Source organism: Micromonospora sp. DH14, from assembly GCF_029809455.1.
Taxonomy (GTDB): domain Bacteria; phylum Actinomycetota; class Actinomycetes; order Mycobacteriales; family Micromonosporaceae; genus Micromonospora; species Micromonospora parva.
In genome coordinates this window covers 171147-228068 of sequence record NZ_JARVKT010000006.1, presented here as the reverse complement: position 1 = coordinate 228068, position 56922 = coordinate 171147, and the positions used below count along the sequence as shown (strand labels likewise).

52 protein-coding genes and 1 pseudogene (2 of these 53 running past the window's edge) are annotated in these 56922 nt (G+C 71.0%); 23 read left to right on the top strand and 30 right to left on the bottom strand.

Features of this window, described 5'->3' with window-relative positions; genetic code table 11:
* Both fdh and QCZ28_RS11355 read right to left on the bottom strand, forming a co-directional pair.
* A protein-coding gene (fdh, locus tag QCZ28_RS11360) for a formate dehydrogenase (protein WP_279516587.1) crosses the window boundary here: on the bottom strand, positions 1–2237 show its 5' portion. It extends 1039 nt beyond the left edge of the window; only the first 2237 of its 3276 coding nucleotides appear in the window; the start codon lies at positions 2235–2237; its stop codon lies off the left edge, out of view.
* Between the two features lie 156 nt (positions 2238–2393).
* Positions 2394–3191 carry a PrsW family glutamic-type intramembrane protease gene (locus tag QCZ28_RS11355; protein WP_279516586.1) on the bottom strand — a complete coding sequence of 266 codons (798 nt, stop codon included), beginning with the start codon at positions 3189–3191 and terminating at the stop codon, positions 2394–2396.
* Positions 3192–3322: 131 nt separating this feature from the next.
* Between QCZ28_RS11355 and QCZ28_RS11350 the strand changes: the two genes are divergently transcribed.
* Positions 3323–4027, top strand: coding sequence for a permease-like cell division protein FtsX (locus QCZ28_RS11350; RefSeq protein WP_279516585.1), 705 nt, complete (start codon positions 3323–3325; stop codon positions 4025–4027).
* A gap of 152 nt (positions 4028–4179) precedes the next feature.
* Here the strand turns inward: QCZ28_RS11350 and QCZ28_RS11345 are convergent, their stop codons facing one another.
* The 7 genes and pseudogenes from QCZ28_RS11345 to QCZ28_RS11315 all read right to left on the bottom strand — a co-directional run bounded on the left by QCZ28_RS11345 (position 4180) and on the right by QCZ28_RS11315 (position 11808).
* Positions 4180–6045, bottom strand: coding sequence for a hypothetical protein (locus QCZ28_RS11345; RefSeq protein ID WP_279516584.1), 1866 nt, complete (start codon positions 6043–6045; stop codon positions 4180–4182).
* Positions 6042–6806, bottom strand: a complete 765-nt coding sequence (locus QCZ28_RS11340; protein ID WP_279516583.1) for an ABC transporter ATP-binding protein — start codon at positions 6804–6806, stop codon at positions 6042–6044. The genes QCZ28_RS11345 and QCZ28_RS11340 overlap by 4 nt, the downstream gene beginning before the upstream one ends.
* A gap of 70 nt (positions 6807–6876) precedes the next feature.
* A complete protein-coding gene (locus tag QCZ28_RS11335) occupies positions 6877–7296 on the bottom strand; it encodes an ASCH domain-containing protein (protein ID WP_279516582.1) in 420 nt (139 codons plus the stop codon).
* Between the two features lie 9 nt (positions 7297–7305).
* Positions 7306–8106, bottom strand: coding sequence for an FkbM family methyltransferase (locus QCZ28_RS11330; protein WP_279516581.1), 801 nt, complete (start codon positions 8104–8106; stop codon positions 7306–7308).
* Positions 8107–8139: 33 nt separating this feature from the next.
* A complete protein-coding gene (locus QCZ28_RS11325; protein WP_279516580.1) occupies positions 8140–9798 on the bottom strand; it encodes a sulfatase-like hydrolase/transferase in 1659 nt (552 codons plus the stop codon).
* Between the two features lie 313 nt (positions 9799–10111).
* Positions 10112–10802: pseudogene (locus QCZ28_RS11320) on the bottom strand (CDP-alcohol phosphatidyltransferase family protein); the annotation flags it as partial.
* 187 nt (positions 10803–10989) lie between these two features.
* Positions 10990–11808 (bottom strand): helix-turn-helix transcriptional regulator, encoded by an 819-nt coding sequence (locus QCZ28_RS11315; RefSeq protein WP_347815099.1) that lies wholly within the window; start codon positions 11806–11808, stop codon positions 10990–10992.
* Positions 11809–11935: 127 nt separating this feature from the next.
* On the opposite strand from QCZ28_RS11315, the gene QCZ28_RS11310 reads away from it, so the two are divergent.
* The gene (locus QCZ28_RS11310; RefSeq protein ID WP_279516577.1) at positions 11936–12280 is read left to right on the top strand and encodes a DUF1330 domain-containing protein; all 345 of its coding nucleotides are present in this window, start codon (positions 11936–11938) and stop codon (positions 12278–12280) included.
* Between the two features lie 8 nt (positions 12281–12288).
* Here QCZ28_RS11310 and map read toward each other — a convergent pair whose 3' ends face one another.
* Positions 12289–13062 carry a type I methionyl aminopeptidase gene (map, locus tag QCZ28_RS11305; protein ID WP_279516576.1) on the bottom strand — a complete coding sequence of 258 codons (774 nt, stop codon included), beginning with the start codon at positions 13060–13062 and terminating at the stop codon, positions 12289–12291.
* Between the two features lie 62 nt (positions 13063–13124).
* Here map and QCZ28_RS11300 point away from each other — a divergent pair, with 62 nt between their 5' ends.
* Positions 13125–13427 carry a helix-turn-helix transcriptional regulator gene (locus QCZ28_RS11300; RefSeq protein ID WP_279516575.1) on the top strand — a complete coding sequence of 101 codons (303 nt, stop codon included), beginning with the start codon at positions 13125–13127 and terminating at the stop codon, positions 13425–13427.
* A 118-nt stretch (positions 13428–13545) separates the two neighbouring features.
* Here the strand turns inward: QCZ28_RS11300 and QCZ28_RS11295 are convergent, their stop codons facing one another.
* The gene (locus QCZ28_RS11295) at positions 13546–14298 is read right to left on the bottom strand and encodes a glyoxalase (RefSeq protein ID WP_279516574.1); all 753 of its coding nucleotides are present in this window, start codon (positions 14296–14298) and stop codon (positions 13546–13548) included.
* Positions 14299–14464: 166 nt separating this feature from the next.
* Here QCZ28_RS11295 and QCZ28_RS11290 point away from each other — a divergent pair, with 166 nt between their 5' ends.
* The 5 genes from QCZ28_RS11290 (at position 14465) to QCZ28_RS11270 (ending at position 18785) form a co-directional block, all read left to right on the top strand.
* The gene (locus tag QCZ28_RS11290) at positions 14465–15388 is read left to right on the top strand and encodes a hypothetical protein (RefSeq protein ID WP_279516573.1); all 924 of its coding nucleotides are present in this window, start codon (positions 14465–14467) and stop codon (positions 15386–15388) included.
* Positions 15385–15837 (top strand): ABA4-like family protein, encoded by a 453-nt coding sequence (locus tag QCZ28_RS11285; RefSeq protein WP_279516572.1) that lies wholly within the window; start codon positions 15385–15387, stop codon positions 15835–15837. Before QCZ28_RS11290 ends, QCZ28_RS11285 begins: the two co-directional genes overlap by 4 nt.
* A gap of 5 nt (positions 15838–15842) precedes the next feature.
* Entirely contained in the window at positions 15843–17084 is a 1242-nt protein-coding gene (locus QCZ28_RS11280; RefSeq protein WP_279516571.1) for a histidine kinase, read from the top strand.
* Entirely contained in the window at positions 17081–17707 is a 627-nt protein-coding gene (locus QCZ28_RS11275; protein WP_279516570.1) for a response regulator transcription factor, read from the top strand. The genes QCZ28_RS11280 and QCZ28_RS11275 overlap by 4 nt, the downstream gene beginning before the upstream one ends.
* Before the next feature lie 112 nt (positions 17708–17819).
* Positions 17820–18785: a helix-turn-helix domain-containing protein gene (locus QCZ28_RS11270; RefSeq protein WP_279516569.1), complete on the top strand. Its 966-nt coding sequence runs from the start codon at positions 17820–17822 to the stop codon at positions 18783–18785.
* Positions 18786–18837: 52 nt separating this feature from the next.
* On the opposite strand, the gene QCZ28_RS11265 is transcribed toward QCZ28_RS11270, so the two are convergent.
* Together QCZ28_RS11265 and QCZ28_RS11260 are read right to left on the bottom strand one after the other, a co-directional pair.
* Positions 18838–22704, bottom strand: a complete 3867-nt coding sequence (locus tag QCZ28_RS11265) for a S8 family serine peptidase (RefSeq protein ID WP_279516568.1) — start codon at positions 22702–22704, stop codon at positions 18838–18840.
* Positions 22705–22873: 169 nt separating this feature from the next.
* A complete protein-coding gene (locus tag QCZ28_RS11260) occupies positions 22874–23590 on the bottom strand; it encodes a YoaK family protein (RefSeq protein ID WP_279516567.1) in 717 nt (238 codons plus the stop codon).
* A gap of 70 nt (positions 23591–23660) precedes the next feature.
* Here QCZ28_RS11260 and QCZ28_RS11255 point away from each other — a divergent pair, with 70 nt between their 5' ends.
* Complete coding sequence (locus QCZ28_RS11255) at positions 23661–24341, top strand: GntR family transcriptional regulator (protein WP_279516566.1); 681 nt, start codon at positions 23661–23663, stop codon at positions 24339–24341.
* 23 nt (positions 24342–24364) lie between these two features.
* On the opposite strand, the gene QCZ28_RS11250 is transcribed toward QCZ28_RS11255, so the two are convergent.
* The 7 genes from QCZ28_RS11250 to QCZ28_RS11220 form a co-directional block, all read right to left on the bottom strand.
* Positions 24365–26155, bottom strand: a complete 1791-nt coding sequence (locus QCZ28_RS11250) for a gamma-glutamyltransferase family protein (RefSeq protein ID WP_279516565.1) — start codon at positions 26153–26155, stop codon at positions 24365–24367.
* On the bottom strand, positions 26152–27153 hold the full coding sequence (locus QCZ28_RS11245) for an oligopeptide/dipeptide ABC transporter ATP-binding protein (protein WP_279516564.1): 1002 nt from the start codon (positions 27151–27153) through the stop codon (positions 26152–26154). Before QCZ28_RS11245 ends, QCZ28_RS11250 begins: the two co-directional genes overlap by 4 nt.
* A complete protein-coding gene (locus tag QCZ28_RS11240) occupies positions 27150–28157 on the bottom strand; it encodes an ABC transporter ATP-binding protein (protein ID WP_279516563.1) in 1008 nt (335 codons plus the stop codon). Before QCZ28_RS11240 ends, QCZ28_RS11245 begins: the two co-directional genes overlap by 4 nt.
* Positions 28154–29041, bottom strand: a complete 888-nt coding sequence (locus QCZ28_RS11235; protein ID WP_279516562.1) for an ABC transporter permease — start codon at positions 29039–29041, stop codon at positions 28154–28156. Before QCZ28_RS11235 ends, QCZ28_RS11240 begins: the two co-directional genes overlap by 4 nt.
* The gene (locus QCZ28_RS11230; protein ID WP_279516561.1) at positions 29038–29994 is read right to left on the bottom strand and encodes an ABC transporter permease; all 957 of its coding nucleotides are present in this window, start codon (positions 29992–29994) and stop codon (positions 29038–29040) included. Before QCZ28_RS11230 ends, QCZ28_RS11235 begins: the two co-directional genes overlap by 4 nt.
* A 6-nt stretch (positions 29995–30000) precedes the next feature.
* Positions 30001–31677 carry an ABC transporter substrate-binding protein gene (locus QCZ28_RS11225; RefSeq protein ID WP_279516560.1) on the bottom strand — a complete coding sequence of 559 codons (1677 nt, stop codon included), beginning with the start codon at positions 31675–31677 and terminating at the stop codon, positions 30001–30003.
* Between the two features lie 79 nt (positions 31678–31756).
* Positions 31757–32338 (bottom strand): TetR family transcriptional regulator, encoded by a 582-nt coding sequence (locus QCZ28_RS11220; RefSeq protein ID WP_279516559.1) that lies wholly within the window; start codon positions 32336–32338, stop codon positions 31757–31759.
* 64 nt (positions 32339–32402) lie between these two features.
* Here QCZ28_RS11220 and QCZ28_RS11215 point away from each other — a divergent pair, with 64 nt between their 5' ends.
* Positions 32403–33098: an NAD(P)H-binding protein gene (locus QCZ28_RS11215; protein WP_279516558.1), complete on the top strand. Its 696-nt coding sequence runs from the start codon at positions 32403–32405 to the stop codon at positions 33096–33098.
* Positions 33099–33156: 58 nt separating this feature from the next.
* Here the strand turns inward: QCZ28_RS11215 and QCZ28_RS11210 are convergent, their stop codons facing one another.
* From QCZ28_RS11210 to QCZ28_RS11195, 4 genes are all read right to left on the bottom strand, one after another.
* On the bottom strand, positions 33157–37191 hold the full coding sequence (locus tag QCZ28_RS11210; RefSeq protein WP_279516557.1) for a discoidin domain-containing protein: 4035 nt from the start codon (positions 37189–37191) through the stop codon (positions 33157–33159).
* Positions 37192–37338: 147 nt separating this feature from the next.
* Positions 37339–39123, bottom strand: a complete 1785-nt coding sequence (locus tag QCZ28_RS11205) for an alpha/beta hydrolase (protein WP_279516556.1) — start codon at positions 39121–39123, stop codon at positions 37339–37341.
* Positions 39124–39234: 111 nt separating this feature from the next.
* Complete coding sequence (locus QCZ28_RS11200) at positions 39235–40224, bottom strand: LuxR C-terminal-related transcriptional regulator (protein ID WP_279516555.1); 990 nt, start codon at positions 40222–40224, stop codon at positions 39235–39237.
* Positions 40225–40378: 154 nt separating this feature from the next.
* Entirely contained in the window at positions 40379–42313 is a 1935-nt protein-coding gene (locus tag QCZ28_RS11195) for a Na+/H+ antiporter NhaA (RefSeq protein WP_279516554.1), read from the bottom strand.
* A 272-nt stretch (positions 42314–42585) separates the two neighbouring features.
* On the opposite strand from QCZ28_RS11195, the gene QCZ28_RS11190 reads away from it, so the two are divergent.
* The 6 genes from QCZ28_RS11190 (at position 42586) to QCZ28_RS11165 (ending at position 45668) form a co-directional block, all read left to right on the top strand.
* Positions 42586–42984 (top strand): YbaB/EbfC family DNA-binding protein, encoded by a 399-nt coding sequence (locus QCZ28_RS11190; RefSeq protein ID WP_279516553.1) that lies wholly within the window; start codon positions 42586–42588, stop codon positions 42982–42984.
* A complete protein-coding gene (locus tag QCZ28_RS11185) occupies positions 42971–43315 on the top strand; it encodes a type VII secretion target (RefSeq protein ID WP_210864392.1) in 345 nt (114 codons plus the stop codon). Before QCZ28_RS11190 ends, QCZ28_RS11185 begins: the two co-directional genes overlap by 14 nt.
* Positions 43312–44472 (top strand): WXG100 family type VII secretion target, encoded by a 1161-nt coding sequence (locus QCZ28_RS11180; RefSeq protein WP_279516552.1) that lies wholly within the window; start codon positions 43312–43314, stop codon positions 44470–44472. The genes QCZ28_RS11185 and QCZ28_RS11180 overlap by 4 nt, the downstream gene beginning before the upstream one ends.
* 1 nt (position 44473) lies before the next feature.
* Positions 44474–44671 (top strand): DUF4926 domain-containing protein, encoded by a 198-nt coding sequence (locus QCZ28_RS11175; RefSeq protein WP_279516551.1) that lies wholly within the window; start codon positions 44474–44476, stop codon positions 44669–44671.
* 42 nt (positions 44672–44713) lie between these two features.
* A complete protein-coding gene (locus QCZ28_RS11170) occupies positions 44714–45058 on the top strand; it encodes a hypothetical protein (protein ID WP_279516550.1) in 345 nt (114 codons plus the stop codon).
* Between the two features lie 94 nt (positions 45059–45152).
* A complete protein-coding gene (locus tag QCZ28_RS11165; protein ID WP_279516549.1) occupies positions 45153–45668 on the top strand; it encodes a Uma2 family endonuclease in 516 nt (171 codons plus the stop codon).
* A 43-nt stretch (positions 45669–45711) separates the two neighbouring features.
* Here the strand turns inward: QCZ28_RS11165 and QCZ28_RS11160 are convergent, their stop codons facing one another.
* The 3 genes from QCZ28_RS11160 to QCZ28_RS11150 form a co-directional block, all read right to left on the bottom strand.
* A complete protein-coding gene (locus tag QCZ28_RS11160; RefSeq protein WP_279516633.1) occupies positions 45712–46428 on the bottom strand; it encodes a CBS domain-containing protein in 717 nt (238 codons plus the stop codon).
* An 848-nt stretch (positions 46429–47276) separates the two neighbouring features.
* The gene (locus QCZ28_RS11155; protein WP_279516548.1) at positions 47277–47528 is read right to left on the bottom strand and encodes a hypothetical protein; all 252 of its coding nucleotides are present in this window, start codon (positions 47526–47528) and stop codon (positions 47277–47279) included.
* On the bottom strand, positions 47525–47827 hold the full coding sequence (locus tag QCZ28_RS11150) for a DivIVA domain-containing protein (RefSeq protein WP_279516547.1): 303 nt from the start codon (positions 47825–47827) through the stop codon (positions 47525–47527). The genes QCZ28_RS11155 and QCZ28_RS11150 overlap by 4 nt, the downstream gene beginning before the upstream one ends.
* A gap of 229 nt (positions 47828–48056) precedes the next feature.
* On the opposite strand from QCZ28_RS11150, the gene QCZ28_RS11145 reads away from it, so the two are divergent.
* Positions 48057–48944: a helix-turn-helix transcriptional regulator gene (locus tag QCZ28_RS11145; protein WP_279516546.1), complete on the top strand. Its 888-nt coding sequence runs from the start codon at positions 48057–48059 to the stop codon at positions 48942–48944.
* Positions 48937–49140, top strand: coding sequence for a DUF397 domain-containing protein (locus QCZ28_RS11140; RefSeq protein WP_279516545.1), 204 nt, complete (start codon positions 48937–48939; stop codon positions 49138–49140). Before QCZ28_RS11145 ends, QCZ28_RS11140 begins: the two co-directional genes overlap by 8 nt.
* Before the next feature lie 35 nt (positions 49141–49175).
* Here the strand turns inward: QCZ28_RS11140 and QCZ28_RS11135 are convergent, their stop codons facing one another.
* Positions 49176–49655, bottom strand: a complete 480-nt coding sequence (locus QCZ28_RS11135) for a hypothetical protein (protein ID WP_279516544.1) — start codon at positions 49653–49655, stop codon at positions 49176–49178.
* Between the two features lie 243 nt (positions 49656–49898).
* Between QCZ28_RS11135 and QCZ28_RS11130 the strand changes: the two genes are divergently transcribed.
* The 5 genes from QCZ28_RS11130 (at position 49899) to QCZ28_RS11110 (ending at position 55373) form a co-directional block, all read left to right on the top strand.
* The gene (locus tag QCZ28_RS11130) at positions 49899–50402 is read left to right on the top strand and encodes a hypothetical protein (protein ID WP_279516543.1); all 504 of its coding nucleotides are present in this window, start codon (positions 49899–49901) and stop codon (positions 50400–50402) included.
* Positions 50403–50833: 431 nt separating this feature from the next.
* Entirely contained in the window at positions 50834–51310 is a 477-nt protein-coding gene (locus QCZ28_RS11125; RefSeq protein ID WP_279516542.1) for a hypothetical protein, read from the top strand.
* Positions 51311–51359: 49 nt separating this feature from the next.
* Positions 51360–53159 carry a glycoside hydrolase family 15 protein gene (locus QCZ28_RS11120; RefSeq protein ID WP_279516541.1) on the top strand — a complete coding sequence of 600 codons (1800 nt, stop codon included), beginning with the start codon at positions 51360–51362 and terminating at the stop codon, positions 53157–53159.
* Between the two features lie 59 nt (positions 53160–53218).
* Positions 53219–54055 (top strand): aldo/keto reductase, encoded by an 837-nt coding sequence (locus QCZ28_RS11115; protein WP_279516540.1) that lies wholly within the window; start codon positions 53219–53221, stop codon positions 54053–54055.
* A gap of 46 nt (positions 54056–54101) precedes the next feature.
* Entirely contained in the window at positions 54102–55373 is a 1272-nt protein-coding gene (locus QCZ28_RS11110; protein WP_279516539.1) for a hypothetical protein, read from the top strand.
* An 84-nt stretch (positions 55374–55457) separates the two neighbouring features.
* On the opposite strand, the gene QCZ28_RS11105 is transcribed toward QCZ28_RS11110, so the two are convergent.
* Together QCZ28_RS11105 and QCZ28_RS11100 are read right to left on the bottom strand one after the other, a co-directional pair.
* Positions 55458–56426 carry an oligopeptide/dipeptide ABC transporter ATP-binding protein gene (locus QCZ28_RS11105; protein WP_279516632.1) on the bottom strand — a complete coding sequence of 323 codons (969 nt, stop codon included), beginning with the start codon at positions 56424–56426 and terminating at the stop codon, positions 55458–55460.
* A gap of 104 nt (positions 56427–56530) precedes the next feature.
* Positions 56531–56922: the end of an ABC transporter ATP-binding protein gene (locus tag QCZ28_RS11100; RefSeq protein ID WP_279516538.1), read on the bottom strand. The gene runs 712 nt beyond the window's last position; the window shows 392 of its 1104 coding nt (coding positions 713–1104); the start codon falls outside the window, past its right edge; it ends in the stop codon at positions 56531–56533.

The following is a 56922-nucleotide window of genomic DNA, read 5'->3' as shown; positions in this document are numbered from 1 at the left end:
ACGGTGGAGCCGTCGTCCTTCATCTCGGTGAACGACGCCAGCGGCCGGCCGGTGGCGACGTCGTACCCGTTGATCTCGCGCAGCACCGCCTCGGCGCTCGGCTCCGCGTGCGGACCGTGCGTGGGGTAGTCCCAGGCGAGGTCGAGCAGCGCCCGGTCGCGCGGCATGGTCGACGCCGCCAGCCGTTCCCGGATGGTGCGCCCGAGGTGGTAGAAGAACCACAGCTCGGAGCGGGCGTCGCCCGGCGGCTCGACCGCCTTCTCCCGCCACTGCAACAACCGCTGCGTCTGGGTAAACGTGCCCTCCTTCTCCACATGCGACGCCGCGGGCAGGAAGAACACCTCGGTGCGGCACTCCTCGGGCACGATCTCCCCGGTGGCCACCTCGGGGCCGTTCTGCCAGAACGTCGCACTCTCGATCATGAAGAGGTCCCGGACCACCAACCAGTCGAGGTTGGCCATGCCGAGGCGCTGCGCCCGGCCGTGCGCGGACCCGACGGCCGGGTTCTGCCCGAGCAGGAAGTACCCCTTGATCTTCCCGTCGATCATGTTCAGCACCTGCTGGTACGTGCCGTGATCACCGGTCATCCGGGGCATGTAGCCGTAGCAGAAGTCGTTCTCGGCGGTGGCGGCGTCTCCCCAGTACGCCTTGAGCAGGTTGACGCCGTAGGTGCGGGCATTGCCCCAGAACCCCTTCTGCCCGGGGTGCGCGATGCTGTCCACCCACTCGGTCAGGGTGGGGTGGTCGGCGTGGTGCGGCATCGGCAGGTAACCGGGCAGCAGGTTGAACAGTGTCGGGATGTCCGTGGAGCCCTGGATGCTGGCGTGCCCGCGCAGGGCCATCACCCCGCCACCGGGGCGGCCCATGTTGCCCAGCAACAGTTGGATGATCGCGCCGGTGCGGATGTACTGCACACCCACGCTGTGCTGCGTCCACCCCACCGAGTAGACGAGCATGCCGGTCCGGTCCCGGCCGGAGTTCTGCGTCCAGGCCTGGGCCAGTTCGAGGAACTTCTCCTGAGGGATGCCGCAGACCCGTTCCACCATCTCCGGGGTGTAACGGGAGAAGTGCCGCTTGAGGATCTGGTAGACGCAGCGCGGGTGCTGCAACGTCTCGTCACGCTCGGTCTCGCCACCGACGGGGGCGCCGTGTGACTCGTGTTCCAGCCCGGCCCCGGTCTCCCGCTGCGTCTCGGTGTCCCGGGTCGTCTGGTTCTGGCCGTGGCCCTCGTAGCGCCAACTGGTCTGGTCGTACGAGGCGTTCTCCTCCTGGAAGCCGGAGAAGAGCCCGTGCATGTCCTCGGTGTCGGCGAACTCCTCGGTCACGATGGTCGCGGCGTTGGTGTAGGAGACCACGTACTCCCGGAAGTCCAGTTCGTTGTCGAGGATGTAGCGGATCACCCCGCCGAGCAACGCGATGTCGGTGCCCGCCCGGATCGGCAGGTACGCGTCGGCCAGCGCGCTGGTACGGGTGAAGCGAGGGTCGATGTGGAAGACCTTCGCCCCCCGACGCTTGGCCTCCATCACCCACTGGAAACCCACCGGGTGCGCCTCGGCCATGTTCGAACCCTGGATGACGATGACGTCGGAGTTCGACAGGTCCTGCTGGTACTGGGTGGCGCCGCCACGACCGAAGCTGGTCCCCAGACCGGGGACGGTGGAGGAGTGTCAAATACGGGCCTGGTTCTCGATCTGAAGCGCCCCCATCGCGGTGAACAACTTCTTGATCAGGTAGTTCTCCTCGTTGTCGAGCGTCGCCCCGCCCAGACTGGAGATACCCAGCGTCCGGTTGAGCGGTCGTCCCTCGGCGTCGACGTCCTCCCAGGTTTCGTCCCGGGCGGCCAGGACCCGATCGGCGATCATGTTCATCGCGGTGTCGAGGTCCAGGTCCTCCCACTCCGTGCTGTACGGGCGGCGGTAGCGCACGGTGGTCTGCCGCAACGGGCTGGTCACCAGGCTCTTGCTCGCCGAACCCTTCGGGCAGAGCCGACCCCGCGAGATCGGACTGTCCGGATCACCCTCGATCTGACTGACCTGCCCGTCCTTGACGAACACCCGCTGACCACAACCCACCGCACAGTACGGGCACACCGACCGCGCCACACTGTCAGCGGTATCGGTACGAGCAGTCAGCGCGCGGGACCCATCCGACTTCGCAGCGGCGCCCCGACCCAGCGGGTCCGTGCCGGTGAGCTGGCGGTACACCGGCCAGCCCGCGAACCAGCTGCGCACCCCCATCGCCGCACCTTCCCGACCAATCCGCCATATGTGAACACTCTGACGGTAGATGAGGTGCCGGTCCGGTCGCAGCGGGATCACCAACAGTCATGCCTCCCCCGGCCGTTCGTGCCGGCCGTTCGTGCCGGCCGTGCGAGGCACCGGGTGGGGCGCTGGTCAGCTCGGTGCGAGCTGACCGACGGGGTGCTCGCCGAAGGTGCGGTAGCGGCGCAGCGCCCAGAACAACCAGCCGATGCTGATGATCGCCACCACGACGAAGACCAGCGAGCCGGAGAACGTGTCCCAGAGGGTGTGCAGGACGACGACACCCAGAAACGTGCCGATGAACCCGAAGATCCGGCCGACGCTCGGGCTCGCCAACAACGCCCACAACGCGCCAGCGGTGAGCCCGGTCCAGGCGGTGTGCCCGGCCGGCGCGGTCAGCCCACGGATGAACAACGTCTGCTCCACCGCGCCGATGTTGCCCTGAGAACTCAGCAGCGCGGTGAAGGCGTAGCCCATCGTCTCCAGCGCGGCGAAACCCATGCCGGCCGCGACCCCGATGATCAGCCCGTCCGAGGGCACCCGACGCCGGTGCTGGGCCACCACCGTGAACAGCAGGATCACCGGGACGATCAGCTTCGCCGACTCCTCGATCAACGCCACGAACAGCATCGGCAGGGTGCCGAGCCCGCGCAGGGTGTCGTACTCCAGGGTTCCAGCGACCACCGTGCCGATCACACCACCGAAGAACGCCGACGTCACCAGGACCGACGCCGGCACCTGCCACCGCCCGGTACGGGCCTGCGCGAACGTCAGGAACGTCAACGGCACCAGCGTCGCCCCGAGCAGGATCAACGCCGGTACGAAGTTCGGATTCTTGGTGCTGACCAGGGTGCGCAGCACCGCCAGATAAAGGATCAGCCCGACGACGAACACCCCGACCCACGCCCACCGGCGCCAACTGTCACGCATACCGCGCAGTCTGTCGGACCAAGGTTACGAAGCCGAACCACGGCACTGAGATCCTGACGACTTCCCAGCGGCGGCGAAGTCCGCTGTTCAGGGGCGGCGATGCGCGCGAGTGATGGTTACGATCTTCGCCCATGCGCCGCAGAGCACCGTTACTGTCACTCGTCGTCCTGCTGGCCCTTCCCGCCTGCACCTCGAAACCCGAGGAACCCGGGGACGTGGCGTTGACCGTCTTCCTCGACAACGACGTGACGGTGGCGCAGAAGGGCAGCGTGGAGCAGCAACTCCGGTCGATGCCCAGTGTCACGGAGGTGTCCCTCGAAACCCGCGAGCAGGCGTACGAACGCCAGAAGGCGGAGCTGAAGGACCAGCCCGACCTGCTGGCGGCCCTCAAGCCGGAGTACATGCCGGAGCTCCTCCACGCCACCGTCACCGATGCGTCGATCGCCGAGGCGGTAGAACTGGTGGTGGCCGAGGCCGACGGCGTGGAGGATGTGGCGCTCAGGATCGCGGACGTCGACCCTCGACCCTCGCGGATCGGCGTCATCGTCCGGCTCAAGTCGTCGGCGACCGACGACCAACGCGCCGCCGTGGAGAAGGCCGTCCGGGCGCTCCCAACGGCGAAGTCGATCGAGTTCGAGGACCGCGAGGCCGCGTACGAGCGCCTGCGCAAGCGGTGCCAGGGCAAGGGCGACCTGTCCACGCAGCTCCAACCGCGGATGACGCACGAGTCGTGGCGGTTCGAGATGCCCCTGAACAGAGAAGGATCTGGAGTGGGTGAGCTGATGAGGCTCGACGGCGTCGACGGCGTACCCCTGGCCCCTCTGGCGATGCTGTGACGCCTGCGAAGGAAGCTCCGCCTCTGGCAGTTACGGGAGCCACACACGGATGAGGTCGACGGTGCCGCTCCCTTGATCGTTGGCAGCTGAGCTGTTCGACACGCCGAGCGGTGCCCCGCTGAGCTGCCAACGATCGACGTGGCGAACCCCGCCTACTCCACTTGCCCGGAAGCAGAGTGGGCAGAAACGCCCGGCTGCGGTCGGCGGTCCCACAGCACCAGGCCCGCGAGCAGCATCGCCACACCCAGGCCGATCATTACCAACCCCACGGTGGTGCGCGCACCCCCGCTCAGGTGACCGGCCACGATCCACCCGCTGTCGATCCCGAACGCCAACGGCATCACCCCCTGCGGGATGACCGGGATCCACCCCACGGTGAGCAACCCCAGCGCCCACGCGGTCGACTTGTTCTCCCGGAACCACTGCGCGTCCCAGGTCGGCGGGAGCACCGTCTCCGCGGGCCTACTGCGCTGGCCGGCCGCGGCGAGCACGTCGAGCCCGCGTCGGGCAAGGCGTTCGTCGGCCAGCCACAGACCACCCCACCAGGCTGCGGCACCGCTCAACAGTCCAACCAGCGGCAACAGCGGCGTCACTCCCGACGGGCCCCAGATCACCAGGGCGAGCACCGGCGCGGCGGCCACCAGCCCCGACCCGGTGGCGACCAGCACGCTGACGATGTCCGTGGGGTTGTCGGCCGCGGTGGGGTGCCGGGGGTCGGCCACCGGACGTACCCGCAGCAGCGACACCCACACCGGCACCGACGCGCCCGCGCCGAGCAGGGCCGGCAGGGTGCAGAGCGCGGCCAGCGGGTCGACGTCGGGCGCGACGAGGACACCGGCGACGGTGAGCAGCACCCCGATCGGGGTGACCAGCACCAGCCAGGCCAGGGCCCGTCCCCGGACCTCGGCTCGTTCGCCGCCCGGAGTGGTGAGCGGCAGCCACAACGCGGTGCCGTCCAGCCCGACCAGGCCGGCCGACATCGCCGCCGCGCCGAGCACGGCGAGCGGCCCGGCCCACGGCAGCAGCAGATCCACGTCGGACAGCAGCGGCAGTCCGGCGAGCAGCGCCCCGTACACCACCGCGAACGCCAGATACTGCAACCGCAGCGGATGCCGCGTCCAGGCCCGCAGCTCGCGGCCGACGACCGCCCGCGTCGCGGCCGGCACCCATCCCAACCACTCGCGGTCAGGTGCGGCGGGCGACGCCGCAGTGGTCCGACGCGGCCGGAACGGCACGCCGGCGGCGATCACCCTTCGGACAAGCATGAGGTACGCGGTGGCGCAGAGCGCCACGATTCCCACCAGGGCCGCCATCATGCCCACCCCTCGCCCGGTTGGCCCGGTCACGGCGGCGATCGGCCAACCGCTCGGCACGTACGCCATCGCCCGGACCACCTCCTGTGGCGCTGCCACGAGCACTACCGACACCCACGGGAAGACCGCCCAGAGCGACCCCGCGACACCCATCGCCGTGCCGGTGAAGACGCCGGTGAGCAGCGCCCCGGCCGGACCGCCGGCGTGGCCGACGACCTCCAACGCGATGGCCGAGCCGATCAGCCCGAGCAGCCAGAGCAGCACCGCACCGCCGGCGGCGACGAGGACCGCGACGGTGCCGTACCGGGCGGCGTGCACCGGCAGCGCGGCGAGCGCCACCAGCGAGACGGCCGGACCGATGCCGATCGCCGACGCGGCCAGCAGACCGATCCCGGCCGGGAACCCGCCGATCGGCTCCAACCGCAGGTGGGCCGGTCGGACCCGGCCGCGCCCGCCGCCGAGCAGCAGCGGCAGGACGATCCAGCCGAGCACCCAGGCACCGGCGAGCAGGCCGAGGGTGTGCTGGTCGCCGCGCAGCGCGTACCGGATCAGCCAGGCGGCGGCGAGCAGACCGACCAGGGCGGCCACGGTGGGCCCGGGGTGCTCGCGCAGCGAGCGACGCAGCATCGTCGTGCGCATCCGGGCCGGCACCGCGATCGCCCCGAGGGTGTCGGCCAGCGGGGCGACGGAGGGTTGCGCGCTCATCGTGCCCCGGTCAGCCAGTCCAGGCCGGCGCCGCCGGAGGTTTCGGCGCCGACCAACTCGACGAACCGGTCCTCCAGGCTGCTGCCGGCGGCGACCTCGGCGACCGGTCCGGCGGCGACCACCCGGCCCTGGTGGATCACGGTGACGTCGTCGCACATCTGCTCGACGAGCAGCATCGAGTGGGTGGACAGCACACAGGTGCCGCCGCCGGCCACGAACCGGCGCAGCACCCGGCGGATGGTGGCCGCCGAGACCGGGTCGACCGCCTCGAACGGTTCGTCGAGCACGAGCAGCCGGGGCGCGTGCAGCAGCGCCTGGGCGAGGCCGAGTTTCTTGCGGGTGCCGGTGGAACAGTCTGCCAGCGGTGTGCCGGCGCCCTTGGTCAGGCCGAGCACGTCGATCAGTTCGGCGGCCCGGTCGGTGGCCGCGGCCCGGGTCAGCCCGCGCAGGCCGGCGCTGTAGCGCAGCAGCTCGGCACCGGTGAGGCGTTCGGGGAAGTCGAGGCCGTCGGGGAGTACGCCGGTCAGCGCGCGGGTCACACCGCGCTCGCGCAGCGCGTCGTGGCCGAGGATCCGGATCTCCCCGGAGTCCGGGGTGAGCAGGCCGACGGCCATCCCGATGGTGGTGGACTTGCCGGCGCCGTTGGGACCGACGATGCCGTGGAAGGTGCCGGGGTGGACGGTCAGATCGACGCCGTCCACCGCGCGATGCGCCGCGAAGGTCTTGACCAGGCCACGGATCTCGAGTGCCGGGGGGATCACGCGCCGAGCATAGGTGACCTTGCACGACCGTGTGGCCCGTCGCGGACCGGTGCGCGGCGGCTCCGATCGCTCAGACGACGTGCACCAGCCGGAAGCGTTCGGTCACCACCAGGGTGTCGTCGTCGACTGTGAAGTCGGGGTCGCCCAGTTCGGCGCGTACGGCGGCGCTGTGCCAGAACGTCTCGTGTCCCGCCCGCCACTGGGCCACCGACTCGTCGCCCTCCCCCTCGGCAAGGGCGTGTGGCAGGTCGACGTCGGCGAGCCGGATCACCCGTACGTCGGTCAGCTCGATGGCCGCGACCCGCCGACCGGCGGAGTCCACCACGGCGGACAGTTCGCCCACCGTGGGCAGCGGCTCGTTGGCGCGCTGGTAGCCGATCAGCAGGCCGGTCGTCGACCTCTTCGCCCCGGACAGGATCGCGCCCACCAGTTTGTCCCGCAGGGGCCCGGGAAACGCGAACTCGGCGAGCGGAAGATCATCGAGGTGCATCCGCGCAGGCTATGCGATCCGATTCGCCAACCGGCCACGGGACACGCAGTACACGTCGCCGGAGTTCGCGTCATGCGGCAGCGCGGCGAGGTGGGTGGTCATGTCGGTCGCGGAGACCCAGCGTTGGAACGTCATCGACTTGTCGTCGCCCAGCGCCACGTCGAAGCCGTCGAAGCCGAGCGCGGTCAGCCGGTCGAGACACCGGGAGGCGACCGGTCGCGCGATCGTGGTGAACTCGAACGAGAGCGCGGGCAGCGGGCGGGTCAGCCCGGCCAGCACCTCGTCCTCGAAACCCTCCACGTCGATCTTCGCGAACGTCGGCTCGCCGTACTCGGCGACGAGCGCGTCGACGGTGACCACCGGGACCTCGATGTCGGCGTCCCACACCTCGCCCTCCCACCCGCCCGCGCCCTCCGCCGCCCGCACGAAGTCGGGGGAGGCGGTGGACACTGTGGGATTGGCGGAGTTGACGTGGAAGCGGGTGCTGCCGGGGGCCGCGCCGCAGACCGCTTCGACGAGCGTCACCTGGTCGTCGTCGGCGTAGATGGCCCGCAGGGCGCGGAGGCACAGCGGCTGCGGCTCCACGGCGACCACCCGCGCCCCGAGGCGACGGAAGCTGGCGATGTGGTCGCCCACGTGCGAGCCGACGTCGAAGACGAGATCGCCCTCGGCGACGAACCGGGAGTAGAAGGCGTCCATCCGTGCGTCGCGCTCGGCGTCGCCGTAGTAGACATCCAGCGATCGGTGCAGGTGGGACATCGCGGGGTCGGTTCTGAGCGCGGCGATCCTGGTGTCGGTGCCAGCCGTCATCTGTGTGAGTCCAGTCCGTGGGGTTGGCGGGGCCTACGGCCCGAAGGCGGTCAGGAAACGGTCCCGGAAGGTGTCCATCCGCCAGACCGGCGCCTGCGGACCGGGCTTGAGCCCGTCCTGCCAGCCCCACCCGGAGATCCGGTCCAGTACGGCCCGGTCCCGGGTGATGATGCTGATCGGGACGTCGCGGCTGGCGTTGTCGCCGGTGACCACGGCGGCGGGCTGGTGGTCGCCGAGGAAGATGAACACCAGGTCATCGTCGCCGTAGGTCTGCACGTAGGAGATCAGTGCGCTCAACGTGTACTCGATGGAGTGCCGGTAGTCGGCGCGGATCTGCTCGGTGTTGCGTCGTTTGTCGTCGGACTCCTTGGCGGTCCCCTTGAAGATCGTCCCGTTGCCGATGGCGGCCCAGTCGACCAGGTCCGGGACGGGCGTCCAGGGCGCGTGACTCGACACCAGCGCGAGTTCCGTCATCGTCGGCCCGCCGTCGCGCTTCGCCTGCTCCAGCCGCCGCCAACTGGCGAGGGTGTACTGGTCGGGCATCGTCCCGAAGCTGAACTTCGGGCCGCGGTACCCGAGGGCTCTGGCGTCGTAGAACCGCTCGTAGCCGAAGAAGGAGCCCTCCGGCCACGCCCTGCTGACGGCGGGCATCACGCCCACGGTCTGCCAGTCGGCCCGGCGGAAGGCGCCGTTGAGGGTCATCCGGTCACTCGCCAGCAGGGTACGGTGCCGCTGGTCGTTGTCGACCCACAGGCCGGAGAGCAGCGTGTCGTGCGCGAGCCAGCTGCCGCCGCCGAACGTCGGCGAGGTGAGGAAGCCGCTCTGCGCGGCGAACCCCGCCGCGTTCAGCCGGTTGGTCCCGTCGTCGAGGACCGCACCGACCTGCGGGGCGAACTCCGGGTCCTCGACGGCGTCGCGGCCGTAGCTCTCCACGAAGGAGATGACCACGTTCTTGCCGCGCAGCGCGGTGAGGAGTTGGTCGCCGGGGGTCTGCGCGAACCGGTCGTCCTGCAGCAGCGCGGCGAACTTCTCCCGGTCGTCGAGTCGCAGGCGCACCTGGAAGCCGTGGCCGTTGGTGAGTGTGGTCGCGGACGTGTCGGCAACCGTCACGCCGTCGACGACCCGCACGTTGAACGCGGCGCAGACCACCCAGACGACCACCAGCGCCGCCACGGTCCGGGTGGTCCCGGCGCGGTGCCGGATCACCAGCCCGCCCAGCCGCCGCATCGACAGCGTGACCGCCGTGGGCAGGCCCACCGCCACCACCGCCAGGGCGACCGCCACGGCGATGGCGGCGGGCCGGCCGTACGACTCGCTGAGGAACGCGAACCCCTCGTCGAGCAGCGCCCAGTCGAGCACCGGGTCGAAGGCCCGGCTGAGCGAGGCGGTGAACCCCAGGTCGAGCAGCTTGAGCAGACCGAGCAGGCCGAGGGCCAGCCCGGCGAGGGTGGCGACGATCCGGCTTCCGCGCGCCGGCAGGGCGAGCAGGAGGGCGACGGCGAGCAGCGCCTCCAGGGGGATCCGCACGAACGCACCGGGGCTGAACCGGCCGAAGTCGTACGGCAGGGTGAGCACGAGCAGCACCAGCAGCACGGCCAGCAGGGTGACCAGTCGGCCCACGATGGAGCGGCGCGGCCGACCGTCGGGTGCGGTGCCGTCGGTGGCGGCGGGGTCCGGCAGTTCGCCCCTCATCGCCCTCCGTCCCTGGCTCGGCAGCTGACGTACGCGCGTCAAGAGCGACAACCCGGGCATCCTTCCATGATCTTCGTTGGGTGCGGCATCCGGGCGGCTCAGACGCGGGCGATCCCGCGTCGGGCCACGGCGACCGGCCGGTGTTCCGGCCAGGGCAGCCCATCCGTCCTGCCGTGGCCCAGGCCGGTCAGCCCCGCGCCCACGCTCGGGGCGCTGTGGCTCGGCTGGCCGCCCGCGTGGGCCATCGAGTCCGACCCGTGTGCAACGCCCGACGCCAGTTGATCGACCGGGGCGTCGTGGGCGACGGCGCGGCGGAGGTGACGGGTCGTCCACAGCCACCCGACGTCCCGCCCGAACGACTCGACCAGCAGCGCCAGTGACGCCACCAGCACGACTGTCGTCAGCGGACCGGGCAGCGCGTCACCCATCGCCACCGTCAGCACCACGCCCTGGACCGCGGCGACGACCTTGCGCCAGTAGCGCGGCGGCAACGAGCCGCGCATCCAGCCCAGCACCCAGCTCGCGGCGACGAAGACGTACCGCATCGCGCCGATCGCGAGCACCCAGGCACCCGTCGAGGGGGCCACGTACAGGCAGAGCACCAGGACGAGGAAGGAGTCGATCTCCATGTCGAAGCGCGCGCCGAGTTCGCTGGACGTCCCGGTGCGGCGGGCCGTGTACCCGTCCACCGCGTCGAGGGCCAGCGCCACGCTGGTGAGGACGACCATCACCGCGACCGGCGCCGGTCGGGTGAACGAGTCCGCGGCCAGGGCCGTCACGCCGCCGACGAGGATCGCCCGGCTCAGGGTCACCCGATCGGCCGGGCTCAGATCGCAAGCGCCCGCGCGGGTCATCCCCCGGCTGAGCAGGGCGCACAGGACCACGCCGTAGACCAGCCCGGCCGCCCACCCGGCCGGGCCGAGGCCGACCGTCTGCGCGAGCACCGCCAGCACGCCGATCTGCGCGAGCAGCCCGATGACCGGACCCGTTCGAACCGTTGACATCGCGCCTCCGTGACTCTGGTGGGTGACCCTGACCGTCATCACGGAAAACATGACCGATCGGTTCATTCTGAACGAGCCTCACCATGTATACGGAGGGACGTGCCCCGTCGGATGCGGATCAGTCGTCGCCAGTGGGTGCAGCCCGGCGCAGCCGACGACGCCCCGGACCCGACGACGGGTGTTCAGGTCAGGTCACGCCGGTCGCGGACGAGCCGAGGGCGTGGAGCGTGGCGGTGGTGACCGGGTCGGCCGGGAAGAACGCCTCGACGGCCAGCCCGGAGACGGTGACATCCAGCGGGGTGCCGAAGAGGGTGGTCGTGCTGACGAAGGTCAGTTCCCGGTCGCCGTGGCGGTAGCGAAGGGGGATGACGACACGCGACAGGGTGTCGCCCTCCGGTGCCGCGACATCGTCACCGTCGGGATAGCCACGAAGCTCCTGGAGCAGAGCGGACAGGGCCGCGTCGTCGGTTGCCAGGACCTGCTGGCGCAACCGTCCGAGAAGGTGGCCCCGCCACTGGGAGAGGTTGACGATGCGCGGGGCCATACCGCCGGGATGCAGGGTGAGCCGCAGGACGTTGACCGGTGGGACCAGGAGGCGGGGGTCGGCGCCGGCGGTGAACAGCGCGACGGCGGGGTTGGCCTCGACGAGGTGCCACTGTCGGTCGACGAGCACCGCGGGGTACGGGCCGTGTCCGTCGAGGATCTGCCGTACGGCTGCCCGCAGCGGAGCCAGTTCCGGGTCGGTCAACTGGTGGCTGGGGTAGGCGGGGGCGTATCCGGCGGCGAGCAGCATGGTGTTGCGCTCAGCCAGCGGAATGTCGAGCTGCTCCGCCAGCCGCAGGATCAGGTCGGGGCTCGGCCGGGACCGCCCGGTCTCCACGAAGCTCAGATGCCGGGCCGACACCCCCGCCTCGATCGACAGGTCGAGCTGACTCATTCCACGAGTTCGACGCCACTCGCGCAGGAGGTCCCCCGGCGGTCGCCCCGGTCTGGCCCCTGTCGTCACACCCCGACCCTAGTGACCTCACCTGTGTGCGCCGCTTTACCTGCGACGTAATCGACAGCGCGTACCGGCGTTCGCGATCATTTTCCTGAAATACGGGCGACCACCCGACCGCAACGAACGGAGAGTCATGACCGCGTACGCGCTTGCTCATCTGCGTAAGGCACCCATGCATGCCGAGGTGCTGGAATACCTGGAGCGCATCCAGGCCACCCTCCTGCCCTTCGACGGCCGGTTCATCGTCCATGGTGGGCCCGTCGAGGTGCTGGAGGGCGACTGGTCGGGCGATCTGGTCGTCGTCGAGTTTCCGGACCTGACCCGGGCACGCTCCTGGTACCAGTCCAGCGCGTACCAGGAGATCAAGCCCTTGCGGACGAGGCACCTCGCGGGCGAGCTGATCCTCGTCGAGGGGGTGGAGGCCGACCACGACTCGTCGGAGATGGCCGCCGCGATCCGCCGGGCCGGTGGTCACTGACGTCGGGGTCAGGACCTCGGCAGGGTGAGCACCTCGACGCCGTCGTCGGTGATGGCGATGGTGTGCTCGCTGTGCGCGGTCCGGCAGCCGGTCACGCTGCGCAGGGTCCAGCCGTCGGGGTCGGTGACGAGCGTGGCGGTGTCGGCCATGACCCACGGCTCCAGCGCCAGCAACAGCCCCGGGCGCAGCCGGTATCCGCGCCCGGGGCGCCCGGTGTTGGAGATGTGGGGGTCCTGGTGCATCGTCGACCCGACGCCGTGGCCGCCGAACTCGGTGTTGATCGAGTATCCCGCCCCGCCGAGGACCGAGCCGATGGCGTGCGAGATGTCACCGATGCGTACGCCGGGGCCGGCGGCGGCGATCCCGGCTTGCAACGCGCGCTCGGTCGCGTCGATCAGCGCGACGCTCTCCGGGGGTTGGACATCGCCGACGATGAAGCTGATGGCCGAATCCGTGACAACTCCCCCCAGTGAGACGGCGAGGTCGAGCGAGAGCAGGTCGCCGTCGGCGAGCGCGTAGTCGTGCGGCAGCCCGTGCAACACGGCGTCGTTGACCGACGTGCAGATGTAGTGGCCGAACGGGCCGCGCCCGAAGGACGGCTCGTAGTCGACGTAGCAGGACTGCGCCCCGGCTTCGGTGATCATGGCCTGGGACCACCGGTCGATGTCCAGCAGGTTGGTGCCGACCACGCAGCGGCTCTTCAGGGTCTGCAGGATGCCGGCGACCAGCGCGCCGGTCTCCTTCGCGCGCAGCACGTCGGCGGGGCTCAGGATCTCGATCATGCGGGGCCTTCCTCAAACCAATAAGTATCCCGGCCATATTATCCCGGTACTAGAATACGGCCATGGTCAGGTTGCCACTCACGCCCGCCGAGGTCGAGCGCGGTCAGCGCCTCGGCGCCCTCCTGCGCCGGGCCCGGGGGGAGCGCTCGATGCTCCTCACCGCACTGGACGCGGGGGTCTCACCGGAGACGCTCCGGAAGATCGAGTCCGGTCGCATAGCCACCCCCGCCTTCCCGACCATCGCCGCGATCGCCGACGTCCTCGGCCTCTCCCTGGACGCGGTGTGGTCGGAGATCAACCACACCGACGAGGGGGCCGGGCTGCCAGGCTCAGGTCGCGACACGGTCGAGCGGTTGGCCTCATAAGGACCGACACGGGGCCAAGATCCGCGCAGGAACAGGGAAAGTGCTGCCTCACTCGCCGCCGAGGCACCTACATCCCTGAAGGTGTGTGGATCTTGCCCGATGCGGTGCGCGTTGCGGGTCAGGGCGCGTCGGGACCCCACCACGGTTCGAGGACGGTCGGGTCGGCGACGAACTGCTCCACCTGCGTCCGCTGCTCCGCAGGCAGGGGCAGCGCGCGGAGGCGCTCGCCCCACTCCGGCACCCGGTCGTCCTTGTCCAACACGGTCGCCAGTTCGATCAGGGCGGCCAGCGCCATCGCCTGCTCGACCAACGGCGCGTCCTCCGCGCGGCGGCGCATCCCCGAGTCGAGCGCCCGGTAGGCCGCCCGGTCGTCCAGCTTGAACTCGCGCAGGATCCGTGCGTTGTCGAGCACCCGGGCCAACCCCGCAAGCTCCTTCGAACCGCCGTACTCCACGTCCTTCGGCTCATCCCGCTGGATGAAGGTGATGGTGTTGCCCGACGGGTCGATGATGCTGAACCGCGACGCCCCAGCCCGGTAGCGGGTCATCCGCGGCAGGCCCTTGACCAGCACCTTGCCGTAGCTGCGGCGCATCGCCTCGGTGAACACCGCGTGGTACGCGGCGACCGCGTCCACCAGCACCAGACAGCCCCCGGAGTGCTCCCTCGCCGGGTCGAGATCCTTCGGCGCCGGCCCGTAGTGCAGGTCGAAGCCGCTCCACCGAAACGCCAGGTACACGTACGGCCTGGTCTGCTCGTAGGTCACCTCGAACCCGAGCGCCCGCCAGAACGCCAGGGTCTGCTCCGGGTCCGCGGAGTGCGGCAGCGGCACGGCGGTCTCGTTCGGTTGGACACTGTCCGCAGTGGTGGTCATGGTCGCTCCCCGTCCGGTCGGCAGGCCGGCCATTGTGCCAGCACCGTCGGGCGGCTTCGACGGTTTTCGTCTCCTACCCGGGGAGGAGACCGGCTCCGACCACCGGCCGCGACCAGGGCTCGGGGTCGGACGCGACCGGCGGGCGCGACAACGAACATCTACAGGCATGACAACCCTGCTGCGCCGGGCGACGCACTGGAATCGCCCAATGATGGTCTTCGTCTCCGCGATGGCGGTGCTCGCCGTCGTCGCGGCGGTCGGCATCCTCGCCGACCCGCGCGTCCTCACCGGAGCGCCGATCTGGCTCAAGCCGTTCAAGTTCGCGGTGTCCTTCGTGCTGTACGGCGCGACGCTCGCCTGGATGCTCTCCCTGCTGCCGCGCCGCAGCCGGGCCGCCGAGTGGGCCGTCACCGTCATCGTCGCGATGGCGGTGATCGAGATGCTGGTGATCGTCGGCCAGGTGGTACGCGGGCAGACCAGCCACTTCAACGGCACCTCCGCGCTGAACAGCGCGCTGTTCTCGGTGATGGGTGCGGCGATCATGGTGCTTTTCCTCGCGCACCTCCTGGTCGGCGTCGTGGTGCTGATCCGGCGGATCCCGGACCGGGCGGCTCTGACGGCCGTCGGGTGGGGACTCGGCCTGTCGCTGCTGGGCATGCTCGCGGCGATACCTATGGTGCTGCCCATGCAGGAGCCGGGCATCGACGGGATCTCCGGGGCGCACAGCGTGGGCGTCATCGACGGCGGGCCGGGGTTGCCGGTGGTGGGCTGGAGCACCACCGGCGGTGACCTGCGGATCGGGCACTTCGTGGGGCTGCACGCCCTGCAGGCGTTACCGATCCTGGCGATCCTGCTGAGCCGGTTCGCGACGCGGTTGGACGAGCGCACCCGCGCCCGGCTGCTCGCCGTCGCGGGCGGCGCGTACGGCGTACTCACTGTGTTGTTGACCTGGCAGGCCCTGCGCGGACAGCCGCTGCTGCGCCCGGACGCCGCCACGCTCGTCGCGGTCGCGGCGCTGGTGCTCGCGACGGCGACCGCGGCCGGCCTGGTGCTGGCCCGCCGCCGCCCGGATGTGGCGCTGGCCGCATGACCGCGACGCTGTTCGCCCTGACCTTCGCGGTGGCCGCGCCGTTCTGGGCGCTGATGATCCTGCTGCCCCGCTGGTCGTGGACCGCCCGGATCATCGCCTCGCCGCTGATCGTGCTGCCGGTCGTGGTGATCTACGCGCTGCTGGTCCTCCCGGCGTTCGGCGAGGTGCTACCGGCCGTGGCGTCGCCGACCCTGGCCGGGGTGCGCGACCTGCTCGGCACCTCCGAGGGGGCGGCGGCGGGCTGGGCGCACATGATCGCGTTCGATCTGTTCGTCGGGCGGTGGGCGTGGTTGGACAGCAGGGAACGGGGGGTGCCGGCGCTGGTGATGGCTCCGGTGCTGCTGCTGACCATCCTGTTCGGACCGCTCGGCCTGGCCGCCTACCTCGCGGTCCGGGCCCGGTGGCGGCGGCCGGCGACCGCCGCCACCGGCCCGCAGCGCCTAGGCTGACCGTCGTGAGCTGGCTGGGGCGACTGTTCGACCTGCGGGACACACTCGTGCGGATGGTGCTGCTCGACCTCACCGGGTTGTGCTACCTGCTCGTCGTCCCGCACTCCACCAGCACGCCCACGACGGCACAGTGGGTCCTCGCGGTGCCGGCGTTCGCGATGGCGCTGGCGGCGCACCGTCGACCGGTGGTGAACCTGGTGGCGCAGGCCGCCCTGCTGGCGGTCGCCATCAGCCTGATCGACGACTTCACCATCAACCAGGTCGGCGCCAGTTGGGCGTTGCTCGAGATGACCATGCGGGCGCGCGGCCCCCGGGCCATCTGGCTGGCCACCGCCCTGCTGGTGGTGGTCGACCTGACCGACTCGATCGGCGACCCGCCACGCCGGTTCGCCTCCGGGGTCGTCGGGCTCGCCGTGGAGGTCGGCGTGCCGGTGCTGCTCGGCCTCGTCATCCGCGCCAACCGGGAGCTGAGCCGGCAGGCCGTGGAGCGGGCCCTGGCAGAGCAACGCCAGCACGAGTCGGAGAGCCGCGCGGCCCGCGCCGACGAACGCAGCGCCATCGCCCGCGAACTGCACGACGTCGTCGCGCACCACGTGGCGTCGATGGTCCTGCGGGTCGGCGTGGCCCGGCACGTGCTCACCGACCTGGACCCCAGGGTGGGCGAGGTCTTCGACGACGTGCACGGCACCGGCACCGCGGCCCTCGCGGAGCTGCGCCGGCTGGTCGCGGTGCTGCGCAACCCCGACGGGGTACGCGGCGACGCGGCGTTGACCGCGATCGAGCCCGCCGCGCTGCCGGCGGCGATCGGCGCGTCCATCGACCGGGCCCGCCAGGCCGGTATCACGGTGGAGGCCGACCTCGACCCGGCGATCGGTTCCCTCGACGCGGTGCGCGGCATGGCGGTGCTGCGACTGACCCAGGAGGCGCTGACCAACGTGGCCAAACACGCGGGGACGTCCGCGCTCGCGCACCTCGTGGTCGCCGTCCGCGACGGCGCGGTGCACTGGGAGGTCAGCGACACCGGCCGTGGTGGGGTGCCGGTGGGCGTGCCGGCCGGCGGCGGGCACGGCATCACCGGAATGCGCGAGCGGGTCGAGGTCCTCGGCGGCCGACTGGAGGCCGGCCCGACCGAGACGGGGTGGCGGGTGCGTACCGTGCTGCCGGCCACCGCCAGCGAGCCGTCGACCCGGTTGCTGCCCCGCGACCGCGCGGCGTCCGCCGGCTCCCCCGCGCCGGAGCCGGCGTGATCCGGCTGCTGCTGGTCGACGATCAGCACCTCATCCGGGCCGGGCTGCGGATGCTCTGCGACGCGCAACCCGACATCGAGGTCGTCGGGGAGGCCGACAACGGCCGCGAGGCGATTGCGCTGGCCGGGCGGCTCGTTCCCGACGTCGTCGTGATGGACCTGCGGATGCCCGGTGTCGACGGGATCACCGCGACCAGCCGGATCCTCGCCGACCGTCCCACCACCCGCATCCTGGTGCTGACCACGTTCGGCGACGACGATCACCTGTACCCCGCGTTGACCGCCGGGGCGTGCGGTTTCCTGCTCAAGGACGCGCCCCCGACCGAGCTGCTGGACGGCATCCGCCGGGCCGCCGTCGGTGACAGCCCGTTCAGCCCGGAGGTGCTGCGTCGCCTCGTCCACCGCGCGGTGCACGCCCGCCCGGACTCCCCACCGGCCCTGCCGGGTCTGACCGCCCGGGAACGCGACGTGCTCGACCTGGTCGCCGAGGGCCTGTCCAACACCGAGATCGCCGACCGGCTCCACATCGGCGTCACCACGGTCAAGACCCACATCACCAGCCTGATGGCCAAGACCGACAGCCCCAACCGGGTCCGTCTGGCGCTGTTCGCTCGCGGCGTCTGACGCGCGGAAGCGGTCCGCTCGCACCTCTTGACGTGCCGCTGGGAGCGCTCCAAGATCACTTGGAGCGGAGCCGCACGAACGGCGGGCCGCCCGAGGCGGGTGTGGTGGTCTGTTGCTGGGCGCATTCGGTCTGAGCGAGCTGGAGGAGAAGGTCTACCTGGAGCTGGTCCGGGGCAGTGCCGGGACCGCTACCGAACTGGCACCACGGGTCGCGGCCACGGTCGCCGAGCTGGAACACGCGCTCGACGCCCTCACCCGGGCCGGGCTGGTCCGCGTGGTCGCCGGCCGCGCCGGTGCCGCCCCACCCGACCTGGCCATCGAGTCGCTGCTGAACCAGCGGATGCGCGAGCTTCAGGAGGCGCGGGTCGGCCTGTGGGACTGGCTGCGGCAGCAACGCCCGGCGGACCCGATGGACCAGGACGTCCAGTTGGTGGTCGGCGTTCCCGCGATCATGCAGGCGTTCGACCAGTTCCTGCGCGGGGCGCAGGAGGAGGTGCTCGGCTTCGACCGCCCGCCGTACGCGGCGGTGCTGCAGGACAACCCGACCGAGATCGAGATGCTCGGCCGGGGCGTCGCCTTCCGGGTGGTGTACGACCGGCGGGGGTTGGAACGGCCGGGTGCGGCCGCCCACATCGGCCGGTTCGTCGCCGCCGGTGAACAGGCACGGGTCGCCGCGAACGTGCCCGGCAAGCTCGCCGTCGCCGACCGCCGGGTCGCCCTGATCTCCTTCCCCGCCCGCGCCGACAGCACCGAACCGTGGGCACTGGTGGTCCGGGGTGCCACCTGGGTGGAGGTGCTCGTGGCGCTGTTCAGCGAGGTGTGGGACCGGGCCACGCCGCTGCGGCTCGCCCCGGCCAGCGAGGTGGTCGACGACGTCGAGCGGCAGAGCACGCCCACCCTCGTCGACCGGCAGATCCTGTCGCTGCTGATGACCGGGCTGCCGGACAAGGCGGTCGCCTCCCAGTTGGGCATCTCGCTGCGGACGGTGCAGCGGCGGTTGCGGCAGTTGATGGACGCGACCGGGAGCGCCACCCGGATGCAGCTCGGCTGGTTCATCGCCCGCCACGACTGGCTCTGAGCCCGGCGGTGGGGGGCCTGCCGACACTGGAGGTGACGGCAGGCCCCGGTGCTCACTTCGTGACCGTCACCGACACGGTGACCGGGGTGGACGCGCCCTTCGCGCCGTTGTTGGTGACCAGCAGCGTGGCGACGTACGTGCCCGGTGCCAGGCCGGTGGTGTCCACGGTGACGGTCAGCGTGCCCTTGGCCCCGGCCGGCACCTCGCCGGTGGTGGCGGCGGACAGCCACGGCACGTCGCTGTACGCCGGCAGCGAACCGTCGACGTGATAGACCTTGGCGCCGTACGGCCGGCCGACCGCGTTAGCGAGCACCCACAGGTTGCCCTGCTCGTCCAGGTCCAGCCCGGCCCCGCTGAGCGGGTTCGGGTCCGGGTCGGGCACCGAGGCCAGCGGCTGGCAGGTGGCCGGGTCGAGCGCCCAGATCGACTCCTTGGAGTCCTGGTTGATGCCCCACAACACGTTGTGTTCCTCGTTGAGGGCCAGGCCGGTCATCCACGGGATGGGCGGGGTGCACTCCCCCAGCACGGAGCCGGGCTGCGGGTGCGACATCCCGGCGAGGTGCCGGATGCGGTTGTCGCCGCTGAGGTAGAAGGTGTCGTCCGAGGCGCGGTAGGCCAGCCCGTAGTAGAGCTTGCCGGCCCACGGCCCGGTGATGGTCTCCTTCACCTGCAGGGTGTCCGGGTCGAAGCACACGATCGGCAGGTCCCCGATGAACGACATCTTCGGCGCGCACATCAGGTCCCGGCTCGCCACGTACGCCATGTCCGAGGGCCAGCCGTCGATCGGCAGCACACCCTTGGCCAGTGACCGGCCGTCGGTGCTGAAGCGTTGCATCTGCCCGAACAGGTACGAGTTGGAGACGATCAACTCGCCGTTGCGGTAGCCGACGCCGTAGGCGTTGTAGAGCTCCTTGAGCGGGAACGAGCTGAGCTGCCGGCCGGGGATGCCGGTCGGCGGGGTGGGCGAGTTGATCTCCCGGGCCAGCCAGGTGGCCGGCAGGTCACCCCGGTTGGTGAGGGTCACCGTCGCGGTCCGGGTCGCCCCGGCGCGGGCGGTCACCGAGATCGCGCTCTTGTTGGCCAGCAGCAGCGGCGTACGCAGCGCCAGGTCGTGCGTGACGACCGTCGACTCGACCACGTCGACGGCGCTCCCGGGCAGGTCGTAGCCCGGTTGCAGCGCGGTGACCGTGACCGGCCCGGCCGGCGCCTCCAGCTGGTAGAAGCCGTCCGCGTCGGTGGTGGCGGTGACCGGCTGCGGGGCGTCGGCGGACTCGACCCGTACCGTCGCGCCGGCCAGCGGCTGACGGTCGTTCGCGTCACGCACCGTGCCCCGCAGCAGACCCCGACCGGCCACCCGGAAGGTGACCGCGTCGCCCGCGTCGAGCGCCTGCTCGTCGCGCGAGTAGGTCAACGCGTCGCGGCCGGTGGCGTCCTCGATGCCGACGGTCGCCGAGCCGCCGGCCCCCGCCGCGGTGGTGGCGAGCTTGCGGTACTGGATGGTGACGGTGCCGTCCTCGCCGAGGCGTACCTGCACGTCGATCCGGTTCTTCGGCGCGCTCTTGAGCGCGGCCCGGTTCCAGGTGACCACGAACTGTCGGGCCGTGCCGGTGCCGAACACCCTGGTGCGCACCGTCGAGGCGTGGTCCAGGATCAGGTCGTCCCAGAACGCGTAGACGGCCGGCGCCGAGACCGCGAGGGCGGGCAGCGGACCGTTGTCGCCGACCGAGGTGCTCGTGTCGGCGCCGAGGGTCAGGTAACCGTCGGTGTGCACGGTGAGGCGACGGTAGGTGCTGCCGTAGAGGGTCATCGGGAACGGCAGGTCGACGGCCCGGCTCGCGGTGTCACCGGTGAGGGCGAGCACGCTGCCGCCGTCGACCCACTGCGCGGTGGCCGTCCCCGCCTGGTAGCCGTGCCGGTCGGCCTTCGCGGCGAGCGTCACGTCCACCGTCTGCGGCCCGTCGACGCTCAGCGCGACAGTCTTCGGTGCCAGCCACCGGCCGTACTCGACCAGCAGGTCGTAGTCGGCCTCGGGCAGCATCCCGGTGTAGTGACCGTCGGCGTCGGTGACGAACGCCGGGAACGTCTCCCCGGCGAGCGCCAACCGGGCGCCCACGACCGGCTTGCCCGCCGGGTCGGTGACCCGGCCCTGGATCGCCTGCCACGGCGCGGGTTCGGACAGGTCCACCGTCAGGTTGGTGGTGCCGCTGGTCGACACGGTGATGCTCTGCCGTACGGTCCGCCGCGCGAAGAACGACGCGGTCAGGGTGTACTCCCCGGCCGGGACCCGACCCAGTTGGACGGTGCCGCGCGCGTCGGTGCGGGCGGTGCGGGTGACCAGCGCGGAGGTCAGGGTGATCTTCGCACCGGAGAGCGCGGTGCCGTTCAGGTTCGCGTGCACCACGACGCCGCCGAGCTGCGCCGTCGAGGCCTGGGTCACCAGGTCGTACGCGTCGAGCCGGCCCTCGCCGTAGACGTTGTTGTCGGCCGGGGTGCCACCGCACTGAAGGTCGTTGACGTCGTGCGCGGTGCGGTCCAGCAGTTCCCGGGTGGTCGCCAGGTCGCGGCGCAGGTTCGGCACCGCCGACCACGCCAGGGCGACCGCGCCGGCGACGTGCGGAGCGGCCATGGAGGTGCCGTCGCTCATGCCCCAGTCGCTGCCCGGCACTGACGAGAGGATGCCCACCCCGGGAGCGGTGATGTCCGGCCGTACCGCGGCCTCGCGGCCCGGCCCACGGCTGGAGAAGTCAGCGATCACACCGGTGGAGTCGGTCGCGCCGACGGCGTACGCGAGGGGGTTGGTGGCCGGGTGCCCCGCCGAGCCGCACGGCTCGGGCAGCTCCTTGGCCTCGTTGCCGACCGCGAAGACCGGGAAGATGCCGGCGGCGACCCAGGAGTCGATGATGGTGTCGTAGAAGGTGGGGTCACCGTCGTGCCCGCCCCAGGAGTTGTTGATGATGTCCGGGGCCAGGTCGGGGCGGGGGTTCTCGCCGTTGTGGTCGGTCGGTGCGAGCATCCACTGACCGGCGGCGAGCAACGCGCTGTTGCTGCAGTAGTTGGCCTCGCACCCCTTGGCCGCGATCCAGCTGGCGCCCGGGGCCACACCGGTGATCCGCCCGTCGCCGTCGTCGCCGACCATCGTGCCGACCGTGTGGGTGCCGTGCCCGAAGTTGTCGCAGGGCGTCGACGGCAGGCAGATCCCGGTCGGGTCGTACCAGTTGTAGTCGTGCGTGAAGGTGCCGTCACCGTCGTTGCCACGGTACTGGCGGACCAGGGCCGGATGGTCGTACTGCACACCGGAGTCGACGCTGCCGACGACGATGCCCTCGCCGCGGGTGCCGTACTCGCGCCAGACCTTGTCGGCGGCGAGCGCCGTGAGGTTCCACGGCAGCTGCGGGTCGTCGGCGGTGGCGCCGGCGGTGCGGACCGGCTCCGCGAGCGCGGTCCCACCGATCGCGGTGATCCGCGCGACGTCCGCCCGGCCGGCCAGCTCGGTCACCAGTTTCAGGTCGCCGGTGACCTCGATGATGTTCGCGATCCAGTACGGGGTGAAGTCGGCGTGCCGCTCGCGTAGCAGGGCACGCAGCCCACGCTGGGTCTTCTCGGCGTGGGCCAGCTTGGTCTGGTAGACCCGGGTGGTGCGGGCGACCCGCCCGGCCCGGCCATCGGCGGCCCGTGCGACCCGGTCCAGGTCGTTCTGGTCCAGCGTGGCCTCGTCGGTCAGCTCGACGAAGAAGCTGGCGTTGGTGCCGGCGCGGGCCGGGCCGAGCACCAGCGGGTCCACCTTGCGCAGTGGGTCGGCAGCGCCGTTGCCCGGTGCGGGCGCGGCCACGGCGGCGCCGGTCGGCAGTGCGAGCACGATGGCCAGCGCCGCGCCGACGGCGCCCATGGCTCGACGTGTCAGCGGTCTGGGTCTGAGCATGACGGACGTCCCTCCCTCGGGCGGTCGCCCGGGAGGGCCGACACCGCCGTCGCCGATTCTCGGGCGACGGGCATCCGGTTGACCCGCAAGATCACTGGCGGAGCACGGACATGGCGGGTCTCCGCCATCCCGCGTTGGCCCCACCGACACCGGCGGGCCACCACCCCGCTCAGCCCCGCATCCGCGCGGACACGACGATGACGAGCACCAGCGGCACCAGCGGCAGGGCCGGGGCGACGACCGGCAGGTGCAGGGCGACCAGGGCGCCGACCGCCGCGCCGACCATCAGGGCCAGCAGCACCTGCGCCCTGGGCCGCAGGCTGGCCCACGGGCTGCGGGCGGCCACCCCGGCGATCAGGCTGGTGAGCGTGCCGGTCAGATATGTGGAGGACAGGCCGGAGACGCCGAAGCGTTGGATGGCGCTGCTCTGCACTCCCAACGCGACCGCGGACAGCATCAGCAGCGCCAGGTGCACACGCGCGTCGGGGGCGTGCAGCGTGACCTCCCAGACGACGGCGAACACCACGAACACCGACAGCTCCAGGACCAGCGCCCAGGTGACCCGTCGTGGCCAGACCGGGTCGTCGGGCTGCGCCGAGCCGACGACGCGGGCGCCCGCGAGGACACCGACGATGAAGCTGACGATGGCGCAGCCCGACGTCAGGGCCAGGTCGGCCTCGCCCCGGCCCGCCGAGAGCCCGAGCAGGACCATGTTGCCGGTCATCACGCTGGCGAACGCGCCGCCGAGGGCGAGAAACCCGAGAGCGTCGGCGCTTCCGGTCAGGAAGGTGAGGACGACGACGAGCGCGTGCCGTCGGCGCAGCAGTCGGTCGTCTCGGTGCGCGGCGACGTGGGGGCGGGTGACGCGGGGCGCTGTGCTCGACACTGTCGGCCACCTTCCGGTGATTGTTCTTCGTATACACTTTGTCCGGACACGTTCACGGAGAGGCGACCAGGTGGCTGAAGACCTACGGGACAAGCTCGGCGCGCAACACCTGCCGCTCCGCGATCAGGTCCTCGCCGCGCTGCGGACCGCCATCATCGACGGCGACTACCTTCCCGGGGAACGGCTCACCGAGGACCGGCTCGCCGAGGACTTCGGCGTCTCCCGCAACCCCGTCCGGGAGGCGTTGCGGGTCGCCGAGGCGGAGGGGTTCGTGGTGATCCTCCCCCGCCGGGGAGCTGTCGTCGCCTCACCGAGCAGCGGGACCATCGCCGACATGTTCGCCGTACGCGAGCGTCTGGAGGCGCTGGCCGCCCGGCTGGCCGCCGAGCGGGCCACCGCCGCCGACGTGGCGTCCCTGCGTGCCCTGCTCGACCAGGGCCGCGAGGCGACGCAGCGACAGGACCTGGCCCGGGTCGCCGAGCTGAACAGCACGCTGCACCTGCGCATCCTGCAGATCAGCGGAAACCCCTGGCTGTCGTCGATCGCCAAGTCGCTCTACCTCCATGTGCAGTGGATCTTCCGGCTCGGGGCGGCCGAACGGGCCCCCCACTCGTGGGCCGAGCACATCCAGCTCGTCGACGCCATCGAGTCGGGCGACGGTGACCGCGCCGAGCGGGCCGCTCTCCACCACCTCGACGCGGCCTCCGCCGCGGCCTACGAGAACGCCGAAGGCGGCTACGCCGCCCGCTGACGCTCAGGTGGCCGCGGCACCCGCTACCGGCCGCACGCGTAACCCTGCATCCCCCGGGGGTTCGCGGCGGCGGCCAGCAGCCCGGTGCCCGGGTCGCGGGTCACCGCACAGAGCCGGCCCAGGCTCCACCCGTCGACGACCCGCACCTCGTGCCCGTACGCCCGCAGCGCCGCCAGCACGCCCTCGTCGAGCCGGTCCTCCACCACCAGGACACCCGGCTGCATGTCGCGTGGATAGAACGACCCCGGCAGGCTGACCGTGTGCCACGCCGGAGCGTCGATGGCTTCCTGAAGACTCTGACCACCCACGAGGTGCCGCAGCAGGAACGGCAACTGCCACTGGTCCTGCTGGTCGCCACCGGGGGTGCCGCACGCCAGCACCGGCTCACCGTCGCGGTGCACCATCGTCGGGCTCAACGTCGTCCGCGGGCGACGACCCGGCGCCAGCGACGAGGCCAGCCCCTCCTCCAACCAGAACATCTGCAACCTGCTGCCCAACGGGAAGCCGAGTTCCGGAATCGTCGGGGAGCTCTGCAACCAGCCGCCGCTGGGCGTCGCGGAGATCATGTTGCCCCAGCGGTCGACCACGTCCACGTGACACGTGTCGCCCCGGGTCACCCCGTCCGACTGCACCGTCGGCTCCCCCGTCGCGGCATCCGTCGACCCGGTACGCCGGACGGCACCGGGTCGGACGTGCGCCGGCAGGCGCGGCTGCGCACCGTCCGGACTCCCCGGCCGCAGCTGCGCCGACGCGCGGTCGCCGATCAGGGCGGCCCGCTCCCGCGCGTACTGCGGGGAGAGCAGCGCCTTGGCGGGCACGTCGACGTCGTCGCCGTACCAGGCCTCCCGGTCGGCGAAGGCGAGCTTGAGCGCCTCGACCTGGGCGTGCACGCCGGCCGCGGTCCCGGGGTCGTACGCGCCCGGGTCGTCGAGCGCGTCCAGGGTGGCCAGTGACTCCAGCAGCACCGGGCCCTGACCCCAGAACCCGGTCTTCGCCACCGAGTAGCCGTGCCAGTCGAGGGTGGCGGGCGCCTCCCAGCTCGCCGAGTACGCGGCCAGGTCGTCGCCGGTGACCAGCCCGGCGTGCGGGCGTCCGCTGGAGTCCTGGAACGGTCGCCGGCTGAACGCGTCGATCGCCTCGGCGACGAAACCCGTGCTCCAGGCCCGACGCGCCGCCTCGATCTGGGCCTCCCGGTCGACGCCGGCCGCCTGTCCCGCCTCGACGAGCCGGCGCAGCGTGTCCGCGTACGCCGGGTTGGTGACCATCTCCCCCGCGGCCGGTGGCCGGCCGTCGCGCAGCCAGAGCGCGGCGGACGTGGGCCAGTGTTCCTCGAACAACGACCGGACGGCGGCCACCGTGTCACCGACCCGGCCCACCACCGGGTGTCCGGCGCCGGCGTAGCCGATCGCCGGTTCCAGCACCTCGGCGAGGGTGAGCGTGCCGTGCTCGCGCAGCAGCAGGAGCCAGGCGTCCACGGCGCCGGGCACGGCCGCCGCGAGCGGGCCGGCACCCGGGATGAGGTCCATCCCGACGGACCGGAAGTGCGCGATGGTGGCGCCGGCCGGTGCCGGCCCCTGCCCGCACAGCACCTTCGGCCGGGGGTCCTGTGCGGTGGCCACGATGGCCGGCACCTCGCCGCCCGGCCCGTTCAGGTGCGGCTCGACGACGTGCAGGACGAACCCGGCGGTGACCGCGGCGTCGAAGGCGTTGCCCCCGCGTTCGAGGATGCCCATCGCCGCCTGGCTGGCGAGCCAGTGGGTCGAGGACACCATGCCGAAGGTGCCCTGCAACGTGGGTCGGGTGGTGAACGTCATGACAACACCTCACTGGGATCTGCGGTGCGAACGTCGGGGCCGGTGCCGTCCGGCTGGACCAGGTGGCACGCGGCCATGCCGTCGCCGATCGCGGTCTGCGCCGGCACCTCGGTCGCGCACCTGTCGAAGGCGAGCGGGCACCGGGTCCGGAACCGGCAGCCCGACGGCGGGTCGAGCGCGGACGGCAGGTCGTCGCCGAGCAGCACCGGCTGCCGGCGGCGCTGACGCACCGGATCGGCCACCGGCGCGGCGGACAGCAGCGCCTGCGTGTACGGGTGGGCGGGCCGGGCGAAGATCCGCTCGCGACTGCCCCGCTCGACGAGTTGCCCCAGGTACATGACCGCGATCTCGTCGGCCAGGTACTCGACAGCGGAGAGGTCGTGGGTGATGAAGAGGCAGGCGAACCCGATGTCGCGTTGCAGGTCGGCGAGGAGGTTGAGCACCGACGCCTGCACCGACACGTCGAGCGCGCTGGTCGGTTCGTCAGCGATGAGCAACATCGGTTCGGAGATCAGTGCCCGCGCGATGCTGACCCGCTGGCGTTGCCCACCGGACAGCTCGTGGGGATAGCGCCGGGCCACCTCGGCGCGCAGGCCCACCCGTTCCAGTTGGGGAGCGACGCGGGTCTCCCGCTCGCGCCGGGACATCCGCTTGCCGGCCAGCCGCAGCGGCTCGGCCACGATCTCACCCACCAGCATGCGCGGGTCCAGGGACGCGGCCGGGTCCTGGAAGACGATCGACACCGCGCCGCGATGGGGGCGCAGGTGCCGTCGGGACAGGTGGGTGACGTCAGTGCCGGCGATCCGCACCGTTCCCGCTGTCGGCTCGACGAGGCGTACCACGCAGCGGCCCACCGTCGACTTTCCGGAGCCGCTCTCCCCCACCAGGGCGGTGACCCGGCCGCGCGGGATGGTCAGCGACACCCCGTCCACGGCACGCACCGGGCCGAAGTGCATCACCAGGTCCGTGATCTCCAGGGCGTACGGCTGCGGCGTCATCGGTTCGCCTCCTGAGGGGCCATCTCGCACGGGTGCCAGCAGGCCGCGACGTGGTCGGTGCCACCGACACCCGCCAGCGGCGGGGCGGCCGTGCGGCACCGCTCGTCGGCGGCCGGGCAGCGATCCGCGAAGGTGCAGGCGTCGGGTTGGCTGGCCAGGACGGGCACCAGCCCGGGTATCTCGGTCAACCGGTCCGTGCCGGCGTGCCGGCCCGGCTGCGGTGACGCCGACAGCAGACCGGCGGTGTACCGGTGTCGGGGGTGGGCGAACAGGTCGTCCACCGGTGCCCGTTCCGCCACCCGTCCCGCGTACATGACGACGACGCGGTCCGCGATGTCGGCGATCACGCCGAGGTCGTGGGTGATGATGAGGACGCTCGTGCCGAGCTGGTCGCGCAGGTCCCGCAGCACCTGCAGGATGCCGGCCTGCACGGTGACGTCCAGCGCGGTGGTCGGCTCGTCGGCCACCAGCACCTTCGGGCCGCAGGCCACCGCCATCGCGATCATCACGCGCTGGCGCATGCCGCCGGAGAGCTGGTGCGGATAGGTGTCGACGCGAAGGGCTGCGGACGGGATCCCGACGAGCGTCAGCAGCTCGACGGCGCGCGCCCGCGCCGCCCGCCGGGACATCCGCTCGTGGACCTGGAGCACCTCGCCGATCTGCCGCCCGACGGTGAGCACCGGGTTCAACGACGTCATCGGTTCCTGGAAGATGTAGGCGATCTCCCGAACCCGGACCCGGCGAAGCGCCGCCTCGCGGGCCCCGATCAGCTGGGTGCCGTCCAGGCGCACCGAGCCGGTGACCCGGGCGCTGCCCGGTAGCAGCCCGGCGATGCTCATCGCGGTGACGCTCTTTCCGCACCCCGACTCGCCCACCATCCCGACGATCTCGCCGGGCGCGAGGTCAAGGCTGACACCGTCGACCGCCGAGACGGTGCCGGTCTCGGTGGGGAACGACACCGACAGGTCGCGGATCTCCAGCACGGGCGCGCCGGCCGTGGTCATCGTCGGTCTCCCTTCGGATCGAGGGCGTCGCGCAGGGCGTCACCGAAGACGTTGAACGCCAGCGCGAGCCCCATGATGACGACACCGGGCAGGACGGCGGCCCACGGTGCGCGGGCGGCGAACTGCTGGGCGGTGGCCAGCATGGTGCCGAGGCTGGGCGCCGGGGGCTGGATGCCGAGGCCGAGGAACGACAGCACCGCCTCGCCGAGGATCGCGGCCGGGATGGCGACGGTGGCCTGCACCATGATCACCGACGTCGCGTTCGGCAGGATGTGCCGGGCCAGCACCCACAGGTCGCTCGCGCCGTCGACGACGGCCGCCGCCACGAAGTCCAGTGACTTGAGGCGCAGGGTGTCCGAGCGGACCACCCGGATCACCCCGGGGATCTGGGCGATGCCGATGGCCACCGCGGCGTTGCCGAGGCTGGCGCCCCGGATGGCCGCCAGCCCCACCGCCATGATCAGGAACGGGAACGCCAGCAGCAGGTCGGTGAAGCGGGAGATCACCGCGTCCCAGGCCCGGAAGTAGCCGGCCGCGAGCCCGAGCGGCACCCCGATGACCAGGGACGTCGCCACCGCGAGGAGACCCACCTGCAACGACGCCCGGGCACCGAGCATGATGCGGGAGAGGACGTCGCGGCCGAGGTCGTCGGTGCCCAGCAGGTGCCCGGCGGTGCCGGGCGGTGCGAACGTACGGGCGAAGTCGGTCTGGTCGACCGAGTAGGGCGCGAGCCAGGGCGACAGCACGGCGATGACGCCCGCCAGCGCGAGCACGACGAAACTCACGACGGCGAGCGGGTTGCGGCGCAGCCGCCGCAGCACGCGGGTACGCCGGGTGACGCTGGCGGCGCCGGTCTCCGCCATCGGTACGGTGAGGACGGTCATGCCGGATCTCCCGTCACCCGGATGCGTGGATCGATGACCGAGTAGAGCAGATCCACGAAGAAGTTGATCACGATGTAGGCCGCCGCGGTGAGCAGGACGACGGCCTGGATCACCGGGTAGTCCCGTTGGAACACCGCGTCGATGGTCATCTTGCCGAAGCCCGGCAGCCCGAAGATCTGTTCGGTGACGACCGCGCCGGAGATCAGCCCGCCGAGTTGCAGGCCCACGACTGTCACCACCACGATGAGGCTGTTGCGCAGGGCGTGCCGGGTGATGACGGCGCGCGGTCGCAGCCCCTTCGCCTTCGCCGTCCGCACGTAGTCCGACGAGAGCGAGTCCAGCATCGCCGAGCGGGTCTGCCGCATGATGATGGCGGCGAGGCCGGTGCCGAGGATCACCGCGGGCAGGACGATGTGGTGCAGGTTGTCCACCGGGTCCTCCAGGATCGGCACGAAGCCGGAGGCGGGGAAGAGCCCGGTCGCCACGGACAGGTAGAGGATCGCCAGCAGCCCGAGCCAGAAGTGCGGCACCGACAGGCCGATCAGGGCCAGGCCGTTGGCGAGCCACTCCGCCGGCCGTCCACGACGGACCGCCGCGAGCACCCCGGCGCCGACACCGAGCGCCGACGCGATGAGGATCGCCAGAACGGACAGCTCGACGGTCACCGGCAGGGCGGTGGTGAGCATCGACGAGACCGGCGTGCCGGTCCGGATCGACACGCCGAAGTCGCCCTGCGCCATCCGCTCCACGTACTGGGCGAACTGCACCGGCAGCGGCTGGTCCAGCCCGTAGTGCCGACGGATGGCCTCCAGGGCCTCCGGCGACCGGTCCTCGCCGGCCAGCGCGAGGGCCGGGTCACCGGGGAGCGCCCGTACGCCGACGAAGACCACGATCGTCGACAACAGCAGGGTCACTGCCGACTGCCAGGCACGGGTGAGCAGATATCGGGCCACGACGACCTACTTGCCGAAGCCGGCGAAGGCCGCCCGGATGACGCCGTCCGGGTAGACCTGCAAACCCTGGACCTGCTTGCTGACGGCGGTCAGGTTGCGCTGCCGGTAGAGGTAGATCAGGGCGTCGTCCTGCTGCAGCAGGGTGACCGCCTGGCCGTACAGCTTGCGGCGCTGCTCGACGTCACCGGCCTGACGGGCCTGGGTCAGCAGCGTGTCGAGCTGCGGGTTGCGGTAGCCGGCGACGTTCTGGCTGCCGCCGGTGCCGACGAAGTTGGTGATGTTGGCGTCCGGGTCGATCCGTCCGCTCCACCCCAGTTGCAGCAGCTCGAAGTTGCCGCGGTCCTGCTCGTCGAGGAGCGACGAGTACTCCACCGGGTTGATCTTCAGGTCGAATCCGCCGTCCTTGACCATGGACTGCAACGCCTGGGCCAGGCGCAGCGTGTCGGGGGTGTTCGAGGCGAGCATCGTCACCTCGTACGGCGTCTGCACGCCGGCCTCGGTCAGCAGCTGCTTGGCCTTCGCGGGGTCGTGCGCCGGGCAGGTCTGCGCCTCGGGGGACGAGAACGTGCTCGCTGGCGAGATCGGGGAGCAGGCGACGGCGTGCTCACCGTTGAATACCGCGTCGACCAGGGCCTTGCGGTCGATGGCGTGCTCGAAGGCCTGCCGCACCTTGGCGTTCTGGGCGAGCGGGCGGTTGATGGGCTTGGGGGTGGTGCCGACACCGTCGACGTTGCCGATGTTGATGGTCAGGCCCTGGTATCCGAGGGACTGCGACTGCAGGACGGAGACCGCGGCGTCCTGCCGGAGCGAGGCGACGTCCTGGGTGGAGACGGAGTCGGCCACCTGCGCGTCACCGGAGCGCAGGTTGGCGGCCCGGATGCTCGCGTCGGTGAGGATCCGCCACGAGATGCCATCCAGGTGCACCTTGCTGGCGTCGTAGTAGTTCGGGTCCCGCACCACCTCGATCGCGTTCTGGGGCACCCGCTTGGCGAACTTGAAGGGGCCGACGCAGACCGGTGCCGAGGCGAAATCGTCCCCCCGTGCCTGCAGGGCCTGCGCGCTCATGATCATTCCGGCCCGGTCGGCGAGGGCACCGAGCAGCGGCGCGAACGGCTGCTTCAGCCGCAGGACGACGGTCTGCGCGTCCGGGGTGTCGACGCCGTCGATGGGGCCGAGTTCGCTCTTGCGCGCCGACCGGGCGTTGGTGAGGTGTCGTTGCAGGGTGGCCTTCACCGCGGCCGAGTCGAAGGCCGTCCCGTCCGCGAAGCGCACGCCGGGTCGCAGCGGGATGGTCACCGTCCGGCCGTCGTCGCTCGTGGTGGGCAGGGCCGTCGCGAGCTGCGGTACGACCTGCGCCTGCTCGTTGACGTCGTAGAGCTTCTCGCACATCGCCTGGAAGACGTAGCGGGAGTAGAGGCTTCTCGACAGTGTCGGGTCCAGCGCGTCGGGTTCGGCGGAGAGGGCGATGACCAGGTTGCCGCCCTGCTTCACGGCGGCGGGGTCCGCGGGCGTGCCGAAGGCGTCCTGGCCGGCCGACTGGTCGCCGCCGGACGGGTTGCCGCCATCGCTGTTCGACACCGGTGAGCAGGCGACGGCCGTGCAGACGACGGCAACCGCCGCCACCGCGGCCCGGAGCACCCGACGGCGGGGCAGTGTCGTTTCGCGGACGGAGAGGTTCGTCATGGAGAGCTCCTCAAGTGGGCGATTCGGGGAGCGTATGTTGTATACGATGACCGCCGCAAGACCTCCGTGAAGGGGCTTCTCAGGCCGGGGTGCGGCCGTACAGGGCCGCGCGCAGCGCCGGCCGGAAGACCCGCCGGACATCGGCCGGGGACAGCGCACCGACCGAGCGGATCGGGTTCAGGTACCGCGTGAAGATCAGCCCACCCAGCACACCGACCGCTGCGGTGGCCCGTCGCGTCGCGTCCGGCCCGCCGATAAATTCAGCGATGCGGAGGCGCAGCTCACCGTCCAGATAGTCCCGCAGGGCGCGCATCGTGGCGTCATCCTGCACCGCCATCCGGCTCTGCGCGGGCCCGGCGGCGTCCCACAGGCTGGTGACCGAGTCCAGCAGACGGTCGGCCAACTGCTCCCGGTTGCCCCGCAACGCCTGGTCCAGAGCGGTGGGATCAACGCAGAGCAGGTTCAGTGACTGACTGAAGAGGCCCTGCTTGGAGCCGAAGTGGTAGCTGATCAGCGCCACGTCGACGCCAGCGGCGGTGGCGACGGCCCGCAGGGTGGTGCCCGGATAACCGTGCTTCAGGAACAGCTCGCGGGCGGCCTGCGCGATGCGGGCCTTGGTGTCGGGGTTGCCGCGGGGCCGGCCCCGAGTTTTATTCAACACGGTTGAATAATGCGCTTCCCCGCTGGCACGGTCAACGCCGTCAACCCCAGCGAGGAGCTAACACATGCGCACTGTCGTCTTCGGCGCCACCGGCCCGACCGGCCGTCAGATCACCGAACAGGCTCTGGCCGCCGGCCACGAGGTCGTCGCTGTCACCCGCCGCCCGCCCGTCGGGCCACCGCGCCCCGGCCTCACCGTGGTCAGCGCCGACGTCACCGACCCGGAGGCCGTCGACCGGGCGGTGGCCGGCGGCGACGCCGTCCTGTCCAGCCTGGGCGTCCCGCTCACCCCGAAGCCGATCACCGTGTACTCGACGGGCAACGCGAACATCCTGGCCGCCATGCACCGCCACGGGGTCAAGCGCCTGATCACCGTCAGCTCCAGCGTGCTCGACCCCACCTGGCGACCGACCGGCGAGTTCTTCTTCAACAACGTGCTGGACCCGCTGTTCAACCGCAGGGCGGGCCGCACCGCGCACGAGGACATGCGGCGGATGGAGTCCCTCGTCCGCGAGAGCGACCTGGACTGGACCATCGCCCGACCGTCCGGGCTGTTCGACCACCCGACCGTCACCCGCTACCAGGTGGCCGAGGACGTCGCCGACGGCCTCTTCACGGCACGCGCGGACCTGGCGGCGAGCATGCTGGCGCAGCTGACCGACGAGCGGTACGTCCGGCGGGCGATGGCGGTGGTCACCACCGAGGTCAGGCCGAGCATCGCGGGCCTGATCTGGCGCGAGGCCGTGCTGAAGAAGAAGTGACCCGACGGCCGGGCCACGGTGGGAAGCGGCCCACTCGGCGCCGCTTCCCACCGTCCTCCTAGGAGTTGTACGCCTGCGCGGTCACCGCGACCTGACGGGCTACGCCCGGCCGCGCCGGCCAGGAGACCCGCACCTCCCGGGTCTCCCCCGGCAGCAGCCAGAAGTAGTTGTCGTCGTAGCGGGCCGGCAGAACCCGGTTGCCGTCCTTGTCGCGCACGGCGAGCCGGACCAGCGCGGCGACCGTACGGCCCTGGTTGCGGACGGTCGTGGTGACGGTGTTGCGCCCGTCCACGACGCGTACGGTGCTCGACGACGTCGACAGTCGGGTGCTCGGCACGTCGTTGAGCGCCCGCATCTGCTCGGCCTTGTCGTAGCGCCAGTAGGTGTTCTCCGCGAGCAGCCGGTCGCGGCTGTCGCGCAGCTCCAGTCGCACCAGGTGCAGCCCGCCGCCGTCCGGCGCGGCGAGGGGGAAGACCGTCGTCGTGGCCGAGCGGGCCACGTCCACCCGCTGACGCTGCGCCGGACCCAACGACCGGCCGCTCAGGTCGTAGCGTCGGGCGCTCACGGTGACCCCACTCAGCGGCGCGGCGGTGTGGTTGACCACCCGCACCTGCCAGGTGCCCGGGTCGGCCTGGACGTGCACCGGCTCGCACCCCTTGCGGGCACCGTAGTAGGCGCCGTTCACGTCGAGGTCGTAGTCGTAGGTCTGCCAGACCGTGCTGTGCCACGCCGGGTGCGACATCCACAGCAGCAGACCGGTGGCGTCCTGCCACAGGTTGGCGTTCCACGCCTCGAACATGGCGCGGTGGCTCTCGTAGTTGACGAACTGCGCCCGGGTCGCGAACTCGTCGAGCGAGCCGGACTCACCGAGTCGCGCGTCGATCGCCGCCTGGTACGTGCCGACGCGCTGGTTACCGATCGTCGACCAGTCGTGGTAGTTCCACACCTCACCGATCGGCCACTCCGGAGCGTCCCCGACGAGGTTGCGCATGCTCTCGGTCACCGACACCACCGGCATGCCGATCTCGGTGTGGAAGCCGAACGAGTCCGCCTCGTAGATCGTCTTGTCGGTGTAGGTCGTCGGGTCGACCCAGCCGTACGGCCCACGCCCGCTCACGATGCCGCTGGCCGAGTTGGGGATGTAGAGGATCTCCGGGTGCTCGGTGGCGACGGCCTGCTTGAGCCCCGCGTCGACGATCGGCGGCGGGTCCCCCTCGTTGGCGCCGCACCAGACGACGATGCTCGGGTGGTGGCGGAAGCGCCGGATGGTGTCGGCGGCGATGTCGACGTAGCCGGGCGGGTTGGGCAGGAACGCGCCGGCCTGCCAGAAGTCGTTCCACACCAGGATGCCCTGCTCGTCGCAGGCCTGGTACAGCTCCTCGCGGTTGCTGCTGCCGAGCCAGTTGCGGATCATCGTGAAGTTCATGTCGCGGTGCATCTCGACCGTGTCGGCCAGCCGGTCGGGCAGCACCCGGCGCAGCAGTTCGTCCCAGCCCCAGTTGCCGCCACGGGCGAACACCGGCACGCCGTTCACCGTGATCTTCAGTTCGGTGATCTTGTTGCTGACCGTCTTGATGTCGGTCCAGCGCTGCCCGTCGGTGGAGACCTGGATGACGAAGTCGCGGGCGTACGCCTGCTCCCAGACGATGGTGACCTGGTCGAACGCGACGGGAGCGCCGAGGTCGACCTGGATCCACTGGTTGTCCTCGAACTTCGACGACCACCGGGTCCGCGGGTTGCCGTCGACGGCCCGCTCCGGGCCGTTGGAGTCGCCGTCGGACGACGACGCGGTGGCGGTGCGGCGCAGCGCCAGGTCGACGTCCGGCTCGGCCTGCCGCTGCACCGAGAGCGCCCACATGGACACACCCCACGACGTCGCCCGCGCACCGGTCTGGATGCGCAGGTGCTGGGCGGTCTGGCTGGGGAACGTCTCGACCTGGGTGGCGCGGCTGCCCAGCGGGGTGTCGTTGCTGACGGACTTCACGTCGGTCCAGGCGTTCCCGTCGGCGGAGACCTGGACGCGGTAGTCCAGCGCGTACGCCTGCTCCCACACGATGGTGACCCGGTCGAAGTCGACCGCCGCGCCGAGGTCGACCTGGATCCACTGGTCGTCCTCGGCGCGGGAGGCCCACCGGGTCGCCGGATCGCCGTCGACGGCCCTGCCGGGAAGATTGCTGTCGTTCTCCGAGGACGACGCGGTGGCGTCGCGGCGCAGGGCGAGATCCGGGCCGGTGCCGTCGGCCACCGACAGCGAGAACATCGAGATGCCCCAACCGGTGGCGCGCTGGCCGGCCTGGATGCGTACGTGCCGGGCGTGCTGACGGTCGAACGTGACCGTCTGGGTCGCGGCGCCGTCGACGAACTCCAACGCCGGCTTGCCGGGGGGCGAGATGACGACCGGCTGGTGCCAGTCGTAGGCGAACTCGCGGACACCGAAGCGCAGCGCACGCCGGTCGCTGACCGAGCGGTTGACGGTGGCGGTGAGCGTGAGGTCGTACAGGTGCGGGTCGCCGTAGCCGTTGGGCCACCAGAGCCGGGGCTTGCGCAGCCGCAACGCGGGGAAGCGCTCCGGGCTGAAGGTGACTGTGGTGTTCGCCCCGGCGGGGACGGTCACCGTGGACTCGACGCGTACCTTGTCGAACTCGGCGCGGACGGTGACAGTGGTGGCGGTGGCCGCCGCGTTGCGGACCGGCACCCGGATGGTGACCTCGGCGGTGTCGGTGCCGGGCAGGTCGGGCAACGTGGTCTGCACGTGCGGGTCGCCGATGACCACGGCGCCGGTGCTGCGCAGGCGGACGTGGTCCCAGAGGCCGGTGACCCGGTCGCGGACGGCGGGCATCCAGTCCCACCCGGACACCGCCAGGTAGGTCGGCGCGTCCAGGTAGTGGTGGGCCGACTGGAGGAAGGTACGGCCGTCCGGGCCCTTGTCGCCGGGGGTGCCCGGGTGCGGCATCGGGGTCACCCGGACGGCGAGGACGTGCTCGCCACGGTGATCGGCGAGCGCGTCGGTGATGTCGAAGGCCGCCCGCGCGAACGGGTGCGTGAGGGTGCCGACCTGGACGCCGTTGACCCAGGCGGTCGCCTCGTGGTTGATCCCGTCGAACTCCAGCCAGATCCGCCGGCCGGCCGTGGTGTCCATCTCGCGTGGCAGTCGCAGCGCGCGCCGGTACCACCAGGCGTGCCGTGACAGCGCCTCCGGGATGCGCATGTTGTTGAAGCCGGCCACGGGGTCGGGCAGGTGACCCTGCTCGACCAGGGTGCCCAGCACGGTGCCGGGCACCGTCGCCGGCAGCCAGGACCGGACGTCGACACCGGCGCGGGAGAGTTCCGCGCCGTCGGCGGTGCCGGCGAAGTCGTCCATCGTCAACGACCAGCCCGACTCCAGCGGGACCGTACCGTCGGCGGCGACTCTCAGCTCGGGCGCCGGGCCGGTGTTGCCGCCCTCCCAGCTGGTCCAACCCGCGGCCTTCGGCCGGCCGGCCAGCGGTACGCCGTAGACCTGGAAGCCGTTGAGGCCCACCGGGTTGCTGTTCGAGCGCTTCGTGACGGTCATCCGGACCCAGCGGGCGGTGACGGGCTCGGGCAGCTTGATGGTCTGTACGCCGCCCTGCCCCTCGCTGGTCTCGTACACCGACCGCCAGGAACGGCCGTCGGTGGAAATCTCGATCCGGTACGCCGTCGCGGCGCTGGACAGGATCTCGTCGCCGTCGGTGTCGGTGTAGTTGCCGTCGAACGGCGCGTCGGTGAGCGTGGCCTCGAAGACCAGGCAGACGGCCTCGACCCAGCACGGCGCCTCGAGGTCCACCGAGATCCACTGTGGATCGCCGTTGGCGGCCCGCCACCCGCTCCCCCGCACGCCCACCAGCGGCAGACCGTCCACGGCGAAGGTGGCGGGCGTCGGTGCGTAGTCGGTCGAGGAGACCGCCACCGGGCGGTACCGGGCGAGGTCGGTGGTGGTCGGGGTGGTGCTCGGCGTCGGCCCGGCGGCGGACGCGAGGGCGTCCGGCAGGACCGCTGTCACCCCGACCGAGGCGAGCAGCGTCGCACCGGCGGAGAGGAAGGTACGCCGCGAAATCGGCGATGGCTCGGACATCGTGCCTCCAGAAGTGACAACGTTGTCAGACGGCGGAGATCCGTGACAACGTTGCCAGATGGTGGCCTGATGTTTCCCGAGAGTCAAGAGCCCGCGTGCGACAGCGGGGGTGCGGGCGGCCGTGCGCCGCCCCCACCCCCGGGCCGATCACTCCGGGTACGAGGGCCCCGGCTCGGTCCGCAGCATCCGCTTGAGCATGCGGTTCGCCTCCCGCATCTCGTCGGTGATCAGACGGGTCCGTACCGTCCCCTTGCCGGTCAGCTTGCCGCCCACCTCGAACACCTCCGTCTCGCCCGGCAGCGGCACCGCCTGGCAACCCGTGTACGTCTGGGCGGGCAGACGGCCGTCGAGCAGGAAGGCGTACACCGGGTCGTCCACGCAGGGCGTGTAGTACGGGAAGACACCGTGGCTGCCCTCGTTGTCGACGCTGATCATCGACGCGCCCGGCAGCTTCTTCGACGCCGCCAGCGCACCTTCGTAGGCCGTGGCGACGTCAAGCTCGTCCTGGAGCATCAGCACCTTCGGGAACGTCTTCCGGTCGAACGTCGGCATCCGGTTGCTGGTCGGCCAGTACGCGCACGCGGGCGGGTTCTGCAGGTACGGCGCGACCAGCGGGGCGTCGCGGGTCAGTCGCCGACTGAACGCGTTCCAGTACGCGACACTGTCGTTCCACTGCCCGTCCTGGCAGCGGATCACCTCGAAGACGTAGTCGATGTCGTACGTGTACTCGTCCGCGGCCTGGACCAGCTGGGCCCGATCACGCTGCGTCTTCAGGGCCGCCTCGGCGGAGACGCGCGCCTGCTCGACGTACGCCCGACCGTCGGCGGTGACCCCCGGCGCCACGCGCAGCTTGGCGGTGGCGGCGGTGAGGATCTGCTCGGGCGTCCAGCCGTTCCACTCCTCGTAGTACTGGATCACGGTGTTCACCGCCGCCGCGGCGACCGGGTAGTTCTGGGTGTCGTAGAGAGCGCCGAGGATGAACCAGCCGAACATGAACGGACCCATGCCGACGCGGGTGCCGCCGGCCCGCTCGAACATCTCCCGGATCTTCATCGGGTCGGTGCCCCGACCGTACAGATCGTCGTGGCGGGCCATGTACGGCAGCAACTGCTCCTGGAACGCCCGGTCGCGGGTGAACGGTTGCAGGTCCCAGGTCTCCTGCAGGGTGGGCGAGCCGACCGCGGCCACCGAGTCGAGCACCATCCGGTCGGTGCGGCTGCCGAACGTCGCCGCGTACCAGGTGCCCAGCCAGGTGCCGTACGAGTAGCCGAGGTAGTTGAGCTTGCGCTCGCCCAGCAGCACCCGGATGAAGTCCATGTCGTAGGTGGTCTGCTCGGTGGTGATGTACTTCGTCAGCTCGGTGCTGCGGCAGCCGGCCACGTTGGCCCGGGTGATCAGGTCGTTGGTGTTGTCGGTGTCGCGGTAGGTGACCGTGCAGAGCAGCGGGGTGCTCTGACCGACACCACGCGGGTCGAACCCGATCACGTCGTAGTGCTCGGCGAGGGCGGGCGCGGACCGCGCCACGTAGGGCGCCAGCGACAGGCCGCTGCCGCCGGGGCCGCCCGGATTGACCAGCAGGATGCCCTTGCGGTCACTACCGGAGGCGACGGTACGGCTGATCCGGACCTGGATCGTCGCGCCGTCACCGGGGTTGTGCCAGTCGCGCGGCACCGTGACCGTCGCGCAGGCCAGCCGCAACTGCGCCTCGTCCTCGGCGCCGACGTCGGGCAACCCGCACGGCTCCCAGACGAGCCGTTGAGTGGCGAGCGTCGCGGCCAGGGCTGCGGTGTCCGGTTCGGCCGCCTTCGCCGCGGCGGCCGGGGTGCCGGCCGTACCGCCGCTCAGGACGGCCGCGACCAGTGTCGCGGCGAGGATGGCGGCCGGCCGGCGCACCCGACGTGGGTGGCGCGGGCTGGTCGTGAGGTGGGGCATCGTCCCGTCCTCTCGTGGAGCGGTTGATCGAGTGGCTCCACCCTGGACCAGGAGTGTTTCGCGACGATGGTCCCCGGTTGACGAAGACCGGCCATGTCAGGATCCGGCCAGTCACAGCCAGCCGCGGCGGCTGGCCTGCACACCGAGCTGGAACCGGCTGCGCGCGCCGAGCAGTTCCTGCAGGCGACTGACCCGCCGGTGCACGGTCCGGTTGCTGACGCCGAGGTCGCGGGCGATGGCCTCGTCGGTGAGGCCCGCGGTGAGCAGGGCGAGCAGCCGCTGGGTGGCGGCCGTCGGCTCGGCGTCCGGCTCGGCGGCGTCGGTGCTGGCGTGGATCGGCGCACCGAGTCGCCAGAACACCTCGAACAGCTCGGATAGCCCGTCGAGCAGGCGGGAGCGGTGCACCAGCAGCGCGTCGGTGTCCTCCCCGCTGCCGCGCGGCAGGATGACGATGCCGCGGTCCCTGTCGGTCAGCATCATCTTCAGCGGCAGCTCCGGGAAGACCCGCGCCTGCTCACCGGCCGCCACCGCGGCGCGGACCGCAGCCAGCATCGCCTCGTCGTGCAGCAACTCCCCCTCGTAGACGCACCGATAACGCAGGCCGCGCCGCAACCCGTCGTACTGGACCTCTTCCGGCACCCGGGCGGTGTCGCGCAGGTACGGCCCGCGCTCCAGACCGCGTACCTCCGTGCGGGCGCCGGCCTGGAGCTGGCGGAACAGGTCGCGGGCGGCGTGCTTGCCCTCGACGACCTCGACGAACGCGGCGCCGGTGCCGTGGACCGCGCTGTACAGACCGGACAGCGCCTCCGCTGCGGCCCGGGCCCGGGCGGCCTCCATCTCGCGCTGGGTGGCCCAGCTCTCCAGCGCGGTTCGCGGTGGCCGCAGGTGCAGTACGCCGGCCGTGTCGCGGTGCACCGCCCCGCTGCTCAGCAACCCGGCGAGCGCGCGGGCGGCCCCGGGCGACGCGGTGGACAGGAACTCCCGCTGCGGCACGGGTGCCACCCGCAGCAGGTCGCGGTAGACGTCCGCGATGTCGGAGGTGATTGGGAGCGGTCCCATGTCGAGGGCGGAGGAGGCCACGCCGGGAGGCTCGGTTGGCATGCCGGGGATCGTAGAACGCGAGGTTGCCGGCGGCTCCACAGGGCCGGAGGCCGCCCGCCGCTGCCGTTGGCTCCGGGCTTCCGCGGCCGTGGGTGGAAGGCTCGGCGGTTGCCTTTGGAGCTGATGCCATAAACGAATCACCCACGCCGCGCGGTCAGCTCGCCGGCCCGCCCTCGCGGCGATCGGGATCCCGGGGGCGGTACTCGGGGCGCAGCTTCGCGCTCGCGAACGCCGCCTTCACTGCCGCCGAGAGCGCGACGATGTCGTACGCGCCGTGGTGTCGACGGCCGTTGATGAAGAAGGTCGGGGTGCCGGTGACGCCGCTGAGGTCGGCGGAGTCGACGTCCTCGGCGATCCGGTCCACGCCCATCCGTTTCACCATGTGCTCCCGGAACCCGTCCAGATCCAGGCCGAGCTGTTCGGCGTAGCCGAGCACGTCGCCGGGGTTGAGCGCGTCCTGGTGGGCGAGCAGCAGGTCGTGCATCTCCCAGAACGCGCCCTGTTCCCCCGCCGCCTCGGCGGCCTCGGCGGCGAGCCGGGCGTGCGGGTGGACGTCGGTGAGCGGCAGGTGCCGCCAGACGTACCGGACGTTGGCGAAATCCGCCAACAGCTCTCGGACCACCGGCTCTGCCTGCCCACAGTACGGGCACTCGAAGTCGCCGTACTCCACCACCGTCACCGGCGCTTCGAGCGACCCGCGCATGTGATCGCGGTTCGGGTCGACCGGCAACATCAGGTCGACGATGCCCTCGGTGACGCCCAGCAGCGCGCGTGACCGCCGTGCCGGCGAGAGCCGGCCGACGAAGCGGAACACCAGCCAGGTCACGAGGGACGCGCCGAACGTGGCCACGAGGATGCCGAACTTCGCCTCGTCCAGGGCCGGGCCGTCCAGGGCATGGGTGGCGATCAGCAGCGCGACGGTGAACCCGATGCCGGAGACCGTGCCGACCCCGAGGACGGCGAGCCACCCGACGGGCGGCCGGAACCGGTTGCCGCTCAGCCGGGCCACCAGCCACGCGGTGAGCACGATCCCGGCCGGCTTGCCGACGACGTACGCCACCACGACGCCGAGCGTGACCGGGGAGGCCACGGCCCTGGCCAACAGGTCGCCGTCGATCACGATCCCGACGTTGGCCAGCGCGAACAGTGGCACCACCAGGTAGCTCGCCCACGGGTGGTAGAGCGTCTGCAGCCGCTCGTTCGGCGACAGCGCGGCGGTGAGCCCGGCTCGGGCCATGCGGGCCAGTTGTGGGGTGGGCTGTTCCCGGAAGAGGCGGAACTGGTCGCTGGCGTGTTGCAGGTCGCTGCGGCCGGGGGCGTACGCGTAGGTCAGCAACCCCATCACCAGGCCCACCGCCACCGGATCGACACCGGACATCGAGACCGCCAACCAGGCCGCCACCCCCAACACCCCGTAGACCGGCCCGAACTGCACACCCCACGCCCGGAGGAGCAGGACGACGCCGAAGATCACCGCCGCGACGACCAGCGCCGTCACCGAGGGATGGTGCGGGTACGCGATGGCCAGCACCGCGATCGCCACCACGTCGTCGACGACGGCGACGGTCAGCAGGAAACCCCGCAACCGTTCCGAGAAGCGCGGCCCGAAGACGGCCAGCGCCCCGAGCGCGAGCGCCGTGTCCGTGGCCATCACCGCGCCCCACCCCGCGGCGGTGGTCCGCCCGGCGTTGATCGCGAGATAGATCGCGACCGGCACGAGCATGCCACCGATCCCGACCAGCATGGGCAACGCCAGGCGACGCCGCTCCCGCAACTCGCCGATGTCGAACTCGCGACGCAACTCCAGCCCCGCGACCAGGAAGAAGAACGTCATCAGGCCGCTGTTGATCCAGGTACGCAGGTCGTGCGACACGGTCCAGCCGCCGACCTGGATCGACAGGGAGGTGCCCCAGACCGACTCGTACGACGACACATGCAGATTCGCCCAGCCGAGAGCGGCCAGCGCGGCGATGAGCACCACCCGCGCGCCGCCGGTCTCGGTGCGCAGGAACCGGCGCAGCGGAGCGTTGATCCGCCCCTGCCAGGCCGTTCGGCTGGTCCAGCCCCGGCGCATGTTGTCGCTCGTCACGGGGACAATCTTCGCCGACCCGACCGTCACACGGCTCCGATTGCCACTCCTCCCCGCCGAAGACGACCGCGCGCGCTCATCCCGCCCCCACTGCGCCGATCTTGCGCTTTCGGTGGTCAGGTTGCGGTCTTCCGTGTCATTTGTCGCGGCACAAAGTGCAAGATCGCGCGGGGAGGGCCAGCCTTCGCGGGCATGCACGCAGCGGCATCGATTGGTAACGTGCCGTGGGGTCGCCGGTTGCCGCCGGCGGCGCTCCCCTGGGGAGGGTCGACATGTGGGCGGACGACGCCGCGCTCGACGCGGCGGAGCGCCGGCTCGACGAGTGGGAATCATCGCTCGCCGAACGGGCCGAACGCGCCAAGGCGTTGTCGACGACGATGCGGAACCTGACCGGCACCGCCCGCAACGCCGACCGGACGGTCGAGGTCACCGTCGACTCGACCGGCCTGCTGATCGACCTCACGCTCGACGAGGGCATCCGGCAACAACCAGCGACCCGCACCGCCCGGCAGATCCTGGAAACCACAGCTGCCGCCCGCGCGGACCTGCTCCGGCAGGTCAGCGCCACAGTCGGGGAGACGCTCGGCGACGACTCGAGCGCCCAGCCCATCATCGACTCGTACCGCAGCCGGCTTTTCCCCGACCAGGGGTCGAACGATGCCCGCCGGTGACGGCATCCAGGTCGACCCGGACGACCTGACCGCCCACGCCGCGCGCCTCGACCGCTGCGCCGGCAGCCTCGACACCGCCCACCAGGCAGGCCAGCACGTCCGGTTGGGCGCTGACGCCTACGGGCAGCTCTGCGCGATGATGCCGGTGCTGCTCGGCGGCCTCCAGCAGGCAGTGGTCGACGGCATCGGCGCCGCCGCCACGTCGGTCCGCGACACCGCCGGCAGGCTGCGGGTCGGCGCGGACCGCTACCGCAGCTCAGACGCCCACGCCCAACACCTGCTCGACAGCGTGCGGCAGCACCGGCTCGACGAGGTGCGGCAGCACCGGTGACGTCGAACCCGCTCGTCGCCGCCGCTGCGGACACCCCGCCCAGCGCCTGGGCGGGCGTGTGGATCTGCGAGGACATCGACCTCATCGCGCAGGGCATCCGCAACGGCAGTTGGATCGACGGCAGCCTCGGCGTCGTGAGCGCCGGCCTGGACGCCCTCGCCCTCGTCTCCGACCCGGTCGGCGCCCTGCTCCAGTACGGGATCGCCTGGCTCATCGAACACGTCAAGCCGCTCAGCGAGGCGCTGGACTGGCTCGCCGGCGACCCCGCGCAGATCACCGCACACGCCCAGACCTGGCGTACCGTCGCCGGGTCGCTGCGCGACGACGCCGCCGAACTGGCGCACGCCGTGCGCAACGACGTCGCTGGCTGGGGCGGCAGCGCCGGCCCCGCCTACCGGGCCTGGGCCGCCGAACAACACCAGGCCATCACCGGCCTCGCCCAGGGCGCCGACACCCTGGCCGCGATCACCGAAGGCGCCGCCGGCCTGGTCGCCGCCGTCCGGCTCCTCGTCCGCGACGCCATCGCCACCTGCGTGTCCCGCATCATCGTGTACGCGGGCGAACTCCTCATCACCGGCGGACTGGCCGCGCCACTGGTCGTGGAGCAGGTGACGACCTTGGTCGCGTCCTGGGGTGCACGGATCGCGCGGCTGTTGCGCGGGTTGCTGGCCAGCCTGCGGCGGCTGATCCCGGAGGTACGTCGACTCGGCGACCTCATCGAGAAACTCAAACAGGCGTTGGGGCGAATCCAGAAACAACCACCCGCCCCACAGAAGCCCGACGGCCCCGCTCCGACCAAGATTCCGGGCGATCCCAGCCGACCGGACTTCACCAAGGCTGAGATCGACGCACGGAAGATCACCGCCTACGCCATGAACCCGGATCACCCGGTCGGGCGGAACAAGTACCGCGTCATCAACTCCGCCACCGGCCTCGGCCCGGAGGATGCCGACGCGATCATGCGGCAGATCCGCGAAGGGGTTGTCGCTGGTACGCCACTGCTGGGCAAAGCCGACGAGTTCGGCCAGCGGTGGAACGTGGATCTACCCCTGACCGGGCCAAGTGGCACGGTCATCGTTCGCACAGCTTGGATACTGGAGAATGGATCCTCTTCGCCGCGAATGGTGACCATCTCGTTCCCGCCCAAGGAAGGGTGACATGTTGGAGTTGTACGACGTGGTTGAGCTCCGCGAAGCCATTCCGGGAGAATCACTGCCTGCCGGGGCAGTGGGAACCGTCGTTCATATTTTCAACGACTCCCCCACTGCCTACGAGATCGAGTTCGCCGACGTCGACGGTCGCACCACCGCCATGGTCACGCTCCGGGCCGACCAGGTGATACACCGAGGTGGGTAGTTGGTCCGTGCGTCACCCACGAGTATTCATTGTGGGGAAGTAATGGCTGGCCTCATCGTCCTGAAACCAGGCGTCGACTGGACCGCAACCGGAGGGTTGTTCGACTGGACGCTGGAGTTCCTGATCTCCCGCCTCTCGGACCGGCAGACCGCCAACCACCTGCAGGAGATCGTCGACAACAACCTTGGGTCGGTGTGGATCGACGACTTGCCCGCCGCAGCGCAGGAGGAGATCGTCAGCCACTGGCGCGACGGCCTGGTGGCGGCTGGCGAGCGCCAACTTCCGGAGACCGAGCACAAGGTCGACGTCATCCGCCACCTTCAGGAACTGGTCGACGCGACCTATTCGGCTGGGTTTCCCGGATCAAGCAGCCCTGGTGGTCGCTGACGCCGTGCGGTCCCATCGTCGCAGGAGTTGGACTGCGAACCGGTACTATGCGCCCATGAGCTCAGAGGCGGTTGGCAGGTACATGCCCCCGGTCGTGACGCTCGATGACCTGACGGCGATGATGGCCGCAGACGAAAACCACCGGTACGAAATCAGCCCCGAGGGAGTCGTCTCGATCATGCCGCCGCCGGGCTACAACCACGCGATCATCGCGACCCGGCTCATGGTCTGGCTCGCCCAGGGCGGTGTTCCGGCGGAACACATCGCTCAAGCAGTCGGCTTACGCATCCCGGGCCGTGACGGTGGTGTCGGTGGGCGCATCCCGGACCTGGTCGTATGGAGCAAGGCCCAGGTAGATGGCGTATGGCTGCCGGTCGCCGACGTGCTCCTCGTGGTCGAGATCGTTTCGCCCGGCTCCGAGGGCGTCGACACGGTGACCAAGCGCAGCGAATACGCTGCCGCCGGCATCCCCCAGTACTGGGTAGTGGATCAGGATTCGGCACAGACCGTGACCATGCACCGCCTGGACGGCGACCAGTACGTCACCCAGGCGACCATGCCGCTCGCGTGGGTTCTCAACACCGGCCTGGATGAGCACGGCCTAGGCTGACGCGGCCAGTGCCGGGTCCATCCGCCATGCCGGACTGGGCAGCTCAGTTGAAGGCAAGCGCCTGAGTCAAGATCGGTAGGTCGAACGGAACCACCAGGCGTAACGGCTTGTCGGTCCGCCTCCCGTTCTGAGTGATGATGAGCGCCATACTCTGTTGCCCGGCAAGACAACTCTGGCTGAGCAGGTCGATCACCTCCACCACGGTGATCGCCCTGGGGACCAGAACCGCACCCTCCCCTGGTTCGGCGAAACGAAGCACCTGCCGAACCGGTTCCTCCTCGGCAATCCCCGTGTTCCTGGTCAACTGATCGGCGAGCCACCGCGCGATGGCGTTGGTGGTCAGCACGCCGACGTAGCCGTCGTCGTACACCGGCAACTGTGAGTACCCGAAGGCACGGACGTGCTCCAGCGCGATGCTGATGGGGTCGTCCGGGCGCACCGCGCAGACCTTGCCGGATTTGAGGACCGTCAGCGCCAACGGCGGTTCGATGATCTGCTGTCGAAGATGTTCGATTTCCTGCACGACGGTTTCGACCGGATCGGCGATCGGCCGGCCACCGTAGTAGGTGCCGTGGCTGATCGCGTTGCGCAGCGAGGCGAACGCGACCAGGGCGTTCCGCTGTTGCTGCGACAGCGTCCGCCGTTGCCCATAGTCCCGGATCAGTTTGGCGAACCCGACCGCCACATCGGCCCGCAGGGTGGAACGGAAGTGCTTTTCGATGTCATTGAACGCGGCGAGAAATCGCGCGCCTGCCGTCATGATCGTCACCGGCGGAGCGTGACACACACCCCGAATCATCACCGTGACGCCCAACGAACGCTGTTCACCAGCTCACACGACGACGGCACTCATTGTGACCGAGCCGGACGTTTGGCAGCTGATCGGCGCACACCGTGTCATGGCCTGCTCATTGAGCCGTGTCACGGTGGTCCGTCGCCGGTATCGCCTCGAGCGGCGGGAGTAGTCGCTGTCGCGCAGGAGGCATCGCCGGCCGCCCGGCATCAGCAGGTCGCAGAAGACCCGATGACGGAGAACTGCTGGTCCCCCTCTGGGGCAATGTCGTGTACGTGGGTGATTCCGGGTGCGATAACGGCCAAGCTCCGGACGACGCCAGCCGCGAAGAGAACTTAGATTGGACGGCGGCCGGGCCCATCAATCAGGCAGGGAGGCCTGCACTCATGACGGCGGATGTGCCGTAGCGGCTTTCGATGAGCGGGGCGGCGTGGTCTTCAAACGGATGTGGCGGGACCTACGACGGCAACCTCAATGGTTCCTTCGGGCAATGCTGGTATCGGCGGCTGGCACCTTTGCTGCGATGCTGATGAGGGGCCCCCACCAGGGGTTCGGTGGTCCAGTGTTGTACTTCGCCGTGCTACTCGGGTCCGGTGCGATGCTCGTGTCGTCGGTCGTACTGGTGCTGTTGCGCGGGCGGGACTCGCGCCGGTGACCGGGAGAGCACCCCCGACGTCCGAAGCTACTTGATGACCTGCCGTCCGAGAACACCACCATCGGGCGATGCGACACCCGCTTGGTCGATCAGGACGTGGCGATTTCGACCAGCGCTGATCGGTAGGTCGATCAGGCCCGGACGGACTGGAGGCGCCTGGTCAGCGGCGTAGGCGGCGGGAGCAGTCGCCGTCGTGGCCGTCGCGCAGGAGGCAGCGCCGGCCGCCGGGCAGCCGCAGATCGCAGAAGACCCGGTGGCGCAGGCACTGCTGGTCCTCCGCGGAGACGGTGGTCTCCCCCGGGTCGGTCATCGGCAGCACCAGCATCCATCGGCCGATGACCCGGGCCAGGCGTTGCGCGGCAGGCAGGTCGTTGGCAACGACGGGCAGGTGGATGACGTACCGCTGGCTCATCGAGCCTGGTCCCGCTCGTTGCGGGCGCGGGCCTGATCGGTCTGCCAGCGACGCAGGCCGGCCTTGATCCGGGCGGTCTCGCGGCGGCTGTCCGCGAGGGCGGCGTAGACGGCGGCCATGTCGCCGGCGACGCGGTCGAGGAAGGCGTACACGTCGTCGGGGTTCAGGCCGCGACGCGCGAGCCTGGTCGGCGGGAAGCGGCGCTCACGCACCTGCCACGGCAGCAGACTGGTGTACGCGGCGGAGCGGTAGGTCGCGCCGCCGCGCGGCGGCTCTGGTCGCTGGTTGCTGGCGTTCATGTCTGCCTGCCTTCCTGCTGCGGAGGGGCGAGGGGTTCGGGAGACACGGCGGCCGTTCGGGGGGACCGGCCGGCCGCCGTGCTGTGATCAGCCTGCGACAGTCCGCAGTGGAAACACAACGTTCCACACCGCAATTTCCCCGTTGTGCATTGACTTTCTTTGCTGAAACCCGTAGGAGTTGCAGGAGCGGGTCACGCAGTGTTGCGTGGCGGAACCAGGGAGTGTGCGGATGCCCGAAGACATCGGATCGACAGTGCCGCGCCGGCAACTCGGCCGGCTACTGCGACAGTTCCGCAACGAGGCCGGGGTGACCCTCGACGCCGCCGCCGAGGCCCTCGAATACAGCCGGCAGAAGATCTGGCGCCTCGAATGCGGCCAGGGCTCGGTCCGGGTGCTCGACGTCAAGGCGATGTGCGAGCTGTACGGGGTGTCGCCGGAGATGACCGAGGCGATGCGCGGGCTGGCCATGGAGACGAAGTCGAAGGGCTGGTGGCACGCGTACGGCGATGCGGTGCCGAACTGGTTCGAGCTGTACGTCGGCCTGGAATCCGCCGCCGCCCACCTCCGCCGTTATGACGAGTCGCTCATCCCTGGGATCCTTCAGACCAAGGAGTACGCCCGCGCGCTCTATCGCCTTGGCGGGATGCTGAACGAGGAGGAACGCGAGCGCGCGGTCCAGGTCCGGCTTCAACGGCAGGCACTGCTCTCTCGGCGTCTGCCGGCAGCTCCCAGGGTTGAATCCGTGTTGTCCGAGGCGGTGCTTCGGCGTGGCGTCGGCGGCCCACCCGTCATGACCGAGCAGCTCGCTCACCTCACCAAGCTGTCCGAGCTACCGAACGTCAGCGTCAGGGTGCTGCCCCTGGCAGCAGGCCCTCAGCCCGGGGCCGTTGCGGGATCCTTTGTGATCCTCGACTTTCCCGCGACCAAGGGCGGTCGTACCGCGCCCGAACCGTCCGTGGTCTACAGCGAGTCATTGACCGGCGCTCTGTACCTAGACAAGCCCGACGAGCTGGCCGCCTACCAGCGCGTCTGGCGGGGCCTGGATGCGCTGGCCCTCGGCGAGGCAGAATCGACTGACATGATCAAGCGGATCGCTGGGGAGATGCGGCATGACTGACCTGAGCGGCGCCGTCTGGCGCAAGAGCACCCGCAGCGGCGATAACGGCGGTGACTGCGTCGAGGTCGCCACCAACCTTCCCGGCGTTGTCGCCGTGCGCGACTCGAAGGATGCCCCGGGACCACTACTCACCTTCACCACCCAGGCCTGGACGGACTTCATCGCGGCGGCCAAACATGAGGGCCGCGCCAACTGAAGGTGCGGCGTCGCCGATGGTGTGCGGGCATCGCCTTAACCAGTCGGCCACCAGTCACCTGCCCACTTCGGCGGCGGTGTGACGGCGAGGTGCGGCTCCGCATTGATCGGTTCGAGAGCGTGCACCACCCGCAAGTGCCCGTCGGCCGCCGCGTCCTCGTCGATGATGACGCAGCCACTGCTGCCGTCGGTGCTGACCAGCAGCCACCGGTTGGGGTAGATGCTGCCGTCGTCGACCAGCGCCCGCACCCCGAAGGCGCGGGCCAGGGTGATCGCCAACTCTCGGTCACCCTGACCGGTGGCGTCGGCTAGGTCGGTGTCACCGGTCAGGATCCAGCCGAACTCCTCGTCCTGCGGTGGAGGGCTGAGCATCGCGACCGGCCGAGGGTCATCGACTGCTCGATCCTCGACGCGTCCCACGTAGACAGCGTCCGGCGAGATGCCGTAGCTCTCGTTCAGAAATCGGCAGAGCGCCCCGGCAGGCAACTCCTGCTCGAAGTGGATCTGATAACGCACCCTCACCCCCCGGGTAGCTCCCCTAACGCCGACCGCCATCGCACGTCTGTTGCGCGTGCGGGAATTGCGCGTCCCTGATGGACGTCAATCACGTGTCACTCAATCGAAGCGCCAGCATTTTGTCCGACCACCGACAGAGTTAAATGCGAGCCGGATAGCTGACACTGCACTTCTTCGACCACCGCGCTAATCTGCCTTCGGCGGTTTCGCTGAAACAGGCGACCATTCCAAAGGGAGAATGTCATGTTCATCGTGGCGACGCAGGATCCAAAGACGCGCGGTCAGTCCGAGGCTCCCGAATCGGGCGCGGATGCGTGGGGTGCCCTCCTACCCATCGACGCCGGCCTCACGCAGGCCGAGGCGGACCGGCAACTGGCCACCTACCTGGCCGGGGTGCAGGCGGGCGAACCGCTGTGCATCCGCGCGCACGGCAACGACGAGGAGATCGGCGACGCCGAAGCCGGCGCGAAGGACTGGGGCTGGACGTACAAGAAACTGGCCCGGATGCTGGCCACCCACCTGACAGCCACCCCGAGCGTCGTCCTGATCCGGTCGTGCGCCGAGGAGGTGACCAACTTCCCCACCCAGATGGCGGTCCGCCTGGAGTCCAACTGGCCGGGCGCGAACCACCTCGACGGGGTCGTCATCTACGGCTACAACACGTCCGTCAGCATCAGCACGCCAGTCCCCTCGCCGCAGCAACTGACCAAGAACGTCCAGATCCAGCCGGTCATCATTTCGTTGTGACCGACGACCGCACCTAGCAATTGGTTCCCGTACGTAATTCCTTCAGCAACTCGGGCTCTCGCATCGACCTGTCGCATTCGCGCGGAATGATTCTGCGAGCAGTCCGAGTACCGCTGACTTGCTGATTCGCCACACCTACAAGGTTCTGCTGACCTGCCGATGCGGAGCACCGTCTACGAAACGGCCGTCGGAGACGACCTCGACTGACGACCGGTGGGCTCGGCAGCACGACAGCTGCGAAGGGGCACTCTCGCCACCCGGTGTCACCTCGTCAAGGGATGTCTGGGCGAGCAGGTCAGCGCGACCGGTCCAGTGACCTATGGTGAGAAATCGGACGCCGGGTGGGCGGCCCACGGCCGTGGGGTTTCACGTAGTTCAGCTGGAGGGTGGACCGATGACCGACAACGCCCTCGGCGTCGACGACCGCTGAGATGGACTGGGCCGGATGGGCGTTGTTCGGGTTGGTCGCCACCGCGGCGCTCACCGCGGCGATGATCACCGCTCAACTTGCCGGTCTCACCCGGCTCGACCTTCCCCTGGTGCTCGGGGCCTTCGTCACCGGGGACCCGGACCGGGCTCGGGTCGTCGGGTTCTTCCTGCATCTCTGCACCGGTCAGGGTTTCGCACTCGGTTACGCGGCCGCGTTCGCGTTGTTGCACCGTTCCACCTGGTGGATCGGGGCGGTGTTGGGGGTCGTGCATGTCGGGATCGCGTTGACGGTGATTCTGCCGCTGCTTCCCGGTGTCCACCCGCGGATGGCGTCGCAACGGGCGGGGCCGGCCAGCACTGCGGTGTTGGAGCCGCCCGGGTTGTTCGCCGTCAACTACGGCATCCAGACCCCGCTGGTCACGGTTGTCGTCCACGTCGTCTACGGGGCCTTCCTCGGGTTGCTCCTGCAAGCCCGGTGACCCGCGTGACCCACCGCTCGTCCAGGCGGCCCGGCACGGAGCGGTCTACATGACCGACGGGCCACCGATCAGCGACCACGGGCTGATCGGCGACACGCGCACCGCCGCCCTGGTGGCCAGTGACGGCGCGATGGACTGGCTGTGCGTGCCACGTTTCGACGGCGATCCGCTGTTCGGCCGACTGGTCGGGGGCCCGGAAGCCGGCACGTTCCGGGTCGGCCCGGCCGGGGCGGCCACCGTCGTCGAGCGACGGTACAAGCAGCACACCGCCACAGTGGAAACCACCTGGGCAGTGGGCGGCGGTCGGCTGCGCCTGACCGAGGCGATGGTGGCCGAGGTCAGCGGCCGGCTGCTGCCGACGACACTGATCGTGCGACGGTTGTCGGCCGAGCAGGCGCCGGTCGACGCGGTGGTGGAGTTCGATCCCCGCCTCGGCGTACGGCACCGCCGGCCGCGTACCCATCACCGGCGCCAGGGCCTCGTATGTGAGTGGGGGGCGCTCGCTGTCGCGCTGGACAGCACGCCCCCGTTCAGAATTGAACCGGGTCGGCCCACCTCGGTCACCGTCCGGCCGGGCCGTCCGGTCACCCTCGTCCTGGCCGTGGCCCACCGCGAACCGCTGATCCACGTCGAGCCGGAGGCCGCCTGGGACCTGCTCGTCGAGGACGAGGCCCGGTGGCGGGCCTGGACCGCGGAGATCGACGAGCGGCTGCCGTTCCGGGAACACGTCGCCCGAAGCCTGCTCACCATGCGGCTGCTGACCTACTCGCCGTCGGGAGCGCCGGTGGCCGCACCGACCACGTCGTTGCCCGAGGATCCCGGTGGCGGACGCAACTGGGACTACCGCTATGTCTGGCCCCGGGACGCCAGCATCGGCGTCAGCGCCTTCCTCAGCGTGGGTAAGGCCGACGAGGCCCGCGGTTTCCTCGCGTGGCTGCTGCACGCCAGCCGGTTGCAACGGCCACGCCTGCCGGCGCTGCTCACCGTGCACGGCCGGCACGTGCCGGCGGAACGAGAACTGCCTGGCTGGCCCGGTTACCTGGACAGCCGTCCGGTGCGGATGGGCAACGGTGCGGCGGGTCAACACCAGCTCGACGGCTACGGCTGGGTGATCGACGCCGCCTGGGCGTTCGCTGCGGCCGGGCACCGCCTGGACGCCGAGACGTGGCGGGCGGTGCGCGGCTTCGCCGACGTGGTCGTCGACTGTTGGCAGGAACCCGATGCCGGCATCTGGGAGGTGCGGGAGCCCGGCCAGCACGTCCATTCCAAGCTCATGGGCTGGCTCGCGCTGGATCGCGCCCTGGCCATCGCCGACACGCACCCCCTGCGGGAGGCTCAGCGTCGACGCTGGCGGAACGCCCGCGATGCCATCGCCGCCGAAGTCCGGACGCGCGGCTTCGACGCGAGGGCGGACAGCTACGTCCGGGGGTACGGCTCCGCCGATCTCGACGCGGCAGTGCTCGTCCTGCCGTTGCTGGACATGGACCGGGCCGAGTCACACCGGGTGCGGGGCACCGTCGACGCCGTGCGGCACAGGTTGTCCGCCGGCGGCCCACTGCTCTACCGCTACCCGCCCGGACGTGACGGCCTGCCCGGCACCGAGGGCGCGTTCCTGCCGTGCTCGTTCTGGCTCGTTCAGGGCCTTGCCCGCACCGGGCGTCGCCGCGAGGCCGTCGACATGTTCCGGGCCATGGTTGATTACGCCAGCCCGCTCGGCCTCTACGCCGAGGAGGTGGACCCGGCGACGGGTGCCCACCTCGGCAACTACCCGCAGACGCTGACCCACGCCGCGCTCGTCCAGGCGGCACTCGCCATCCGGGACGCTCCCGCTGGTGACGGGTCTGCCTGACGGGCCGTCCGGGCGCGGGACACGCCTGCGGGACGGCTCGCGCGGGTAGGGTTCCGATCATGACGATTCCGCATCTGACGGCCGCCGACGGCACCACGTTGCCGGCGATCGGGCTCGGCACCTATCAACTGAACGGCTCGGCGGGTGTCGACGCGATCGGTCAGGCGATCCGGGCGGGTTACCGGTTGCTCGACTCGGCGTTCAACTACGAGAACGAGGGCGCTGTCGGTCGGGCCGTGCGGTCGGCGGGCGACGTACGGGACGAGCTGATCGTCACCTCGAAGCTGCCGGGGCGGCACCACAGCTACGACGAGGCGCTGACCACCGTCGAGGAGAGCGTGTTCCGCACCGGCCTCGACCGGATCGACCTGTACCTGATCCACTGGCCGAACCCGAAGGTCGACAGGTACGTGCAGGCGTGGCGGGCGCTGATCGAGGCCCGCGAGCGCGGGCTGGTGCGGCACATCGGTCTGTCCAACTTCCTGCCCGAGCACATCGAGCGGCTGGTGGCCGAGACCGGGGTCGCCCCGGTGGTCAACCAGATCGAGGTGCACCCGTACTTCCCGCAGCAGGAGGCGCTCGACTACCACCGGGAGCACGGCATTCTGGTGCAGGGGTGGAGCCCGCTCGGCCACGGCAACGACCTGCGACAGCATCCCGTGATCGGGGAGATCGCGGCGGCGCACGGCGTCAGCCCGGCGCAGGCCATCCTCGCCTGGCACGTGGCCCGTCAGGTGATCCCGCTGCCCAAGGCCGCCTCCCCGCAGCGGCAGGCCGAGAACCTGGACGTCTTCGGGATCACGCTCACCGACGCGGAGGTGGCGGCCATCACCGCGCTGGGCCGCCCGGACGGGCGGCTCTCGGACCAGGACCCGGCGGTGTACGAGGAGTTCTGACCGACCCGCCGCACCGGACGGTCAGGGGGTCGGGAGAGCATGGGACGTGCTCGACGGACTCGACGACATCGACTGGGCGCGGCTCGGTCACGCCTACGGGGCGGCCGACGACGTGCCCGACCAGCTGCGCGCCCTGCTCTCCCCCGATCCGGTGACCCGGGACGAAGCCCTGGGTGACCTCTACACCAACGTCTTCCACCAGGGCGGTCGGTTCGAGGCGAGCGCGTACGCGGTGCCGTTCCTGTTGGAACTGCTCGCCGATGCGGCCACCCCGGACCCGGCGGCGGTGCTCGGGCTGCTGGGCGCCCTGGCGGTCGGCTTCGACGAGGGTGTCCTCCCCGACGGTTTCCCCGTGGCCGGACACCGCCGGGCCGCCGAGGGCGGGCGTGAGCTGCTCGCCGCGAAGCCGCCACCGTGGACCGGCACGGACGAGTCGATGAAGGAGTATGTCGAGTACACCTACGTCGAGTCCCTCACCGCCGCGGAGCAGCGTCGGCTGTGGGCGTACGTCGAACTGTCGGTCTACGACGCGGTGCGCGCCGGGGTGCCGCTGTTGCGCACCCTGCTGCACCACAGCGACCCGGGCGTGCGGGCGGGCGCGGCGTACACAGTGGCCTGGTTTCCGGAGGAGGCCACCGGCAGCGTGCCCGCGCTGGCCGCCGCGATCGACGCCGCCGGGAAGCCCGGCGTCGAGGTGACGTCCGGCGAGCTGGCGACGATGCTGGTGGCGTCGGGGCTGCTCGGCGCGGTGCCGGACGTCCGCTGGTTGGCCGATCCGCGCCCGGTTGTGCGGTGGGGCGCCGCGATCGGTCGGGCCCGCGTCCTCGGCGCGGCGGCCGACCCGGCGACCGTCGAGGAGCTGCTGAGCTGGGCGGCGGCCCCGCCCGACGGCATCGCCGCCCCCGACCACGCGGCCGATCCGAGCCGGGACGAGGTGCTGACACCCCTGCCCGAGGGGTGGGTGCCGTTCCTCGACGGCGACCTCGGCGGCTACGCGGGCCTGGCCCTGCGGCAACTCGGCCCGCGGCACAGCGACCGGGCCTTCGACGCGTTGCTCGACCGGCTGCCCGTCGTCAGCGGTGACCGGTCGTTGACGGTGCTGGGTGCCGCGCTGCGCCTCGCCTTCCCGGACGGTCCCGCGCCGACGGGGACACCGGTCGCGGCGTTGACGCCCCGGCAGCGGCGGCTCGCCGAGGTGCTGGGCCGCTCAACACAGCCGTGGCTGATCGACGGGCAGGAGTTCGGCAACGTCAGCATGCTGGTCGAGGAGTACGGCCTGCCGGGAAGCCGCCCGGAGATGCTCGCGTACCTGCGGTAGCCGCCGACCAGCGGCGGACGGCCCGGCGCTGACCGGCGACCGCCAGCGGGGGCGCTCAAGCCATCGGCCCCGCCCCGCGTGCGCTCAGGCGGCCGCTTCCTTGTGCGGCGCTGCCGCGAAGTGGCAGGCCGCCGCGTGCCCGGCGTCCACCTGCACCAGTGGCGGGGTCGTGGTGGCGCAGACCTCCTCGGCCTTCCAGCAGCGGCTGCGGAACCGGCAGCCGGTCGGTGGGTCCATCGGGCCGGGAACGTCACCGGCCAGCCGGATCCGCGTCTTCGGCGCCCCGCCGCGCACCACCCCCAGATCGGGTACGGCCGAGAGCAGCGCCTGGGTGTACGGGTGCGCGGGCGTGCCGTAGAGCGAGTCGCGGTCACCGATCTCGGCGACCCGCCCCAGATACATCACCGCCACCCGGTCGCAGAAGTGCCGCACCACGCCCAGGTCGTGGGCGATGAAGACGAACGCGATGCCGAACTCCTTGCGCAGGTCTTCGAGGAGGTTCATCACCTGCGCCTGGATCGACACGTCGAGCGCGCTGACCGGTTCGTCGGCGACGATCACCTTCGGCTGTACGGCCAGCGCGCGGGCGATGCCGATGCGCTGCCGTTGGCCGCCGGAGAACTCGTGCGGGTAGCGGTTGTAGTGCTCGGGGTTGAGCCCCACCACCTCCAGCAACTCCCGGACCCGGTCCAGTTCCCTGCCCTTGGGCACGATGTGGTGCACCCGCAGGGGCGCGCCGATGATGGTGCCCACCGTGTGTCGCGGGTTGAGCGACGAGTACGGGTCCTGGAAGATCAGCTGCAGCTCCCGCCGGTACGGCCGCAGGTCCTTCTCCTTCAGGTGGGTGATGTCGGTGCCCTGGTAGAGGACCTGCCCACCGGTCGGCTCCAGCAGCCGGGTGATCAGACGCCCGGTGGTGGTCTTGCCGCAGCCGGATTCACCGACCAGCCCGAGCGTCTCGCCCGCGCGCAGGTGCAGCGACACCCCGTCGACGGCCCGGATCCGGTGGTCGTCGCGGCCGAACCAGCCGTCGCCCCGGGCGGTGAAGTGCATCTCCAGGTCCCGCAGCTCCAGCAGCGGCGTACCTTCCCCGCCCGGCTGGTCGGCCGGGGCGGGGCGGATCGCGGTGTCGGTGGTGGTGCTCATCTCGTGCTCCTTCACGGCAGCCGGGGCAGGATGTCGGCGGCGAAGATCCCGGCCGGGTCGGGCAGGTGGCAGCGGGAGGTCCGGGTGGTGTCGCCGGTGCGGGGGACCAGGTCGGGCAGGTCGACGGCGCAACCTGCCACCCGGCCGGCGAACTCGCAGCGCGGGTGGAACGAGCACCCGGCGGGCAGCGCGAGCAGGCTGGGCGGGGTACCGGGGATGGGGTGCAGCCGGGCCGGTTCGCCGGAGACCGCCGGGATGCTCTCCAGCAGACCCCAGGTGTACGGGTGCAGTGGCTGGCCGAGGATCGACTCGGCCCGGCCGTACTCGACGCCGCGCCCGCCGTACATGACCAGCACGTCGTCCGCGATCTCGGCGACCACACCGAGGTCATGGGTGATGAAGA

Bases quoted from the DNA above. Each gene is read 5' to 3' on its own strand.
- QCZ28_RS11350 (WP_279516585.1), top strand. From the start codon at position 3,323: ATGCGCCGCAGAGCACCGTTACTGTCACTCGTCGTCCTGCTGGCCCTT.
- QCZ28_RS11290 (WP_279516573.1), top strand. From the start codon at position 14,465: ATGACAACCCTGCTGCGCCGGGCGACGCACTGGAATCGCCCAATGATG.
- QCZ28_RS11310 (WP_279516577.1), top strand. From the start codon at position 11,936: ATGACCGCGTACGCGCTTGCTCATCTGCGTAAGGCACCCATGCATGCC.
- QCZ28_RS11295 (WP_279516574.1), bottom strand. From the start codon at position 14,298: ATGACCACCACTGCGGACAGTGTCCAACCGAACGAGACCGCCGTGCCG.
- QCZ28_RS11145 (WP_279516546.1), top strand. From the start codon at position 48,057: ATGCCCGAAGACATCGGATCGACAGTGCCGCGCCGGCAACTCGGCCGG.
- QCZ28_RS11330 (WP_279516581.1), bottom strand. From the start codon at position 8,106: ATGACGGCTGGCACCGACACCAGGATCGCCGCGCTCAGAACCGACCCC.
- QCZ28_RS11225 (WP_279516560.1), bottom strand. From the start codon at position 31,677: ATGACGAACCTCTCCGTCCGCGAAACGACACTGCCCCGCCGTCGGGTG.
- QCZ28_RS11355 (WP_279516586.1), bottom strand. From the start codon at position 3,191: ATGCGTGACAGTTGGCGCCGGTGGGCGTGGGTCGGGGTGTTCGTCGTC.
- QCZ28_RS11160 (WP_279516633.1), bottom strand. From the start codon at position 46,428: ATGACGGCAGGCGCGCGATTTCTCGCCGCGTTCAATGACATCGAAAAG.
- QCZ28_RS11235 (WP_279516562.1), bottom strand. From the start codon at position 29,041: ATGACCGTCCTCACCGTACCGATGGCGGAGACCGGCGCCGCCAGCGTC.
- QCZ28_RS11120 (WP_279516541.1), top strand. From the start codon at position 51,360: ATGACCGACGGGCCACCGATCAGCGACCACGGGCTGATCGGCGACACG.
- QCZ28_RS11185 (WP_210864392.1), top strand. From the start codon at position 42,971: ATGCCCGCCGGTGACGGCATCCAGGTCGACCCGGACGACCTGACCGCC.
- QCZ28_RS11210 (WP_279516557.1), bottom strand. From the start codon at position 37,191: ATGTCCGAGCCATCGCCGATTTCGCGGCGTACCTTCCTCTCCGCCGGT.
- QCZ28_RS11250 (WP_279516565.1), bottom strand. From the start codon at position 26,155: ATGACGTTCACCACCCGACCCACGTTGCAGGGCACCTTCGGCATGGTG.
- QCZ28_RS11285 (WP_279516572.1), top strand. From the start codon at position 15,385: ATGACCGCGACGCTGTTCGCCCTGACCTTCGCGGTGGCCGCGCCGTTC.
- QCZ28_RS11125 (WP_279516542.1), top strand. From the start codon at position 50,834: ATGGACTGGGCCGGATGGGCGTTGTTCGGGTTGGTCGCCACCGCGGCG.
- QCZ28_RS11140 (WP_279516545.1), top strand. From the start codon at position 48,937: ATGACTGACCTGAGCGGCGCCGTCTGGCGCAAGAGCACCCGCAGCGGC.
- QCZ28_RS11345 (WP_279516584.1), bottom strand. From the start codon at position 6,045: ATGAGCGCGCAACCCTCCGTCGCCCCGCTGGCCGACACCCTCGGGGCG.
- QCZ28_RS11200 (WP_279516555.1), bottom strand. From the start codon at position 40,224: ATGCCAACCGAGCCTCCCGGCGTGGCCTCCTCCGCCCTCGACATGGGA.
- QCZ28_RS11205 (WP_279516556.1), bottom strand. From the start codon at position 39,123: ATGCCCCACCTCACGACCAGCCCGCGCCACCCACGTCGGGTGCGCCGG.
- QCZ28_RS11175 (WP_279516551.1), top strand. From the start codon at position 44,474: ATGTTGGAGTTGTACGACGTGGTTGAGCTCCGCGAAGCCATTCCGGGA.
- QCZ28_RS11265 (WP_279516568.1), bottom strand. From the start codon at position 22,704: ATGCTCAGACCCAGACCGCTGACACGTCGAGCCATGGGCGCCGTCGGC.
- map (WP_279516576.1), bottom strand. From the start codon at position 13,062: ATGATCGAGATCCTGAGCCCCGCCGACGTGCTGCGCGCGAAGGAGACC.
- QCZ28_RS11240 (WP_279516563.1), bottom strand. From the start codon at position 28,157: ATGACCACGGCCGGCGCGCCCGTGCTGGAGATCCGCGACCTGTCGGTG.
- QCZ28_RS11325 (WP_279516580.1), bottom strand. From the start codon at position 9,798: ATGAGGGGCGAACTGCCGGACCCCGCCGCCACCGACGGCACCGCACCC.
- QCZ28_RS11300 (WP_279516575.1), top strand. From the start codon at position 13,125: ATGGTCAGGTTGCCACTCACGCCCGCCGAGGTCGAGCGCGGTCAGCGC.
- QCZ28_RS11155 (WP_279516548.1), bottom strand. From the start codon at position 47,528: ATGAGCCAGCGGTACGTCATCCACCTGCCCGTCGTTGCCAACGACCTG.
- QCZ28_RS11335 (WP_279516582.1), bottom strand. From the start codon at position 7,296: ATGCACCTCGATGATCTTCCGCTCGCCGAGTTCGCGTTTCCCGGGCCC.
- QCZ28_RS11215 (WP_279516558.1), top strand. From the start codon at position 32,403: ATGCGCACTGTCGTCTTCGGCGCCACCGGCCCGACCGGCCGTCAGATC.
- QCZ28_RS11150 (WP_279516547.1), bottom strand. From the start codon at position 47,827: ATGAACGCCAGCAACCAGCGACCAGAGCCGCCGCGCGGCGGCGCGACC.
- QCZ28_RS11190 (WP_279516553.1), top strand. From the start codon at position 42,586: ATGTGGGCGGACGACGCCGCGCTCGACGCGGCGGAGCGCCGGCTCGAC.
- QCZ28_RS11245 (WP_279516564.1), bottom strand. From the start codon at position 27,153: ATGACGCCGCAGCCGTACGCCCTGGAGATCACGGACCTGGTGATGCAC.
- QCZ28_RS11130 (WP_279516543.1), top strand. From the start codon at position 49,899: ATGTTCATCGTGGCGACGCAGGATCCAAAGACGCGCGGTCAGTCCGAG.
- QCZ28_RS11115 (WP_279516540.1), top strand. From the start codon at position 53,219: ATGACGATTCCGCATCTGACGGCCGCCGACGGCACCACGTTGCCGGCG.
- QCZ28_RS11105 (WP_279516632.1), bottom strand. From the start codon at position 56,426: ATGCACTTCACCGCCCGGGGCGACGGCTGGTTCGGCCGCGACGACCAC.
- QCZ28_RS11170 (WP_279516550.1), top strand. From the start codon at position 44,714: ATGGCTGGCCTCATCGTCCTGAAACCAGGCGTCGACTGGACCGCAACC.